This is a genomic window from Ohtaekwangia sp., from assembly GCF_036568665.1.
Classification (GTDB): domain Bacteria; phylum Bacteroidota; class Bacteroidia; order Cytophagales; family Cyclobacteriaceae; genus Ohtaekwangia.
The window spans coordinates 1-42,276 of the sequence record NZ_DATCSD010000012.1 but is presented as its reverse complement, the minus strand read 5'-3'; the positions used below and the strand labels follow the sequence as shown (position 1 = coordinate 42,276).

At 43.5% G+C, this 42,276-nt stretch carries 27 protein-coding genes; 21 read left to right on the top strand and 6 right to left on the bottom strand.

Going from position 1 to position 42,276, the window contains the following annotated elements; translation table 11 throughout:
• Nucleotides 1-1,752, bottom strand: a 1,752-nt coding sequence (locus tag VIN08_RS00510) for a PAS domain S-box protein (RefSeq protein ID WP_331958600.1), incomplete at its 3' end; no start/stop codon positions are given.
• Between the two features lie 186 nt (nt 1,753-1,938).
• Between VIN08_RS00510 and VIN08_RS00505 the strand changes: the two genes are divergently transcribed.
• From VIN08_RS00505 to VIN08_RS00495, 3 genes are all read left to right on the top strand, one after another.
• A complete protein-coding gene (locus tag VIN08_RS00505) occupies nt 1,939-3,555 on the top strand; it encodes a DUF4139 domain-containing protein (protein WP_331958597.1) in 1,617 nt (538 codons plus the stop codon).
• A 223-nt stretch (nt 3,556-3,778) separates the two neighbouring features.
• Nucleotides 3,779-5,755: a TonB-dependent receptor plug domain-containing protein gene (locus VIN08_RS00500; protein WP_331958594.1), complete on the top strand. Its 1,977-nt coding sequence runs from the start codon at nt 3,779-3,781 to the stop codon at nt 5,753-5,755.
• Between the two features lie 5 nt (nt 5,756-5,760).
• The gene (locus VIN08_RS00495; RefSeq protein ID WP_331958591.1) at nt 5,761-6,270 is read left to right on the top strand and encodes a YfiR family protein; all 510 of its coding nucleotides are present in this window, start codon (nt 5,761-5,763) and stop codon (nt 6,268-6,270) included.
• A 317-nt stretch (nt 6,271-6,587) separates the two neighbouring features.
• Here the strand turns inward: VIN08_RS00495 and VIN08_RS00490 are convergent, their stop codons facing one another.
• Nucleotides 6,588-7,382 (bottom strand): glutaminyl-peptide cyclotransferase, encoded by a 795-nt coding sequence (locus VIN08_RS00490; RefSeq protein ID WP_331958588.1) that lies wholly within the window; start codon nt 7,380-7,382, stop codon nt 6,588-6,590.
• Between the two features lie 118 nt (nt 7,383-7,500).
• Between VIN08_RS00490 and VIN08_RS00485 the strand changes: the two genes are divergently transcribed.
• Both VIN08_RS00485 and VIN08_RS00480 read left to right on the top strand, forming a co-directional pair.
• The gene (locus VIN08_RS00485) at nt 7,501-8,334 is read left to right on the top strand and encodes a phytanoyl-CoA dioxygenase family protein (RefSeq protein WP_331958585.1); all 834 of its coding nucleotides are present in this window, start codon (nt 7,501-7,503) and stop codon (nt 8,332-8,334) included.
• Nucleotides 8,335-8,396: 62 nt separating this feature from the next.
• A complete protein-coding gene (locus VIN08_RS00480; RefSeq protein WP_331958582.1) occupies nt 8,397-9,263 on the top strand; it encodes a phosphate/phosphite/phosphonate ABC transporter substrate-binding protein in 867 nt (288 codons plus the stop codon).
• Nucleotides 9,264-9,351: 88 nt separating this feature from the next.
• Here the strand turns inward: VIN08_RS00480 and kdsB are convergent, their stop codons facing one another.
• Nucleotides 9,352-10,098, bottom strand: coding sequence for a 3-deoxy-manno-octulosonate cytidylyltransferase (gene kdsB, locus VIN08_RS00475; RefSeq protein WP_331958579.1), 747 nt, complete (start codon nt 10,096-10,098; stop codon nt 9,352-9,354).
• Between the two features lie 2 nt (nt 10,099-10,100).
• Nucleotides 10,101-11,429, bottom strand: coding sequence for an NfeD family protein (locus VIN08_RS00470; protein ID WP_331958576.1), 1,329 nt, complete (start codon nt 11,427-11,429; stop codon nt 10,101-10,103).
• A 75-nt stretch (nt 11,430-11,504) separates the two neighbouring features.
• On the opposite strand from VIN08_RS00470, the gene VIN08_RS00465 reads away from it, so the two are divergent.
• The gene (locus tag VIN08_RS00465; RefSeq protein WP_331958573.1) at nt 11,505-12,287 is read left to right on the top strand and encodes a DUF4905 domain-containing protein; all 783 of its coding nucleotides are present in this window, start codon (nt 11,505-11,507) and stop codon (nt 12,285-12,287) included.
• Nucleotides 12,284-13,393, top strand: coding sequence for a LysM peptidoglycan-binding domain-containing protein (locus VIN08_RS00460; RefSeq protein ID WP_331958571.1), 1,110 nt, complete (start codon nt 12,284-12,286; stop codon nt 13,391-13,393). Before VIN08_RS00465 ends, VIN08_RS00460 begins: the two co-directional genes overlap by 4 nt.
• Before the next feature lie 227 nt (nt 13,394-13,620).
• Here VIN08_RS00460 and VIN08_RS00455 read toward each other — a convergent pair whose 3' ends face one another.
• Nucleotides 13,621-14,091: a peptidylprolyl isomerase gene (locus VIN08_RS00455; RefSeq protein ID WP_331958568.1), complete on the bottom strand. Its 471-nt coding sequence runs from the start codon at nt 14,089-14,091 to the stop codon at nt 13,621-13,623.
• A 277-nt stretch (nt 14,092-14,368) separates the two neighbouring features.
• Here VIN08_RS00455 and VIN08_RS00450 point away from each other — a divergent pair, with 277 nt between their 5' ends.
• The 9 genes from VIN08_RS00450 to VIN08_RS00410 all read left to right on the top strand — a co-directional run bounded on the left by VIN08_RS00450 (nt 14,369) and on the right by VIN08_RS00410 (nt 28,506).
• Nucleotides 14,369-14,518 (top strand): hypothetical protein, encoded by a 150-nt coding sequence (locus VIN08_RS00450; protein WP_331958565.1) that lies wholly within the window; start codon nt 14,369-14,371, stop codon nt 14,516-14,518.
• 15 nt (nt 14,519-14,533) lie between these two features.
• The gene (locus VIN08_RS00445; protein WP_331958562.1) at nt 14,534-15,028 is read left to right on the top strand and encodes a hypothetical protein; all 495 of its coding nucleotides are present in this window, start codon (nt 14,534-14,536) and stop codon (nt 15,026-15,028) included.
• Nucleotides 15,022-18,180 (top strand): TonB-dependent receptor, encoded by a 3,159-nt coding sequence (locus VIN08_RS00440; protein WP_331958559.1) that lies wholly within the window; start codon nt 15,022-15,024, stop codon nt 18,178-18,180. Before VIN08_RS00445 ends, VIN08_RS00440 begins: the two co-directional genes overlap by 7 nt.
• Before the next feature lie 21 nt (nt 18,181-18,201).
• Nucleotides 18,202-19,770 (top strand): RagB/SusD family nutrient uptake outer membrane protein, encoded by a 1,569-nt coding sequence (locus tag VIN08_RS00435; RefSeq protein ID WP_331958556.1) that lies wholly within the window; start codon nt 18,202-18,204, stop codon nt 19,768-19,770.
• A 28-nt stretch (nt 19,771-19,798) separates the two neighbouring features.
• On the top strand, nt 19,799-20,860 hold the full coding sequence (locus VIN08_RS00430; protein WP_331958553.1) for a cell shape determination protein CcmA: 1,062 nt from the start codon (nt 19,799-19,801) through the stop codon (nt 20,858-20,860).
• Nucleotides 20,861-21,145: 285 nt separating this feature from the next.
• Complete coding sequence (locus VIN08_RS00425) at nt 21,146-22,375, top strand: glycoside hydrolase family 26 protein (protein WP_331958550.1); 1,230 nt, start codon at nt 21,146-21,148, stop codon at nt 22,373-22,375.
• 172 nt (nt 22,376-22,547) lie between these two features.
• The gene (locus VIN08_RS00420; RefSeq protein WP_331958548.1) at nt 22,548-23,681 is read left to right on the top strand and encodes a glycoside hydrolase family 26 protein; all 1,134 of its coding nucleotides are present in this window, start codon (nt 22,548-22,550) and stop codon (nt 23,679-23,681) included.
• Nucleotides 23,682-23,816: 135 nt separating this feature from the next.
• Nucleotides 23,817-24,329 carry a phosphoheptose isomerase gene (locus VIN08_RS00415; RefSeq protein WP_331958545.1) on the top strand — a complete coding sequence of 171 codons (513 nt, stop codon included), beginning with the start codon at nt 23,817-23,819 and terminating at the stop codon, nt 24,327-24,329.
• Entirely contained in the window at nt 24,313-28,506 is a 4,194-nt protein-coding gene (locus VIN08_RS00410; RefSeq protein WP_331958542.1) for a two-component regulator propeller domain-containing protein, read from the top strand. Before VIN08_RS00415 ends, VIN08_RS00410 begins: the two co-directional genes overlap by 17 nt.
• On the opposite strand, the gene VIN08_RS00405 is transcribed toward VIN08_RS00410, so the two are convergent.
• Entirely contained in the window at nt 28,454-32,578 is a 4,125-nt protein-coding gene (locus VIN08_RS00405; RefSeq protein WP_331958539.1) for a hybrid sensor histidine kinase/response regulator transcription factor, read from the bottom strand. The two genes, VIN08_RS00410 and VIN08_RS00405, sit on opposite strands and share 53 nt — an antisense overlap.
• A 231-nt stretch (nt 32,579-32,809) precedes the next feature.
• Here VIN08_RS00405 and VIN08_RS00400 point away from each other — a divergent pair, with 231 nt between their 5' ends.
• The 5 genes from VIN08_RS00400 to VIN08_RS00380 form a co-directional block, all read left to right on the top strand.
• Nucleotides 32,810-35,917, top strand: a complete 3,108-nt coding sequence (locus VIN08_RS00400; RefSeq protein ID WP_331958536.1) for a TonB-dependent receptor — start codon at nt 32,810-32,812, stop codon at nt 35,915-35,917.
• Nucleotides 35,918-35,928: 11 nt separating this feature from the next.
• Nucleotides 35,929-37,428 carry a RagB/SusD family nutrient uptake outer membrane protein gene (locus VIN08_RS00395; protein WP_331958533.1) on the top strand — a complete coding sequence of 500 codons (1,500 nt, stop codon included), beginning with the start codon at nt 35,929-35,931 and terminating at the stop codon, nt 37,426-37,428.
• Between the two features lie 110 nt (nt 37,429-37,538).
• A complete protein-coding gene (locus VIN08_RS00390; RefSeq protein WP_331958530.1) occupies nt 37,539-38,708 on the top strand; it encodes a glycoside hydrolase family 53 protein in 1,170 nt (389 codons plus the stop codon).
• A 70-nt stretch (nt 38,709-38,778) separates the two neighbouring features.
• Entirely contained in the window at nt 38,779-39,987 is a 1,209-nt protein-coding gene (locus tag VIN08_RS00385; protein WP_331958527.1) for a glycoside hydrolase family 53 protein, read from the top strand.
• Between the two features lie 59 nt (nt 39,988-40,046).
• Nucleotides 40,047-42,276, top strand: a 2,230-nt coding sequence (locus VIN08_RS00380) for a membrane or secreted protein (protein ID WP_331958524.1), incomplete at its 3' end; no start/stop codon positions are given.

Sequence of the window (42,276 nt, the reverse complement as noted above, 5' to 3'; positions counted from 1 at the left end):
AATCTCTAATATTTTAGTGAGATCGTGCGTGACTTCATTCAGTTTCGTTACGGATGAGAACAGATGCTGCAGTAAAAATCCGAGCTCGTTGTTTTCAGTAGGTTGTAATTTTATCAGCTGCGAAAGTCCCAGCATAGTAGCTACAGGCCCGCGAAGATTGTGTGAAGCAATGAAAGAGAATTGCAGCAGATCGTTATTGTGACTAACGAGTTGCTGAAGGATTTTACTTTTCTCTTCTTCCTGTTTTTTACGTTGACTTATATCCTGGCCTATACATATGGTGGATTGATCAGACAGTCGGATACTGCACCAGTTGATATCGATAACAAGTCCTTCTTTGGTAGTGGTTTTAAAATCCTTCCACAGTCCTTCGCCAGCCTGCATAAAGCGGATAACTCTTTTTCGTTCTTCTTCCTTTGGGAACAAGTCGGAGAGTATATTTCGCTCAGCAGCCTCGTCACTTGTCCAGTGTAAAGTGTTTTGCCAGGAATCATTCGTAAATTTTATTCTGCCTGTGGGATCGAGCAACACAATAATGAGTGGTAAGCTATCAATAAGTCGTTGCAGCATTTCCTTTTGTGCTATAAGTTCGTGCTCGGCCAGCTTGCGTTCCGTTATATCGGTAATGATACCATCCAGGCGTATAGGCACACCGGTATAATCCTTCGTCATCCAGATGCGGCTGATAACCCATTTCTGCCTGCGTTGCTTGGTAAGTATTTTATGTTCGGCTTCTGTATAATGATCTTCCAGCAACTGTATATGCATGCTGTTGATGATTGCATCTTCATCCGGAGCGATTATTGTATCGCGAAGCAAATTTTCATTCTCATAAAACTCCTGTGGTGTATAGCCATATATTTCTTCGGCTGCATTGTTCACAAATTCTATGGCTATCTGTTTATTGCCGGTAAACCGGGCAGACCACACCATATCTTTTAGAGTGCTTAATATACTGTTGAGTTTATGCTGACTTTGCCGAACCAATTCTTCGGCCTGCTCCTGTATTTTATCCTGCGCAGCAGAAAGCTGATCGTTGGTAGAGAGTAATTCTTCGTTGGTTGTTACCAGCTCTTCATTCATAGCGATGAGTTCGTGATTCGTATCATCGAGCTGGCGCGTGCGTTCTTTAATTTTTTCTTCCAGCGTTAAATTCAATTCATATAAACGCTGCTCGAATTTTACACGTTCAGTAACGTTGTGTGAGAGGATGAGCTCTGCTTTTTTACCCTCCCAATCCATAGCATACGATGTGATCTCAACCCATATAACCTCACCATCTTTCCGTATGTGCCGCCATATACCAGACGAATAAATTCCTTTTGGAATATTTAACACAGCATGTTGCAGTCGTGGTATATCTTCTGCCGGGCGAATGTCTTTTATAGTCTTTGATAAAAATTCTTCCCGGGTATATCCGTATTCGCGAACAGCCGATTCGTTCACTGCGAGGAACGACAATGTTTCGAGATCATATACCCACATCGGGTTGGGATTTTTTTGGAAGAGCTTTCCATACGCATCTACTTTTTGCTGCAGTGTTTTATGAAAGCGGTTGATGAGTATATATAATAGCACCGCAGAGAACGCAATGAACGCCAGGCGAACCAAAGCCTGTATCATGTTAATATGTTGCGCGGCATCCTGTTTAAAGTATGAATTAAGTACAGCCGTACTGATCAATATCCAGCTAAATCCCAGCAGAACATAAACGATCGTAATTTTAAACGACTGCCCTGATTTTTTAAACATTTCGTCAACTGTTTAGAATGCACAAAGGGGTGAGAGAGAGGATGCGGTGTTACGACTTACAAAAGATAACGATTTTATTCTTAATTTATCTGTGTCAATTCTCCGGACGGTAGCCTGTAAAGTTTTTCCGGGTTTTCGTATGGAAAGATATTTACACCGGCATCTTAGTAAAAAATTAAACCAGATATGAATAAAGCATGGCTAGCATTCATGTTGCTGTTGAGTTATCCGCTTGCAGCACAGCAACAGAAGAACGTTGATTCGAAGATCAATAACGTGACCGTATTTTTGAACAAGGCACAGGTAGAACGCGAAGCGCGAACACACATTGAATCGGGGAAGACGGATATTGTGCTTACAGGATTGCCTTCTTCGCTCGATCAGCAAAGTATACAGGTGGCAGGTAAAGGTAATTTTATTATTCTCGGCATAGCGCATCAGCAGAATTACCTCAGCGAATTAAATATACCCAAAGCACTTCGCGTGCTGAGAGATTCTGCCGACTACTTGCAACGACAAATGATACTGGAGCAGACTCAAAAGGAGATATTGAATAAAGAAGAGCAGATGGTGCTGAGCAACCAGAAGATTGGTGGCGCGAATCAGAATCTCACCGTTGCAGAGCTGAAAGGTATGGCCGATTTCTTCCGCCAGCGATTGAGTGAGATCACCCTTGCAAAAATGAAGGAAGATGATAAAGTAAGGAAGATCAACGAGCGCCTGGTAAAAATACAACAGCAGATACAGGAGCAGAACGAACTGTATGCACGCAACACCAGTGAGATCGTGGTGAGTGTAAGTGCCGATGCACCTGCAACGGTAGAGCTGGACGTACGCTATATAGTAGCAAACGCTGGCTGGCAACCGGTATACGATCTGCGCGCTGTCAACACGAAGAGTCCGATACAACTGCGCTATAAAGCCAATGTATTTCAAAGTACAGGAGAGGAGTGGAAGAATGTGAAGCTGAGACTCTCCACAGCCAATCCGGATCAGGGAGGTTTGAAGCCGGAATTATATACCTGGTACCTGGATCTTGATCAGCCACAGTATCAGTATAGTTACTCTGTAAAACGTAAGGGGGCTGTGATGCAAGCTGAGCCTCAAGCAGCGATGGGTATGAAGGACGAGGAAGTCGCGGCACCCGCAGAAGCAGCAACAGTAGCAAATTTTGTGAGCACGCTTCAAACAACCTTAAACACCGTGTTTGATATAGCGTTGCCCTATACCGTAGCATCGTCCAGTAAGCCTACCGTTGTGGATGTGCATAACCACGAGATGAAAGCCGACTACGAATATTCAGTAGCACCGAAGCTAGATGCCGATGCATTTCTGATGGCGCGTGTTACCGGATGGGAAGAATTTAGCCTGTTGCCCGGAGAAGCAAATGTATTCTTTGAAGGTACATTTGTAGCCAAAACATTCATCGACCCTAACAATATAAAAGATACACTCTCTGTTTCACTGGGCCGCGATAAACGTATTGTAGTGAAGCGCGAGAAGCTGAAAGATTTCAGTTCGCGTAAAGCAATAGGTACCAACCAACGCGACAGCTATGCGTACGAAATCTCGGTACGCAATACCAAGACCGATGCCGTAAAGATTGTTGTAGAAGACCAGGTGCCGGTTTCTCAAAACAGTCAGATAGAAATATCTACTACCGATGCCGGAGGCGCACAACTGAACAAAGATACCGGCAAGCTTGTGTGGGAAATGAAGCTGCAGCCAAACGAAACCAAAAAAGTAGTATATAAATTCGAAGTGAAGTATCCGAAGGGCAGAACAATTCCTGCACTTTATTAATAATGTCTTAACAGTAATATATAGAGGGGCATACCTGTTACCACGGGTATGCCCCTGATTTATTAGGAAGTATACATTTGCTGTTTCGGAAGTAAAAAAAATAGTCTTACTTTGGGATGACCAATGAATCAGCCCCCTGATTCTTACCTGTAAATAAACTTTATTTTTCTGGCCCGGAAATTATAGTAGAGGCCCGAAGAATTGTAACCCCAATCCTACCAGTATGCAATGGAGGCATCTCTACCTGTTTCTTTTCTTTTTCTCTTACACATCTCTTACTGCTCAAGATCTTGATTCGCTGCTGAACCTGAACGCATTTACTGCGGAAAGTGACTTGCAGAAATTACTGAACAAGAATGTAGCCGTATCAACACAAAAACTTTCCTCGCGGGAGACACCCGGTATCATTAGCGTTATTACTTCGGAAGAAATTCAGAACAGCGGAGCGCGCGATCTGATCGATGTGCTGCGCCTGGTGCCGGGCTTTGATGTTATGCAAGACCTTCAGTTTGTAATGGGTATAGGCTTGCGTGGCAGTTGGGCCAACGAAGGCAAGGTGCTGGTGATGATGGATGGCCAACCGTTTAATGATCTGCTATACCAGTCTGTCGCTGTAGGCAATCGCTTTCCGGTAGATGCAGTGGAGCGCATCGAAATTATTCGCGGGCCTGGCTCTGCTATATATGGTGGTTCGGCCGAGTATGGTGTGATCAACATTATTACCAAGGCAGCCGAGAGTTTAAATGGCGTAGCGGTATATGGCACCGGGGGCTTTCATGCCGATGCTGTAGGGCGAACAAATTTTGGCGTGATGGCCGCGCAGAAATCAGATGTCTTTTCGTGGGATCTCTCCGCATTTAAAGGCTATGGTATTGTAAGCGATCAGAAGAACCACAGTGATGCTATACAAGGATATACCAATGAGAACCTGGCGAAGGTGTCAAAGGCCGATCCTACCAATATAAACCTGGGATTGAAGTATAAAAATCTTTCGTTCCGCACGATGTATGAGAATTTTGAAACGAGCGATCCGCATGTATTTATCTCTTTCAAGAATTTGTTCACCGACCTGCGCTATAGCTGGAATGTAAGCAACAAACTGAAACTTACTCCGCAGGTAAAATTCTATCGACAGATACCGTGGTCGTACGGGTATAAAGAAACGAATACTCCCGACTTTGAAGCCGTGGCTACACGATTCTATTCACAGGTAGATGGTCAGTATACTATATCCCGCAAAGCCAGTGTAAACTTTGGCGGTATATATTTCGATGATCATGGCGATTACAGAACCGTGCTTAGTACATTTTCAGGAGCGCGCTCTTTGACGCTATCGAACTTTGCTTTTTATGCGCAGGGACTTTTTAAGCATCGCCTGGCAAATGCTACGATTGGTTTTCGTTATGAGAAGAACAATCGCTATGGCGGTGCATTCGTTCCGCGTTTAGCATTAACCAAAAAAATCGAGAACTTCCATTTCAAGGTATTATATAGTCAGGCGTTCCGTGCACCATCCCTGCAAAATATTAATATAGCGTTGGGCGGAAAGATCAAACCCGAAAAATCGGATGTGTTTGAAGTAGAACTTGGTTATCAGTTTACACCGGAAATGTTGCTCGCTATAAACGCATTCAGCATCAGCACACGCAACGTATTGATCTATAATTCTACCGGTGAAGATGAGTCGTTCCAGGAATGGTATGAGAACTTCCACAAGAGCGGTAGCAAAGGAATTGAATTTGTTTATAGCATTCGCCAGAAAGGCTGGTATGCTAACCTTACCTATTCCTTCAGCCAGGCCATAAAAGGTAATACGGTAGATATATACCGCGTAGACCAAACCAGCAAGCAATATGTAGGTTTCCCTTCGCACAAGATTACGCTGAATACAAACTTCAACATCACGCCGAAGCTAACGATCAACCCGACCTTTATTTATGCCAGCACACGGTATGCCTACACGACAACTGACGATGAAGGAAATGCTGTAAGCACAGCGCTTGACCCGTATGTGATAGCCAATGCTTTTCTGAACTATAAAGATATAGTACCCGGACTCACCGCAGGTGTAGGAGCGTATGATATACTGAATCAACACCCGGCTATTCCGCAAGCGTATAATGGAGGCTTTGCTCCGATCTCTGGCAGAAGCCGCGAATACATTGTTAAACTTTCGTATCAGATCAACTTCTCACGATAAAAAATATGCGCACCCTCCGATACTCTATACTTCTTGCAGTTGTGCTGGCTACAGCATCTGCCCACGCGCAAACAACCAATTATCAGGTATATTCTTTGTTTGTGATAAACATTGCCAAGTATTCGTCATGGCCGGAACAGAATGCAGAAATGCAAATCACCGTATTCGGCAAGTCGAAGATATTTGATGAACTGATGAAACAGAACGGCAAGAACGTAAACGGAAAAACAGTAAAAGTTACACAGGTAGATAATGTAGCCGATATAGGGCAACCTCATATTATATATATAGCTGATAACCGCAGCGGCTCGCTTGATGATGTGGTGAAGGCTACACAAGGTAAACCGGTAATGATAATAGGCGAGCGCGAAGGTCTCTTCAAAAAAGGTGCAGGCTTCAGCTTTGTGATTATGGAGAACAGCACGCTGCGCTACGACATCAACAACACCGAGCTGGAGAAGCGACAGATCCGCGTATCGAAAAGTCTCACGGCATTGGCTAATGCTTCCATCTGATCGGTCTTTTTGGGAATTATATATATCCGATTGTTAACCCGTAGTTGAAAAATATATCCATCGTTGAATTTAAAATCTTCCAGCATGTTTCAGCTGGGCCTCATCCAATCTTTGGCGTGGCGTGGCATGTGTGGATTGGATGCAGACCAGATGGAATATGCGGGGCCCCGCGGCCCGGGAGCGGGCTATGGAATGTGCTAAAAATGTTAGGTAAATTGAGTGCCTATCTTCCCAATCAATGGAGTATGATTTCTTTTGATAGAGGATGGAGTGTATATATACGGCACCCTATTTTTGATGCGAACAGCTACCGCTACTTATTGCAGACGAACCAGGTAAGCTTTTGGCCAAAGCTTTCCGGTGATCAGCAGCGCTTTTGAATTTACATCGTAAGCAATGCCGTTCAATACATCAGCACTCGGATACATGGCGCGAATCTCGTTACCGATCGGAGAGAAGTCCATACGGCCCACAACTTTCCCTGTATTCGGATCGATCTTCAATATCCAGTTCGTCTCGTATACATTGGAGAAAATATAGCCGTTGATATACTCCAGCTCATTCAGTTTTTTTACACGCGTTCCGCCATCCATCACGGTAATGGTGCGCACCGGTTTTAGTGTAGCTGTATCCAGGAAGTATATCTTCTCACTTCCATCACTCATGATCAGGTTCTTGTTGTCGTTAGTAATGCCCCAGCCCTCGGTGTCGTACGTAAATTCTCGCAGTTGTTTATAGGTGTGCGCATCATATACAAAGCCAACTTTGTTTTGCCAAGTGAGCTGGTATATCTTGTTGTTCATTACCGTAATGCCTTCGCCAAAATACTGACCGGGTAAGATCACTTTTTTATCATGCTGACCTGAGCCAGGATTTACCTCAGCAATCCATGAACGATTATTTTGTCCGGTGCTCTCGAGCACTTTATTCTGATAGATGGTAAGACCTTGCGTATACGCTTCTGCGTTGTGTGGCAGCGTGCTGATAATGGAATATTGTATAGCCAGGCTATCGCGAGTTGTCTCTGTATCAGCCTCTTTCCTGTTGTTGCACGATGATATTACAAGCAGGCAACCCAGTGCAATGGAAAGACTGAAAAAATGATTTTTCATTCGCATTTGTGATTTTACTTCGAAATGAAATAAAATTATTGGTAACTCCAAAAGGAGTTTGCTTTCCGATTGGTAGGTGCATTGAAAATAGGTGGCTATCTTTACTGACAACAGACGTATGGCCACCCCACATACCGATCATGAACAATTCCTGCGGGAGCTGGAAGCTCCCTATGCGCTGCCGGTCAACGCAGTGCGTTTTTACCATGATAACGGGTATATAAAATTAAAGCATGTACTGAGTGAGCCATTGCTCACCTGGTATGGCAACATCATTACCGATGCGGTGTTTCGCCTCAACAAGCTTACCAAACCGATGGAAGAGCGTACTACGTACGAAAAAGCTTTTCTGCAGGTGATGAACTTGTGGCGCGAGCACGACACCATTCGTGAGTTTGTATTTAGCAAACGACTGGCGCGTATAGCAACAGAACTGATGGGTGTAAAAGGTGTGAGGCTCTATCACGATCAGGCACTCTATAAAGAACCTTCCGGAGGTATAACACCATGGCATGCCGACCAGTTTTACTGGCCACTCTCTAACGACAATACCATTACAGTATGGATACCGTTGCAGGATACTCCTTTAGAAATGGGTCCACTCGCTTTTGCAGAAGCAAGTCAGCATATAGCAATAGGTCGCGATAAAGAGATCAGCGATGAAAGTGAAGCGATGCTGACGCAGGCATTGAAACAATTTGAAATACATGAAACTCCTTTTGAATTAGGCGAAGTAAGTTTTCATTCCGGCTGGACCTATCACCGTGCAGGCGTTAACGCTTCTGAAAAACCACGCAAGGTGATGACGATGATCTATATGGATAAAGATATATGTATAACTGAACCAACGAACAGCTACCGCACCAATGACTGGAAGACGTGGCTGGATGCGCTACCCGTGGGATCGGTTGCTAATGGAAAATTGAATCCCGTATTATATACTCTTGAATAAGAACTCTCTCATTACCTGTTTTAAAAAATATAATTATAAGCTATAACCGTTAATACGTTCGCATGAGAAACCTTATCTTTTTACTCTCCCTGCTTTTTTTGGGGTTGACACATACCGTTGCAGCACAACAAACCAGTGTTATCAATTTTTACCTGACGCCTTCTATATCATCAGAACTGCTGAACAAGAATGGTACGTTCATCAAAGAGTTCCTGGAGAAGGAAACCGGCATGACCATCAAGATGGTTATCCCTGCATCGTACGATGAGATGGTGGATTACTTTGGTGCGAATAATTCTTCGTTCGCCATTATGAGCAGCCAGAGCTATATATTGGCCAACAAGAAATATGGTGCTGTTGTAAAACTGCGTACCGTGCGCTTTGGGCACTCGGTATATTACGGACAGATACTTACCCGCGCATCGTCTGGTATTAAAAGCGTAAAAGACTTGCAAGGCAAAACCATCGCTTATACCGATGAGCTCTCAACGTCTGGTTATTTATACCCACGGAAGATATTAGAGAAAAATAACGTGCAGCCGGGCAAAGAGATCTTCGCGAAGAAACACGATGAGGTAGTGCGACTGGTATATGAAGGTAAAGTAGATGCCGGTGCGGCCTTTTACTCACCGCCTGCTACGGATGGCACATTGCGCGATGCCCGCATGCGCCTGAAAGATAAATATCCGGATGTAGACCAGAAGGTAATAACACTGGTAAAGACCGATGCTATACCAAACGACCCGATTGTATTCTCTAAAAACTTTGACACAGAAGCAGCACGCAAACTATATATGGCGCTGGTAAAACTTGCCCAGGAACCAAAAGGAAAGCAGATGCTGCTCGACTTGTATGGAACAGAAGGTTTTGTAAAAGCATCGGATGCTGACTATAATTCTCTGCGCCAGGTAATGGGCGTTACGCGATAGGTATATATATAGTGGTGTTTGTAGTGGTGTCAGGTGTTCCCACCCGACACGAACGAAAATCGAGCTATATACCTGTAAAATACGATCGCTATTTTCCACCCGATAACATGCTCAATGCATGTTTCAGATCTTCGGGCGTATCAATGCCTACTGTTTCGGCTTTCGTTTCAGCAACCATGATTTTGAAGCCGTTTTCGAGCCAGCGTAATTGTTCGAGTGATTCTGCCCGTTCGAGTGATGACACGGAGATGCGCGTGAGCTGTTCCAGTATATCTGTACGATAAGCATACATACCGATGTGCTTGTAGAAGGTATGTTTACCGAGCCACTCGGCTTCCGGTGTATTGCGAATGTGAGGTATAGTGGAGCGACTGAAATATAGCGCTTCGCCCAGTTTGCTGATCACTACTTTTACCAGGTTTGGATTGAATAGTTGTTCGGGGTTATCGATCGCTTTGATCAGCGTAGCAATTTCGGTTTGCCCATTCAGTTTAGACGCCAGCAATTCAATCTGTGCCGGCTGAATAAAGGGCTCATCGCCCTGTATATTGATAACATAGTCGAATTGACCAGGTTGTAATGTTAACGCTTCGTAGCAACGATCGGTACCGCTAACATGGCTCTCCTTCGTCATGCACACTTCACCACCAAATTTTTTCACGTGATCGAATATCTCTGCGTGATCAGTCGCCACAACAACAGATGCTATACCGGATGTTTTCTTTACCTGCTCATATACCCGTTGTATCATAGACTTGCCGGCTATATCTACCAAAGGTTTAGCCGGAAATCGTGTGGATGCATAGCGGGCTGGTATAATTCCTAAAATTTTCATGCTTATACTTTTTTTACACGTAAAGAGGTTGTTTCACTGTCTACCACTTCAATCGTTTCTCCTTGTTCAATGTATTCTCCGCGTGTAAAGGCATCGTGAAGCTCATGGTCGATCATAACTTTTCCGCTGGGGCGCAATACCGTATGGGCTATACCTCGCTTGCCTTTTAAAGATTCTTTTGCGAAACCCGAAGTAAAACCCTGTGCACGGTCTTGTGTATCGGTAAGTGCTACGCGTTTATAAAAGCGCGTGTTGGCGAGTCGTGCGCCACCTACAAACAAAAGTATAGTTCCTCCCAGCATGCCGCCAATCGCTGCTGCCAGTGCCAGCAGTATATCGTGCATGCGTACAAACTCAAAATCAAATGCCTTGTTGTTGATCATGATCAGCACGAGCGATCCGATGGTAAGTGTAATGCCTGCTACACCGGCAACACCAAATCCGGGAAGTATAAAAACTTCAACACCTATCAGCGCAAGTCCTATCAGAAACGCGAGTATCTCCCAGTTCTCGGCCAGACCATTGAGATAGTATGGCACCAGATATAGTATCAGAGCCATTAACGCAGCAACTCCGGCAAAGCCTATACCGGGTGCCTGCATTTCGAAATATATACCGGCAATAATTACCAGGATCAGCAAACCACTGATAAACGGATTCAGAAAAAACGCTACGATCTTATCAGTAGCACCCAGGTTATAGTAATCGAGTTCGTATGATGTAATGTTGTTCTTTTTTAAGATCTCTTCGATCGACTCCACTTTACCATCGCAGTAGCCATATTGTAACGCTTCGGTGGTAGAGAACGTAATAATCTGTCCTTCTTTTTTAATGCCTTCTATCACAACATCTTCATCCACCATGCCCTCGGCAATTTTCGGATCGCGATGATTTTCTTCCGCTGTAGAGCGCATGATCGAACGCATATAGGATTGATATTTATCCGGAGCTTTCTCACCATTGCCATTCACTACGGTAGCAGCACCAATACTTGCCGCGGGCGACATATAAATACTATCGCAGGCAATAGAGATCAACGCTCCTGCAGAAGCAGCATCAGAGTTAATAAAAACCCACACCGGTTTTTTAAATGCCATGATCTTGTCCACTATATCTTTGGCATCCGTCAGCACACCGCCATACGTATCCATTTCAATGATTACGATATCGGCGTTTGTTTCCGTGGCGTGTTCCAGTGCAAGTCCTACATAGCGCGTCATGCGTGGATCAATTTCGTTTTTGATCTCCATCACCATTACATGCTGCTGCGCAACACAGGTTGCCGAGAGCAGTGTACAACAGAACAGGAATATCAGTGACAGGTTCTTCATGAATTTATTTTCCAATCTTCGGCCCTCAGATTTCTATCATCTATACTTGCACTAAATTAGATAATATAAACGAAGTTGAACGGTACTCTCAAACGTAAGTTTTCGCATCGCTTTCCGGGCATCGTATGGAATACGGTTGTTATGCCCGAAGAGGAGGTTATCATTATGGAAGTGCGCGATCATCAACGCAAACAAGTATCGTTTTCCGCCTGGCAGTATAAAACAGATACATTTCTGTGGCAGGATATAGTGTTGGAAGAAACGTGGTGGGTAAACCTCGTTGCTGCTTCCAATGGTATGCTGTTGTTCACGATCTACCTCGAAACATCAAATCCTGACAGGAAAGGTTTGCTTGCGTATAGCGCGAAGGATATGAAGCTGCAGTGGTGGAAGAATGACTTTGCCATCACGTCTGTTCATGACTCGTATGTAAGAGGCGTTTCTACCAATCTGGGTACAAAAGAAGTTGTGCTGGATATGCAAACGGGGAAAGAACTGACTGGTGAATGGCCCACTGCACCACAGAAATTGCCTGCCGATTTTCGGAAGCCATCGTTGTATACAGAAGGAACTCCGTATTTCACAACAGTGAAAACATTTTTGGAGACGCGACTAAATTTATTGCCGGTTGCTGCGTTGGAGTATCTGGAACATGATGGCAGGATTTTTATTTCCTGTTATACCCGGGAGAGTGGTCTGGCCAACTATTTGTTGGTGCTGTCGTTAGACGGTGAAATGCTACTGCATGAAAAACTGGATGAGTCCCTGAAAGGAATCGGTCAGGATACTTTTTTCATCCTTGCAGGATGCGTAATTTTCGTGAAGAATAAATGTGAGCTGATAAGTTATTTTTTATGATGAATGTATTGATATATGCGGGTGCTTTATTTTTTCAGCCGCACGCTCAGGATTCACTGGGAATTGAAACAGTGAACGGAAAAATCTTTGTAGTGCACCAGGTAGGCGAAAAGGAAACACTGTATGCTATATCCAGGCGCTATGGCACTACGGTAGATGCTATTGTGCAATACAATCCTTCGGCAAGCTCAGGTCTCTCTATCGGGCAGATTTTAAAAGTGCCGTATACTCCTAAGAGTACAAATACCACTTCCGGCAAATCAACCGGAGGAGGAATCATTCACGTAGTAGCCGCGAAGGAAACTATGTTCTCTATCTCCAAAGCGTATGGCGTTACGGTAGATGAGATCAGGCAATGGAATAATCTTGCTGATAATAGTTTGTCTGTAGGGCAGGAGATCGTGATTCGTAAACGCAATACTGCCAACGCAGCCAATACATCGCAGGCAACGATCGCTACGCCTCCTGCTAACAATAGCAATAACAATTCGGGGCAGCATGTGGTAGAGGCGAAAGAAACGCTCTACTCCATTGCGAATAAGTATAACATCTCTGTGCAGCAATTAAAGGAGTGGAACAATCTGCAGAATGATGAACTGAGCATTGGTCAGAGCGTTGTAGTGCGACAGCCACATGGGCAACTGACGCAAAAGAAAGATACATCGGTAATAACGCAGCAGCCTGTAAATCATCAGACTTCTGTTTCTACTACGCAGCCGGTAAAGAATGATACTCCTAAGAACGATCCGCCACCTGTGGAGTCAACCAAAACTACAACGCAGCAACAACAGTCATCGTCCTCTACCATTCGCATTTCAGAATCAGTAAAGAATGGCGATGAAATATTAGAGAAAGGTATAGCCGAGTTGATTGAAGGAACCGATGGTAACCGAAAATATTTAGCCTTACACCGCACAGCACCCGTAGGTACTATTCTGAAAGTAAAGAACGAACTCAACAACCGTGAAGTATTTGTGCGTGTAATGGGTAAACTTCCCGATACTGCACTTACCGATAAGCTGATTATTAAAATTTCTAAATCTGCTTTTGATAGACTGGGTGCTATCGATCCTCGCTTCCGAGTGGAGGTAACATACTATAAATAGAAGTGAGTGTTATTCGTTATTAGTATAGACGACTGATAACGAAATTGAATATCGAACAAGGAATACCGATTAAGGAATGCTGAAGTTGGTCGCGATGACACAGAACACTGTTCGCGATTGACGGATAACTACTAATGAATAACCGATAACGTATCTATAAAAAAATGTGAGCTCCAATGGCCAACATACCACCTGGAGCTCACAGTATATAAAATCGAAACTATATCTTAGTGATGATGTCCGCCCGGACCGTGTACGTGGCCGTGAGTGATTTCTTCGTTTGTAGCGTTGCGTACATCTACAATTTCAACATCAAAGTTAAGTTCAACACCGGCCAGTTCGTGGTTGGCATCTACTGTTACCGACTCAAGTCCTACTTCAGTTACCGTAACAACATTGCCGTGATTGGTTGAGAACTTCATACCCTTACGCACTTCCTGGTCGCCAAAGGCAGAGCGTGGCACTTGCTGGATCATAGCCGGATCTTTCTCGCCATAGCCTTTTTCCGGAGAGATCTTCAACTGTAATTTATCGCCCTTCACTTTTCCTTCCAGTCCTTCCTCCATACCGATGATCAGATTTCCTGCACCGTGCAGATAGTGGAGAGGATCGCGTCCCTCGCTGGTATCAATTACATTTCCTTCATTGTCGCGAAGAGTGTAGTGGATCGCGGCTACTTTGTTTTTCGTGATTTGCATGTGAAAATAATATTAAATGTTAGCCATAGAGAGCGTGTTGTTCCGGGATAAAGGGAAGGCAGGTTCTCTGTTGTTCACTCAAAAGTACATTCTTTTATCGGCTTACGTTCACGATTTTTTGAAAAGGATATAGGCCCAACATTTTTTTGTGAGTTACCGCACACGTTCGCATTTACGCATATATCGGAAACGTTTGTCCTGCGTTTTTGGATGATTTGACACCCTCCTAAACAGATTTTAACCCTCACCTTTCAGCACAGATTTACCCCTGAAAAGTGTGCTGCATCGGATCGCCAAAGCATTATCGTCCAACAAAAAACTTTCTCACAAGGAATTGAAAAAGGTACGTGTGCTCCTGTTCCTGGAAATGCTCCTGGGCATTGTGCTGATCGCCTCCATGCTGCTGCTCCTGCGGATATTTCTATAACCTAATAACGCCTTTATGAAAAGAAAATCATTATCAGGTAATCTGACGCGGCTGGGCTGGCTGTTGGCAGGCTTGCTTCTGCCGGGGCGGTTTGTATACGCACAAACCAGCAGCATGAGTGGAGTGGTTAAAGATGCACGTGTGGAGACGATTCTCGGTGGAGCAACCATTGGTACTGTTGCTGGTAGAGTAGGATCGGATGTACCTCAAAATGCTCAGTTCGTTGTAAGCTGCATCAGATGTAGCACACAAGAAATTGTTGTAGGAAGCCGATCAGTAGTAAATATAGTGCTGCTCGAAGGTGTGTCTGCTTTGAAGCTATTGACGAATTATAAGTCCTCCATTTTTATAAATGAATCGATCGATTCTCGAAAGTTATATGAAGGTTCAATTGCAGATGTGATTAACCATGGGGTTAATAATGATTGCCTGAAAGGATGGATGTCAACTCATCCCGAAGGTTTTTACGATTCGACAGAAACAAAAACTCTAAACCAAAATCTATGCTAAAACAAATCTACCGAAGCTTATGTATTGCTTCCGTATTTTTCCTATTAAGCCACACGTTTGCTTTTTCGCAAAGCCGGCTTGTAACAGGAAAAATTACGGATGAGACTGGTGAAGCATTACCTGGCGTAAATGTTATTAAAAAAGGAACAACGGTTGGAACCAGTTCTGATGTAAATGGCACATTTTCTATTGAAGCTGATAACGATGATATACTGGTTGTCTCTTTTATTGGTTATGCGCCTCGGGAAATTGCTGTGTTGAATCAGACTTCTCTTGCAATAACATTAAAAGAAGACGTATCTACATTACAGGAAGTTGTCGTTATCGGTTATGGCTCTGTTAAAAAGACAGACGTTACATCATCTATATCTTCTGTATCTGAAAAAGATATTAAGAACTTACCGGTTGCAGGTATAGATCAGGCCCTACAGGGCAAGGTTGCTGGCGTAACAATAACCAGTAATGGCGGTCAGCCCGGAGGAGGCATTTCCATAAATGTAAGAGGCATCACTTCTGTTAATGGAAACCAGCCCTTATATGTAGTGGATGGCGTGATCTTAAATGGAAGCAGAAGTAGTATAGCGCAAGACCAACTCGGAGGAATGGCCGGACAAAATGTACAGAGTCCGTTAGCAGCGATTAATCCAAATGACATTGAATCTATAGATGTTTTAAAAGATGCATCCGCGCAAGCTATATATGGTGCACGCGGTGCAAATGGAGTGGTTTTAATTAAAACAAAGTCTGGCAAGGCAGGTGAACCAAAAATTACATACGATGTATACTATGGGATACAGCAGCTAAGGAAAAAGTTAAGTTTAATGGATTTGAAGCAGTATGCCGGCTATCAAAACTCACTGGTTCCTGAAATAAGAGCTGCAGGTAATAGTTTAGACACATTAGCTGAATTTAAGAATCCTGCTGTTCTTGGACGAGGAACAGATTGGCAAGACGAAATTTTTCAACAAGGATCAATTCAAAATCATCAATTGTCTTTTTCTGGTGGCAAAGACAAAACCACATACTATACCTCCTTTAATTATTATAAGAATGAGGGGATTGTAATTGGCTCTAATTTCGAAAGGTTTAATATAAAATTAGGTATAGATCAGCAGGTAAAGCCCTGGCTTAAAACCGGTGTTAACCTTAATGTCTCAAAGTCAAATCAGAAAATTACTTTGACTGATGGATCAGATGCGGTTATTAGTTTGGCAGTTTACAATAGTCCTGCAGCACCTGTGAGAGGGCTCGATGGACAATTCGCTTCGGTATCAAATATAGGAGGTAGCAACTTTGGTAATCCCAATAATCCGGTAGCCTTGGCTACTATGCGAAATGTAAGAGCGATACAGTATAAAGCGTTTGGCTCTCTATATACTGACATTAATTTCCTGAAGTCATTTACCTTTCGAAATGAAGTAAACTATGATTTTAACCTTGGTCAAAATTCAGCATTTCAACCGCTTGTACAGAATACAACTACAGGAGCAACTATATTATCCCCAAGTAAATTAGTTGAAGACAGAACAACAGCATTGTTCTGGGCTTTGAAAAACTACCTGACCTTTGATAGAACATTTGGCAAGCATTATGTAAATGTTGTAGCAGGCCATGAATCCACGCTAAGTAATTTTGACCAGATTACTACATCACGACAGAATCTTACCAATAATTTACAGTCTATAAACGCTGGGTCTGCAACCAACCAAACAATAAGCGGAGGCAAATACCTTACAGCATACGAATCCTATTTTGCAAGAGCACTATATTCTTTTAATAGCAGATATAGTATATCCGGTTCAATAAGAAGAGATGGTTCTTCCTCTTTTGGTCCTAGCAAAAAATGGGGTGTGTTCTCGGCAGTATCGGCAGGATGGACGCTTTCAGAAGAGGAGTTTATTAAAAACATTTCAGTTATTAATCATTTAAAATTAAGAGCAGGGATCGGATCTGTTGGTAACTCCAATACGGCCAACCAGAATAACGCTTATGTAACGAACGTATCTTTAGTTGCCATCAGTCCATTTGGAAACGGTGCTCAGAACTTCAATGTGGGTAACCCTAATTTGCAATGGGAGTCTGTAGTGACTAAAAATTTGGGAATTGATGCCACTGTGCTTAATGGCATTATTGACTTTAGTGTGGATGTATATCAAAAGGTATCCACAAAAATGTTAGTACAGGCCAAACTTCCTGTATATAGCGGTCTTAATTCTGGTAATACCTATAACCCTGTGCAACCTCCGGTTACAAATGCCGGAAAAATGACCAACACCGGTATAGATATATCTTTAACCACGAATAACATCAGCAAAGGTTCTCTCACATGGAAAACCAATTTCATATTTACGCATTACAAAAATGTTTTGAACGATAATGGTGGAGTACCACAACCGGCATACAGAGAATATGGCAATGCCATTCAGGTAACTAATTCTCCCTCTGGTCAGGCAGTCGGTTCGTTTTATGGTTTAAAAACAGACGGGCTATTCCGTACACAAGGAGAATTGGATGCATTTGGTTCGGCAAATAGTAATAATCAATTAGCTGTTGGCCCGCAAGGTATATACTTAGGTGATATTCGTTTCAAAGATATAAATGGCGATGGTGTAATTAACTCCCTTGATTTAACAAATATAGGCAGCCCTATTCCAAAGTTTACCTATGGAATGACCAATACTGTAAGCTTTAAAAGTTTTGACCTGTCTATATTAATTACGGGAAGTTATGGAGCTAAAATTCTGAATTATACAAAACGTCTTACAGAAGGTCTTTACAATTCATATTTGAACCAGTCGACTGATGTATTGAACAGGTATACGGCTGAAAATCCGAATGCAACTATTCCTCGCTACAATCAATGGAACGACAACAACAGAAGGTTATCCGACAGATATGTGGAAAGTGGTTCTTATTTGAGAATTCAGAATGTAAGTTTAGGATATAATATTCCTCGCGCTCTTTTAAACAAGACCAAGTTTACATCTGCACGCGTTTATGTGTCTGCGCAAAATCTGAAAACATTCACAAAGTATTCAGGATACGATCCTGAAATAGGTGCCTATAACAATAACGTGTTTAATATGAACATCGATGATGGGCATTATCCGAATCCAAGAACATTTACTATCGGAGGTAACTTTGTATTCTAAGAACATTTTAAAGATAAAAAGATGAAGTATATATATATAGTATCGTTATTACTGTTTTTAGTGGTAACATCCTGTGACGAGTCTTTCCTGGAGAGACCTTCACAGAATAACCCGACAGAAGAGAATTATTATAATACGGCTGCAGAGGTGAATGGTGCTACTGGCTTGCTATATAATAAGGTCTGGTACGATTATCAGGATAAAGCATTCCATGCTATAGGGGAGGCACTGGGCGGTAATATGCTCACGGCTAATGATCCAAATTACGGAGGGTTGGTATACAATAAGTTTACTTTTACAAGCAGTGATGTTTTAGTTGCTTCCAGCTGGGCTTCATTATATTCTGTTGTTGGAGCCTCAAGTTCACTAATTCAAACACTTGAAAATAAGAAGGCAAAAGTATCTGATCCGGCTTATCTGATTCAGGGTATTGCTGAAGCCAGATTTATGAGAGGGGTTGCTTTTTTCTTTCTTGCCAGAGCCTTTGGTGATGTACCTATTGTTGATGACCCGGTTGCTTTTGCTTCTTCCGGTGTATTTGATTCACCTCGTTATCTGCAGGCTGATGTATTAAGATATGTATTGGAAGATTTACAGTATGCAGAAGCTAACCTGGCGAATGAGGCCAGTCAGAAAGGGAGAGTTACAAATCTCTCTGCGTCTGGTATGATGGCTAAAGTTTACCTCTATATGGGAGATTATGCAAATGCTAAAATCAAAGCCGGGTTAGTAATTGATTCTAAAAAGTATTCACTCTACCCAGACTACAATGAAATGTTTACGAGTTCAAAGGCAAACAATAATGTTGAATCATTATTTGCATGGCAATGGATTGCAGCGGGAGGATATTCAATTGGAAATCCGATTCAGGCTTACTGCGGAACTCAGGCTTTACTGAAACCAACCACCGGGGCAGGTTGGGGATCTGTAATTCCTACTATAGACCTGATAGAATCATACGATCCTCTGGATAAAAGAAAAGGCTGGTCAATTATGCAGCAAGGATTCTTTAGAAAGGATTGGACAAATATAAATTTCCCTAATGGATATACTTATGATACTACATCTATAGGCGGTGATGAAGCCTTCAAAACAAAAAATGGCTCACGTGCCAATGCAATGAAATATGTTGTTGGTCCAGGTTCTAATGGTGAGAATGTAAATGGCACCTCAACTGATATTTGTACATATATACTTAGATATGCTGATATTGAATTGATATATGCAGAAGCAACGCTGGGTAATGATGGGTCTACCAGTGATGGGGCCGCACTAAATGCCATAAACGATGTAAGAACGAGAGCTGGCTTACCGGATTTAACATTAATAACCAAAGACGATATACTGACAGAACGCAGACATGAGTTTGCCTTTGAAGGCGACTACTGGTTTGATATTCAACGCCAGGGATTTGAGAAAGCCAAGGAAATAATCAGCAACCAAGAGCGTGGTTCGTATGACTTCAATGGTAAACTTCAAAGTGAAAAAGTCACATTAAGTTCTCCTGACCAAATGTTTTTGCCTATCCCGCAAACGGATTTAACAGCTAGTCCTATGCTAAGAGAACCTGCTGTTCCATATTATAAGTAAACCTTTTTCGAAAGTTAAAATATCAACTATGAAGAATTATCTAAATATAATATTCAAGATGGTTTTGGTTGCAGGAGCACTATACCTGACCTCCTGTAAAGACGATGAAGTCTCTCCATCTGTTGCGCAGATTTCACCAGAGTCTGCGGCTGCTAAATCTCTCTTGACTGTTACCGGATCGGGCTTAAAGGACATTATGAAAATTACATTTGAAAATGGAAATGTGCCCGCCTCCTTTACTTCAACCTTTAACACCGATGGCGCCATTCTTTTCAGAGTACCGGTTGATGCCGTTCCTGGCCAACAGAATATCATTTTTGAAAATGCTTCCGGTAAAACATTTACAGTACCATTTACTGTTTTAGGTTTAGCAACGATTAATGATGTTTCAGACTATAATTTCAAGAAGGATACTGAAATTATACTGACAGGTAAAAACCTGGCCGATGTAACGAAAGTTACTTTTACGGGGACGACTACTGAGCTCGAAATCGTTGATAAAAGTGCGACAACACTCACTGTAAAATTCCCACAACCTGATGCCGATTTTTATGAATCGACCTTAACACTTACGAATGCTGCCGGCCCCGCGGCTACTACACAATCATTTGTAGCCATTGACAATGCTGTGCAATTATTTACGGATGATTATGGTATAAATCCTTCCGGTAATGCTTTCCAAAATGCATCATGGGGGCCATCCTCCATTAGTACAACACAGTTTAAGTCGGGAACTGCTTCGTTGTCTTTTGGATACGCTAAAGGTAACTGGAGTCAGGACGGATTCGGATGGGATAATATATCGAATGACGGGTACAAATATTTGTCATTCTGGTTAAAAGGTGCATCGAAAGATTATACGCTTTATGTGTGGTCTTCAGCGCAGCCGGGAACCTTCAATACATTTGATGATTTTAAGAAAATTGTTGTACCCGCCAACGTATGGACTTACTATAAACTTCAGGTAAGCAGTTTGAAAATTTTTGGTGAGAATAATACTACAGCCTGGAATCAGATTGGATGGAGAATTCAGGGACCGGATGATCAGGATGAAACCTTCTATATAGATGATGTGATCTTGATAAAATAAAATTGTCCAAGCCTGCAGAACGTAGTTCTGCAGGCTTACGTAGACCGGCTCGTTCTCTATAAAATGATAGTGGTACAAGTCCTCAAATTTTTTTATGATTTTGCCTTAAAGGAGTAAATGTATAGGTATATATAGAGTTATACTGGCGCTATTCATTGTATGTGTCCTTTAAACATATCGTCATACCTGAAGCGTTGGTAGTATCAACAACGCCTTATGAGGTTGAAGTACTTATGTTGATCAGAGAATGTAGATCTATAAATGTAGAAGTTGAATAATTTTTATATGATAAAGAGTAAATTAGCTGCCGTTTGGGTAATCCCAATGTTTCTTTGTCTGGCTTGCTCGAAAGACAAGGACACTGACGTTACGCCTCAACCTGAAACTCCCACTACACCAGTATCGCTTACCAAGGAAAATGTAAAAACGTATATAGTGGATAAGAACGCGACAGACGAAACAGTTGCATTGTTCTATAATTTAAAAGTGATGGCTAAAACCAGTTTTGCTGTTGGCCAGCAAGATGCGTTTGATGGATTCTATAAAAATACCGGAGGCATGTCTGATATAAAAAAGACAACCGGTAACGACCCTGCTTTATTAGGATCAGATTTTATGTTTATTACGGATAAGAATAATACAGGTCAAAGTGATAATTGGTTTTACCAACAGGAAGAGAACATTATAAATCATGTTGAGCAAGCGTATAGCAACGGGCTGATAAATATTTTCTGCTGGCACATACGTGAACCCTATAAGGAAGAAGCCTTTTATGTATCTGACATGACTGCTGATGCGAGAGCAAAAGCCTTCAAAAGTATTTTGCCAGGAGGAGAGAACCATGAATGGTATAAAAAGAAATTAGATAAAGTTGCATCTGTTTTTAATAACCTGAAAGGAACAAACGGAGAATTGATTCCGGTAATATTCAGACCATTCCATGAGTATGATGGAAGTTGGTTCTGGTGGGGAGCCGACTTTTGTACAGCGGATGAATTTAAAACAGCATATCGCTTTACGGTTGATTATTTGAAAAATACAAAAGGAGTACATAATGTCTTGTATGCACTGTCGCCAGATAACAGTTATGATACAAAGGATAAGTATCTAAGCCGATATCCGGGTGATGATTATGTTGATATTCTGGGCATGGATAACTATGGCGACCTGGGCGCGGGCAAAGGACAGACGGGGTCTGACCTCGCCAATAAAAAATTAAAAATTATATCGGATTTGGCAATTGAGAAAACAAAAATTGCAGTTATGTCTGAAACTGGCTATCAGATAACACCATCCACTACACCGATAACCGGATGGTTTTCAAATTATGTTTATAATGCTCTTACAGCAAATGACATTGAAATAGCTTTTGCTATGTTTTGGGGTAATGCGGGCGATAATTATTTTGTTCCTGCACCATCATGTTCTAACGCTTCTGATTTTGTTGACTTTACCAATAAGCCAAAAGCATTGTTGCAAAATGAATTACCGGATATGTATATCATTTCAAATTGATAGTTCCCTGTCAGTAACTCTGTTGTGAAGAAATAAAAAGTGAAGTTTTACTTTAACACTTGACAAACATTTTAGCAGGAGCAATGCTTTTTAGATGAGCAACTCCTGCATCTTTTTTCAACACTATAGAATATACTATAGTATAATTATTATGACAAAGTATATTAGATATATGAAAGTAATCTTGATTTGTTCAGCGTTGGTATCAGGTTCGTTGTTGCTATCTGCGCAAGCGTTGATCGATAAGAATGCTACCGATAAAACAAAAGCACTCTTTGTAAATCTGAAAAAGATAGGATCATCCGGAATTCTATTCGGCCACCAGGATAGTGATGCCTATGGTGTAAAGTGGAAAGACGAACCCGGCCGCTCCGATGTAAAAGATGTATGTGGTGAATATCCCGCTATACATGGCTGGGATCTGGGTAATATAGGCAAGCCGGGTGAAGATAAATATATAGCGAAGATTCATCAGTGGGTGCTGGAGACGTACAAACGTGGAGGCATCAGCACAATATCATGGCACGTAGATAACCCGGTGAGTAAAAAGAACGCTTGGGATACAACGCATGCGGTATACGATATACTGCCCGGTGGCAAAATACATGCTTACTTTGTTCAGCAGCTGGATGCAGTCGCAGAGTTTTTGAAGAACTGTAAAGATGGCAATACCGCTATACCCATCATCTTCCGCCCGTATCACGAGCACAATGGAAACTGGTTCTGGTGGGGGAAAGGTATATGTACCGAAGAAGAATATATACAGTTGTGGAAGTTTACCATTACCTATCTGCGCGACACAAAGAAACTGCACAACCTGATCTACGCATTTTCTCCCGATCGCAGTCGCATGAACCTGGAGGATGCAAAGAGATCCTATATGTATGCTTACCCGGGCGATGACTATGTAGATATACTGGGGCTTGACGATTATATGGATGTAGGCGTAACCTGGAATAAAAAATCACCCGAAGAACAGCAACGGGATTTTGTCGCGGTGATGCGCACGATCTCCGATCTTGCCAAAGAGAAAAATAAAGTAGCGGCACTCACCGAAACAGGACTGGAAGGTATTACCAATCCGCAGTGGTTTACCGGTGTAATACTCGAACCGCTCAAAGCCAACACTGATATACAGGTGGCCTACTTTATGGTGTGGCGCAATGCCAACGAGAAACATCATTATGCGCCCTATACCGGGCACACATCGGCTCCGGATTTTATTCGCTTCTTCCATGACGAGCGTTCGCTTTTTGAAGCGGATATTCAGAATATGTACAATTGGAATAAGCCTTTGGTGAAATAAGCGGATCAGAAAAAAACAGCGTATACCGGCAGTAAGAAATTATCATCCGAATACCGATATTTCAGGCTCGATTCAGGTATACATCGCTGTATGTGTGCCCGATGAGAAGCAAACAATGTTTAACTGATCTTTCAAATGATAACTTTTTCAAACACCGACTCCAAACAACAAACTTTCAGCAAGGTACAGGCATACCTCGATGAACTGGGATTAAAAGTAGTAGCCAAAGATTTTGAGCGCCCCTGGGGAGGCTTCTTTGTGATAGACGAATCACAGGCAAAGCAATTTGCCAGTCAGTTCTTTCCGGGTATAGAAATAAATGATTTGAAGATCAGCGAAAAGCTGAGTCCGAAAATATTAATGGTGCAGCCAGACAAACGTCTCTCGTGGCAATACCATCACAGGCGTGCTGAGATATGGAAACTTGTAGCCGGTGAAGCAGGTGTTATTATCAGCGAGACTGACAAAGAAGGTCCGTTGAAATCACTTGCTATAGGAGAGATCATTCGCCTCAACTGTGGTCAGCGTCACCGCCTCGTAGGACTGAAAGGCTGGGGCATGATCTCGGAGATCTGGCAACATACCGATGCCGCGCATCCATCTGATGAGGATGACATCGTGCGCGTGCAGGATGACTTCGGCAGATAAACTATATATGTATACTACGCAGCAACGATATGGGCTCCTGGTAATTATTCTTTTCTTTCTGATAAGAATAGCAGGAGCCCAGCCTGCTGCACTTCCTCAAAAAGAGATCATCTTCGATCAGCTTCCGGAGAAACTCGGTCTCTCACAAACATCCATCAATTGTATACTGCAGGATCGTGAAGGATTTTTATGGATCGGCACTTGGTCGGGGTTGATCCGTTATGATGGATACTCCACCGTTATATACCACGCTGATAATGCTCCTGACAAGATCAAGAGTAACAAGATTGCTACCATCTATGAAGATCGCCTCGGCTATCTTTGGATTGGTACACACATGGGCGGTTTGTTCCGCTATGATAAGAATACAAATTCCTTTCTGCACTTTCAGCACAACGCTGGCGATACCAGCAGCCTCAGTAACGACAATGTGATATGCATACGCGAAGACCTGCGCGGTAATTTATGGGTGGGCACAGAAAATGGCTTGAATGTTTTTGATCCGCAGAAAAAAACATTTGCATCGTTCCACTATGATCCGATGGATACGACCGCTATATCCAGCGACATCATTACTGATATATACCTCTCTTCTCACAATGAACTATGGATAGGTACAGCAAACGGACTGAACAAGGTACTTACTCAGGGCGAACGCACTTATACTTTCCGCCAATACCGGTATACGCAAGATCAGGCAAACCAGTATCATCAGAACTATATCTATAAAATTGATGAACTCGCCATTGATGGAAAATCAACTATCTGGTTTTGTACTATAAAAGGGTTGAAGAGTCTGCAGAATGGTGTTATTCACAATTATGCTATTCCGGGTAAACCTCCAAGCTATAGCTTCTTCCGCGCAATGTGCGTTGTAAAAGGAGAACGGCCCTATATCATAACCGGCTCAGAAAAGGGATTGAGTTTCTTCGATCCGCTGAAAAATGAATATACCCATTCGTTCGATGATAATGATCAGCAATTGAATCTCTCGCACAGTACAGTTACTGCGCTATATGTAGATCGCGGTGGTGTGCTGTGGGTAGGCACGAAGAAAGGACTGAATAAATTTGATAGTTATTCCCACGATTTTGAAGCGTATGAAACACGCACCTTTGATAAGGGGAAGAATATAATTACTGGTATACGCAGCGCGAATGATCACGGCTACTGGATTGCTACCATTGGCGGTGGACTATATAAATTGAAAGGCAAAACATTTCAACGTGTTCGTATACCCGATCAACATGATAATGACTTTGTAAATTTTATACAGGTATTATATACTGATACCAGAGGTCACGTGTGGTTAGGCACAGCCGGAGCAGGTATATATCGTTTTCATCAACGCGATGTAACGGCCAATGGTATTGTAAAACGCTTTGAACATTTCAGCACGCGTAACCTGACTGCGTATAACAACGACTATATCATGTCGTTGTCGGAAGACAATGCCGGAAATATATGGGCTGGTACGTGGAGTGGCGGCTTGAATAAAATTACGCCCGATGGAAAGGTGACAGTATATAATGATGAGCTGTTGCGTGTAGCACCGTTGGTAGTAATCCATGCAGACCGCACCGGAACGTTGTGGGTAGGAACGCGCGGCAACGGACTATACCGTATTAAACCAAAAGCTGATAAACTCGATATCCATCAATTCTATAGTAAAGATGATGATGCGCCAGGTATGCTCACCAATAATTTTATCAACATAGTATATGAGGATCATGCAGGTTTACTCTGGATTGGTACAGAGGGAGGGCTTTATTCATTCGACAGGAGAACAGAAGAGTTTACGCATATCAAGATTGAGGAAGGCCCCAGCAATGAAGTAATAGTAAGTATACAGGAAGATGAGAGCGGTAAACTCTGGCTTGCACATGGCGATGGCATAACGGTAATCGATCCATCAGACGCTAACTATATAAAGCATTACGATCATCACGATCGCATACAGGGTGGCTTCTACTACAACAACGTAAGCTATAAAGATGAGAAAGGGCAGTTGCTGTTTGGTGGCTCGGAGGGATTTAACATCATTGATCCGGCCGTAACGGTAGTAAACCCCAACACACCGAAAGTAGTAATCAACGATTTTCAGATATTCAACAAGTATGTGCCGGTAGGAGGTGAGTTTGACGGCCGCGTGATTTTGAACAAGCCGCTCTCGGCCATGGACCAGGTTGAAGTGAAGCACAGCGAAAATGCTATATCATTTGAGTTTACAGCACTCGATTATGCTGCACCTGAAAAAACGTTGTACGCCTATATGCTCGAGGGCTTTGATAAAGACTGGAATTATACCAATGCCACCAGGCGCTATGCCACCTATACCAACCTGAATGGCGGAGAGTATACATTTAAAGTCAAAGCTGCCAACAGCGAAGGCGTTTGGAACGGGCCGGTAACCGCGCTGAAAATTGTTATCCATCCACCGTGGTGGAAAACACTGTGGGCGCGTATAGTATATATTATCAGTGCCCTGCTGTTGCTGCATTTGTTCAGAACACTGGTGCTGATGCGCGCGAACTTTAAACACGACCTGAAGGTAGAGCGTTTGCAGCGCGAAAATATGGAGAAGCTTAACCAGGCAAAGCTCCAGTTCTTTACCAACATCTCGCACGAATTTAAAACACCTCTTACACTTATACTGGGACCATCGCAGAGCCTGCTCGATAAAGGTGAGAGCGATAAAGAAGCGCGTGGCCAGCTGTTGAGTATACATAATAACGCACAACGCCTGTTGCGCCTGGTCAACCAGTTGCTGGACTTTCGCAAGGCAGAGTCGGGTAATCTGAACCTTGAAGTATCGGAAGGAAACATTGTCAAGTTTATCAAAGAAGTAAAACTATCATTTGATACGCTGGCTGAACAGTTAAAGATAGATTTCTCGCTCTATGCTTCATCCAACATTATCAACGTGTGGTTTGATCGCGATCAGTTTGAGAAGATCATGTTTAATTTATTGGCCAACGCATTCAAACATACACCCGAGGGCGGAAAAATTACCATCCAGGTAATTGAAAGCACAGAGAGTATAGCGATCGTGGTGGAAGACACCGGCAAGGGTATAAAACCGGAGCACTTTGAAAGTATATTTCAAACCTTCTTCAGTTATGATGAAGATAAACACCATACGGGAACAGGTATAGGGCTGGCGTTGGCAAAGAGCCTGGTGGATATGCATCACGGTGATCTTACCGTGCAAAGCGAAGTAAATGCATTTACCCGCTTTACAGTAACACTGCTGAAAGGCGCATCGCACTTCGATGCTTCGGAGCGATCGCTTGTATCGCGCGACATTGAGAGTATGGATCGCTATCCTTCGCTGCAGCAGGAGCCTATATATATACCGGAGAAAGAGGCGGATATACCACTCGAAAATGTGCGTGATCTTCCGAAGTTACTGGTGGTGGAAGATAATGATGAAGTGCGGGCCTATATCAAATCTGTTTTTGAAGGAAGCTATCGCGTGCTGCAGGCTTCTGAAGGAAAAGAAGGAATGGAGGTAGCGCTCGAAGAAATGCCCGATGTAATTATCAGCGATGTGATGATGCCGGTAATGGATGGCATTACGCTTTGCACACAGCTCAAATCGAATGTACGCACTTCGCATATACCGGTAATTCTGCTAACCGCGCGAACATCGTTGATCTTTAAAGTAGAAGGACTCGAAACCGGGGCAGATGATTATGTAACGAAGCCTTTCAATCCGAAGGTGCTGCAACTCAAAGTGCGCAATCTCGTGCGCATGCGTGAGCGTATGCGCGAGATGTTCCTCGATCGCGAAACACTCAACATCGAGCCCAAGCGCGTAACGCTTACTTCGGCTGATGAATTGTTTGTGCAGCAGGCGTTGGAGAGTATAGAAAAAAACATGAGCAATCCCGATTATGCGGTAGATGATCTCGGCAAAGATGTAGGCATGAGTCGCACGCAATTATACAGGAAGCTCAAAGCTATCACCGGGCAGTCGGCCAATGAATTTATCCGCATGATCCGCCTGAAGCGTGCAGCACAATTGCTTGAACAAAATCAACTTACCATAGCCGAAGTTACGTACGAAGTAGGCTTCAGCGATCTGAAATATTTCCGCGAGTGCTTCAAGAAATTATTCGGAGTTACTCCTTCGGAGTTTGCGCAGAAGCCGAATGGAGATTTTCAGGCGGAGTAGCCGGATCGATCTCTGTACTCTTGTATGTTTTCTGCTGATACTCTTTTGGCGTTACACCAAACTCGGCCCTGAAACATTTAGAGAAATAAGAGAGATTCGAGAAGCCTACGGCATACATGATCTCCGATATATTTCCTTCTTTATTACCCAGCAGTAATGATGCTTTTTTGATCCTGTATTTCCGGATAATGTCATTCGGAGAAAGTTGTGTAGTAGCTTTCAGTTTACGGTACAGATGTGTGGAACTCATGCCCACTTCATCGCTCAGCATCTCTACACTTAGATCGGGGTTGGCAATGTTGGCTTCGATGATACTCATTACCTTCTTGATAAACTTGTCATCTACATTTTCGCCAGTAGCGGCTGCTGAGGGTTGCACAATGAGTTCGTGGCGGAAGTAATCGGCCAGTTCTTTTTTGCGTTTCAGTAAATGATCGATGTGTGCTTCGAGTAATTCAATCTCAAAGGGTTTGGTAAGATATATATCGGCTCCTATACTCAGGCCTTCTATCTGCTGCGAGGTGAGTCCTTTGGCTGTAAGAATAACGATGGATATATGACTAGTCTTCGGGTTGCTTTTGATCTGCTTGCACATCGCGAGGCCATCCATTACCGGCATCATAATATCACTGATAATAATATCGGGTAAAAAATTATTGGCTTTGGTTAAACCCTCTTCTCCGTTCTGTGCGGTAATGAAATGATATTTATGTTTGAGACTTACCTGTATAAATTCAATAATATCGATGTTGTCTTCAATGATCAGCACCAGTGGTTTGCCTGTGTCCAATCCGTAGCGGTATACTTTTGAATCTTCTTCGGTTGCCTGCGATTTGGTAGCGACTAATTTTACTTCGGCATGTTCGGTTGCTTCCAGCGGGAAGTGTTGTGAACCTAAAGGAAGTATCAGGGTAAAACATGTACCATGGCCAACAACACTCTGCACTTGTATCTCGCCATGATGCAGCTTGGCATACTCCGCTACAAGGGTGAGCCCTATACCGGAGCCGGCTTCCATTTTCTGTGCAGCATCGGTCTGGTAAAAACGCTCGAATACACGCACTTGTTCTTCCTGCGACATACCTATACCAGTATCCGTTACTTTTACTTCAATGGCACCTTGTGCATACGCATCGTGTTTGCCCAGCAGTTCTATGGTAAGATCTACATGCCCACCCTTCGGAGTAAACTTGAATGCGTTGGATAACAAATTGAAAAGTATAGTCTCTATCTTTTCTGTATCGGCCCATACTAAACATTCTTCTATACCGGCATGGAAAGTGAAGTGTATATCTTTCCGATTGGCTTTATCGGTAAACAGCGAGTATAATTCCTGACAGAAGCCGACCAGGTCAAACGATGTGATCTTCAGTTGCAGACTATCATTTTCCAGCTTTCTGAAATCAAGAATCTGGTTTACTACGCGTAATAGTCGCTGTGAGTTTTTCTCCGCCAATGTAAGCAGCCGCTTGTTTTCGTCCGGTATATCTTGTCGCTTCAGCAGTTGTTGTATCGGTGGCAATATCAGGCTGATCGGTGTGCGCAGCTCGTGCGAGATGTTGGCAAAGAATTGCTGCTTGGTTTGCACAATTTCTTCTGCATGCACTTTCTCCATGCGCGTAATGGTAAGTTCATTGCGCAAGTGAAGGCGCGCAGTATACGTACGCAGCGAAATAATAATGACCGCTATAATGATGACTATATATAGACCTATAAAACCATTGCTAAGAAACAACGGAGGCTTTACGCGTATCCGGATCGTTGCTACCTGGTCGCTCCATATACCATAATTGTTGGTGCCCTTTACGGTAAGCGTATAATTACCGGGAGAGAGGTTGGAGTATACAGCAAAATTCTTGAGCCCTGAAACGTAATTCCAGTCCTGATCAAATCCATCCAGCTTATAAGCATATACATTGCTGGACGGTTGCCAATAGTGCAAGGACGAAAATTCAAAAGCTATAGATCGCTGGGCATAATCAAGTGTGAGGTCGTTGGTAACCGATATGTCGTTTTGCAGCAAAGCTTTGCCATTGATCTCTTCTTTGGTATGCACCATTTTGTTGTTAATCTCGAGAGCCGTGATATATACATGCGGTTTAAATGTATTCGGCTTTACTGCGGGCGATAGCGTAATATAGCCATTGTCGCCACCAAAGATTACGTCACCTTCCGGAGTGTTGGTAACGCAGCCATCAAAGAAACTCTTCAGGGGTATATCTTTCTCCAGCGGAAATATTTCAACCTGGTGATCCGGCACAGTAAATTTCAGAATGAAGTTGCTGGCCGCGCACCATATATTTCCATCGCGGTCTTCGGTGATGCTGGCGAGCGTAATATCGTTACCCGTAGTTACCGGGTAAAAAACAGCGGCATCTGTCTGAGGTTTATACTCGATCAACCCGTTGGCAACACCGGCCCACAAACTTCCCCTGCGCGAAAAGTATAAACAGTTAACATCCCGTTTACCACACGCTATATTAAAGGCTTCTATACTCGTATTCTTGTGCGATGACAGATCAATGCGAAAGAGCTCCGAATATTGTGTAGCCCATATAGCATTGGCCCCGCTTACATTTTTAGAAGAACCAAAATCACCTGCCAGTTCAAAATGTATAGAAGATAATTCCTGCAAGTTGCCTACCACCTTAAACAGTCCGCCTTCCCAGGCACTTACCCAAAATGAACCATCGGTGCCTTTGGTAAAGCGCGCTATATAATTAGAGGTAAGTCCGTTGGTAGCATTCGCGCTAATGGCGTGCATCTTCTGTTTGGCTTCGTCCCAGATATTTATACCACCTGCCGTGCCGATCCAGATACGACCATAGTCGTCTTCTTCCAATGCAAACGCATTGTTGAGTTGTATGCGATTATTTTCCGGTGAGCCACTCTCAAATATTTTACGCGTATTATGTACCGGGTCAAAACGAATAACACCATGCAGAGTAGCGAGCCATAAAATTCCTTTGCGTGTTACCAGTACAGCCTTTACCTGGTTGCCAATCGTCTGGTTGTTGATGGGATACGATACTTCGTGGTAAGTATAAAAATTACGAAACTTGTTGAGCCTGCTTAACCCATTGGAAGTAACAAACCAGATCACACCACCACTATCTTCAAAGATCTGCCAGATCACATTATTAGCAATGGAATATGATTGCTGCGGATGATGGAAGTATGCTGTATTGGTTTTTGTTTTCGGATTGAATACGTTCAGTCCAAAGTCAGTGCCCAGCCATAAATTACCGCGGTCGTCCGGATATATACATTTAATTACTTCGTTGCTGAAGGGTATTTGTTTTTCGGTGAAGTGTTCAACCTGGTAAGTATAGGTGTTGAATAAACATAAACCTGTTTCTGTACCGATCCATAATAAAGAGTCGGATGCAGATGAAGCCGGTTTTATATCCCCACAGATCAGGTTGTTCTTCAGCTCCGGTTTATAGTTACCCTTCAGATCGAACGTAGTGAAGTGCTGTTTGCCGCGCGCCAGTTTGTTCAGCTTGTCGTATGTGCCCACCCATAAATTACCGCGGGCATCTTCATATATAGAGCGCACGGTATTATGACTGAGATGATTGGTTTGTGCTGTATATATAGTATATGTTCCATCTGCCAATATATAGCGCACCAGTCCCGCAGCGGTGCCCACCCAAAGTATACCGTTGGATCCTTTATAGAGTGTTCGTACTACTATATTCTTTCCGAGATCGATGCGTGTTACTTCGAAGGTCGATGTATTGATCTTGCACAAACCTTTCCACGTGCCCACCCACAGGTAATCGCCTTCCACCACCATTGAGCTCACTTCATTAGCGGAAAGTGTGTTGATGCCTTCTCCTTTTTTAAACGTGATAAAGCGATAGCCATCATACCGGCAAACACCATTCGCGGTGCCGATCCACATAAAGTTATGCTGGTCTTGCGCTACACCACTGATGATGTTGGAGGGTAATCCATCGCGCACCGAGAGCGTAGAAAAAAATGGAGAGTCGGCAAAGGAGTTTTGATATACCGCAGCGAGAAGGCAGAGGTACAGAAACTTTGCGAGATGTTTAAAAGGGGAGGCCACTGACAAAGATGCTTTTACGATAGGGAAGTACGCTACATTTTAAAAGTTATGCAATCGATTTTTGAATCGGGCGGGTAGCGCATCCGTGGATGATTGAAAAATCGTGCAAAAAGAAGGATTCTCAAGACGGGTGGTTGGTTTTTTGTCGATTCCTGTATGATTTGTGGTAATCGTTGCAATCGTTTGAAGATACCTTGCAAACGGTTGATGAAACTTAAAACCATCTAACTTATGATACGAAAACTACTCCTTATTATCACCGTGCTGATGACTGTCTGCTACGGCCTCCAGGCCCAGCAGAAGGTTATCAATGGAAAGGTTACCGATGAAAACGGAAGCGAGCTTCCCGGTGTAAATGTTCTGCTGAAAGGAACAAGCCTCGGTACTGTTACCGATCAGTCCGGAGCCTACTCGCTCAGCATTCCGGCAACCGAAAATGCTTCCGGTATATTGATCTTCTCATTTATAGGATACCTGTCGGAAGAAATTGCTATCAACAACCAGACTGCTATAGACATTCGACTGATGCCCGACATCCAGACATTGAGCGAAGTTGTCGTGGTAGGTTACGGTACACAACGCAGAGAAGATATATCGGGTGCTGTATCGTCTGTAAAAACAGCAGACCTTCCGCAGGTTGCCAACACATCTATCGATAATTTATTGCAAGGCCGCGCAGCAGGATTGAACCTGACACAACGCAGTGCACAACCCGGTGGCGGACTATCGGTAAATATTCGTGGTGCTATATCTCCGAATGGTAACAATACACCGCTCTATGTTATCGATGGTGTACCTGTGCTCAACAATGGTTCATCTGAACCTTCGCTTACTGACAGCGACCTCGGTTATTATGGTGGCGTTGATCGCAACCCGCTCAACAGTATAAATCCTTCCGATATAGAGTCGATCGATATATTGAAAGATGCCAGTGCTACGGCTATATATGGATCTGCAGCAGCTAACGGTGTGGTATTGATCACTACCAAAAAAGGAAAAGCCGGTGCTGTTACTACAGAATACAGAGGAAGCTATACTGTGCAGTCGATCAAAAAATATTACGACCTGATGAATGCTACCGAGTTTATGCAACAGCAGAACCGCCTGGCAAAAGATAAATATCTATACGATAATGGTATTGCTCCCTATGGTAATACAGATCCGTCATCGGTAGGTGCATTCTCTCCTAAATTTACCGATGCGCAAATTCAACAGGCAGGTGTGGGCACCGACTGGCTTGACCAGGTAACGCGCAAGGGAAGTATACAGGAACACAACATTTCACTTTCGGGTGGAACGGAAAAAACAAAACTATATACTTCATTCAATTACTATAACAACAAAGCTGTTCTCGAAAATTCAGATTTCGTGCGCTATACCGGGCGCGTAAACCTGGAACAGAAATTAGGTGGTCGTGTAAAATTCGGATTGAATCTTACACTGAGTCAGATCAACAACAACAATGCATCGTCTGGTGCCAATGCCGGTGGTGTAGAAAAGTATAACATGTTGCAATCTGCGTATGCTTTCTCGCCAACTGTAGGAGTATATGATGAGAACGGAAACTATACCCGTACATTCGATCCGCTCATTACCAACCCGGCAGCATTTCTGCTGATAAAAGACAAGACACGCACCAATCGCGTAATTGCTTCACCAACATTAGAGGTAAAAATATCAAAAGCTTTACGTGCCAATGTAGTGGTGGGTATAGATAAGCAATCATCTACCCGTAATTTCTATTTGCCACGCGCAGTACAAAATGCACAGTTGCCACAAGGCATGGCGCAATTAGGATCAGGCAGTTTGGGGAACTATACTACAGAGACCTACCTGACCTACGATAAGAAAGTTGGCCCGGGTAATTTATCGCTGGTAGCCGGTGCCGGTTATTATACCAGTATACAGGAGTCGTTCAGTTTACAGGCGGTGGATTTCTTTACCGATGCATTATCCTATAACAACGTAGGTATAGGAGCGAACAAAGAGAAGGCCTTTGTAAATTCCTATCGCTCACCAAATGCTACCAAGATCTCGCAGTTCTTCCGCGCGAATTATTCATTGATGGATAAATATATAGTTACCTTCACCGGAAGACGTGATGGATCAAGTACATTCCCGAAAGATAAATATGGATTCTTCCCCGGTATATCTGCTGCATGGCGCATTAATCAGGAAGATTTCTTAAAGAACTCGGCACTTGTGTCGGATATGAAACTGCGTGCCGGTTATGGTACAGTAGGTAACGATCGCATTTCTCCTACCAATGCATTGGATCTGTACGAATCCGGTTTCTACTACCTCATCGGAAGCACATACTATAATGGAGTAACCTTGTCACAGGTGGGTAACCAGAATCTCACGTGGGAGACCGATGTGATGATCAACGTAGGTCTTGATTTTGGTTTGTGGGCCGATCGTTTAACCGGTTCACTCGAAGTATATCAACGCACTGCAAAAGATCTGCTTGACTTTAACAAGCTTCCTTCCAACAATGCCGATGGGCAAGTGGCAGCCAACGTAGGGTCTACGCGCAGCCGTGGTGTTGAACTCTCGTTGATGTCTCGCAATATCGATAACGGTTCATTCCGCTGGAACACAACCGTAAACCTTTCCACCTTCAAAGCGTATTGGGTAGAACGCAATCCGCAGGTTGCCTTGCCGGAATATATAGGCACACACGATCCGATCAATGCTATATATGGCTGGAGAACGGATGGCATCATCAAGAGCGCTTCCGATGTGCCAGACTATATGGCGGGTGCAAAACCCGGTAACATCAAGTATGTAGATACCAATGGCGATGGCCAGCTTAACAGTAAAGATGTAGTAATGCTGGGCAACAGCAGTCCCAAGTGGAATATAGGTTTCGGTAACACCTTTTCGTATAAGAACTTTGATCTGAACTTTTTCTTCTACGGATTTCTCGGTCAATCATCCTTTAATAATTACTCCGGCTTCTACGATCCGCTGCGTATAGCAAACAGCAACTCGCAAAATACACTGCGCGATGTAAAGAACATCTGGACGGCTGATAATACCAATGGTTCATTGCCCGGTATAGCCAGCAATCCCTATAGCGGTAATAACCCCACCGGCACGCATGATTTCTATTTGCAGAAAGCAAGTTTTGTGCGCCTGAAGAATATTACACTGGGCTATCGCTTGCCTGATAAGATCTGGGGCGCAAAGAAATTTATTCAATCCGCCAGATTATTTGTAGACGTACAGAACGTAGCCGTGTTCACCAACTACAAAGGATACGATCCTGAGTATACGGAAGTAAACCCGTATCCGCAGGCATTATCTACAACCTTTGGTGTAAATGTTAAATTCTAAACAGCATGATCATGAAAAATATTCATCGATATAGCAGACGATCTGCATGGGGTGCGCTTGTGGCGCTGGCCGTTACGCTGGCTCCGCTCACCGGATGTGACGATGCACTCGAAACAAAAGTATATACACAGGTGAGCCCTGAAAACTTCTTTAAAACAGAAGCCGACTTTAATGTAGCCGTAGTAGCATTATATAGTCCGTTCTCAACCAACTGGGGCATGACGGACCCGGGCGATGGCACGTGGTATAATTCGCTCTATAATGCTGATAACAAAACATACCTCATGCGCAGCATTCTTACAACGGATGAGGTAGTGAACGGATGGGACCCAAACCTGGAGAACTTTACCTTCGGGCCTTCTACGTGGTCAGGCACAAACGAAACGGTATACTATAAGATCCGTTATGTGGCACGTGCTACCGATGTGATCAACAAGATCAGCAATGCAACAGGCGTAAGCGAAACCATTCGCAATAAATATGTAGCCGAAGCAAAAGTGATGCGTGCTTGGCTCATGTATATACTCTACGATTTCTTCGGACCGGTAAATGTAAAACTTGATCCGGCTACATTGAATGATACAGAGATACTACCGCGCCCGAGCGATGCCGAATATGTAGCGCAGATGGAAACAGACCTGACAGAAGCTATACCTGATCTGACGGACAAGTATAACGGCAGCGCCAGCGACTGGGGACGTGTATCAAAAGGTGTAGCGCGTATGTTGTTGCTCAAACTATATATGCACACCAAGCAATGGGCCAAAGCGGAGACTATAGGAAAAGAAATACTCACCATGGGCTATGTGCTGCAGGATAATTATGCCGATGTGTTCCGCAAGAAAGGCAACGATGAGATTATATATGCAGTGCCGGCAAGCGATGCATCGCCTAACTTTTATATACAGGAAGTGTTGCCTTCCGATTTCCGTCAAGCAGGAGATATTGTGCGCAAGGTTGGTGGCTGGAGCGGCTATAACATGCCGTGGAGTTTCTACGATAAGTTTGAAGCCGATGACGAACGCAAGAGTGTGATCATTGATTCGTATACAGCCGATTGGGGCACAGTAGATCGTTCAGCATCGTGGTGGAAAGGTCCGCTGCCATTGAAATATACTTCCTTCACGGGCGATGGTCCGGGCTATGCTATAGATGTAGTGGTATTCCGCCTGGCGGAAGTATATCTGTCAGTAGCCGAAGCGATCAATGAACTGCGCGGCCCCGCGGAAGCATACCAGTATGTAAATGCTGTACGCGCACGAAGCAACGTGGCTGATTTTGAAAACATGACGGCCGATGAGTTTCGCGATGCTATACTGGATGAACGCGGCCGCGAACTCTTTGCAGAAGGAACACGCAGACAAGACCTGATTCGTCATGGTAAATTTATATCCGGTGCCAAAGCACGTGGTAAAGATGCCAAAGAATACCAGGTGCTGTTCCCTATACCCAGTGCTGTTATTATAGAAGGAAAGAATATCATCGCACAAAATGATGGCTATACCAACTAACCCTTGAAAGTATATATGCATTGATCTCTTAGCAGGTATGATGGAAGTAACGATCGACTTCCTCATACCTGTTCTTTAAATAATCATTTCAAATTCAACTACTACCAGACATGAAAAAAAACGTTACACGATTGTTTATAGCACTCGTATGTTTGCTGTGGACAGGTTGCCAACAGGAGATTGTCGTAGAGGAAGGGAATGTGAAGCATGACGACAATATAGCAGCATCTGCTAATGCCCGCGCCAGCGGACTTACGTATCGCGGAATGGATTTGTCGTATGCCTATAAGATCGAAACACAACGTGGCGGTAAATTTTACTATGCCAACGGAACAGCCGGAACGTTGTTTGATATAGCGAAGAGTTCCAATGTAAATTTAGTACGACTTCGCTTGTGGGTAAATCCCGATGCAAGTCACCAGGAATGTAGCCTGGCAGCGGTAAAGGAACAAGCCAAAAAAATCGTAGCGAAGGGTATGCAGTTCATGCTTACCTTGCATTACTCCGATACGTGGGCCGATCCGGGAACACAGACCAAGCCCGCTGCCTGGAGTAGCCTTACGCAACAACAGCTCATTGATAAAATATGGTCGTATACCACAGACGTGATGACGCAGTTGAAGAACCAAAGCACTACACCTGCCATTGTGCAGATCGGTAACGAGATCAACCAGGGATTTCTCTGGCCTACGTTCAAAGTCTCTGCCGATAGCGATACCAACTGGGACAACAGTTTTGAATACGCCATCAACTCCGGATACAACGCAGTAAAAGCTGTATTCCCCAATACCAAAGTAATGTTACACTATGCCGGTATATGGGCTGATAATTTTTTCTGGCGTTGTAGTAAATTCGGTATACAATACGACATCATGGGATTTTCGTGGTACCCGGAGTGGCATGGCAAAAGTTTTTCCGATGCATATAACCAGTTGAACAATCTCACTTCGTGGTATAGCAAAACCTGTATAGTAGTAGAGACTGCTTATCCGTGGACGACCGGTTATGCAGATCAGGCATCGAATGTATTGGGTTCTGGAAGTTTGATATCCGGTTACCCGCTGACACCCGCAGGGCAACAGGCATTTCTGGAACAACTCATGACCACGGTAAAATCTATACCGGGCAGTCGCGGAATAGGGGTAGTATATTGGGAGCCAGACTGGACTGCCTATAACGGACCGTCAGCCACAAACTGGGAGAATGGTTCGAGCTGGGAGAATGCAACCTTGTTTGATTTTAACTGGAAAGCACTACAGGGCTTCAGTGCTTTTAATTGATAGCAGGTATATATAGCAGGTCAGATCGTGAAATATAGTAGAGAAGAATTATAGCAGGAAAAGAAAATATATGAACCATAAGCAATTCGTATTACTGGTGTTGGTGTGGAGCTTGTTCTCCTTCTCGCATTGCAAGGAAGATGAAACAGATAACACTGTAGTAGATCCTCCGGAAGAAGAGAAGGGGCGCGATCTGACCGGCTTTTATTTAGGGGCAGACCTTTCGTATGTAAACCAGATACTGGATCATAACGGTATATATAAAGATGGAGGCGTGGTGAAAGATCCCTATACCATCTTTAAAGATCATGGCACAAACCTGGTGCGTCTTCGTCTGTGGCATAACCCCGCGTGGACGAAGGAAGTATATGGTGCCAACGGAACACAATTATATAATGACTTGTATGATGTAGAGAAAGCGATAAAGCTCGCCAAAGCACAAGGTCTTTCTGTATTGCTCGACTTCCACTATTCAGATACGTGGGCCGATCCGCAGAATCAAAAGATCCCGGCTGCCTGGCAGGATGTGCGCGATATAAATATACTTCGCGATTCGGTTTTTAATTATACTCGTAAAACACTGCTATATCTGGATGGTAAAGGACTTATGCCCGAGCTGGTGCAGTTGGGTAACGAAACCAATTGTGGCATGCTCTATACCGATGCACCTGAGGGCTTCCCGGCATGTAATGTATGCAATGGCGCGTGGCAACAACTCGGCACAGTGTTGAATGGAGCAATTGCTGCCGTGAAAGAAGTAACGGCTACATCTGCTGTTAAGACTAAAATACTGTTGCACGTTGCCGATCCTAAAAATGTGGAGTGGTGGTTCGATAACATTACCACGCAGGGAGCAGTAACTAATTTTGATATGATTGGTTTTTCGTTTTATCCGCTGTGGCATACAACTGTATCACCCGATCAGCTTTCGGATAAGATTGCATCGTTCAGAAGTAAATATAGCAAGCAGGTAATGATCCTGGAAACTGCTTACCCGTGGACACCGAACGGAGACGATGGCTATAACAACCAATTCGGAAGCGGAACACCTGTTACCGGTTTTCCCTATACCAGGCAGGGGCAAGCCGATATACTCAGAAAGATTACACAGGAAGTGCTTGATGGCGGAGGTATAGGTGTGATTTACTGGGAGCCAGCGTGGATCACCTCCTCGATGAAAGACTCGTGGGGCACCGGCTCATCGTGGGAGAACTGCGCGTTCTTCGACTTTGATGGAAACACAATTGACGCTATAGATTTCACCAAACAGAAATATTAATAACCGTAAGTATACATAACGCTATTATGGTGTAGCATGTAATGTGAGATTGAAGTATTATGAAGCATCTGATAAATAGTAGAAATATAGCAGCAACAGCTTTGCTGATAATAGCTGTAGCCTTTCCGGGTGTTGCTCAGAAAAACACTGATGTATATGTTGATAAAGATGGCATTATGCGTTGGGGAAAAACCAAAGAAGAAGTACATGCCTTTGGTGTAAATTATACTGTACCCTTTGCGCATGCATACCGCACCGCCAAACGAAAAAATATTTCACTGGAGAAAGCAATCGATCAGGATGTATACCACTTTGCGCGACTGGGATTTGATCTGTACCGAGTTCACGTGTGGGACTGCGAGATCAGCGACACTGTAGGGAATTTACTCGATAACGAGCACCTCAAACTCTTCGACTATATGTTGAAGAAGATGAAAGATCGCGGTATGAAATTTATGCTCACGCCTATAGCATACTGGCCCAACGGCTATCCGGAACCGGAAGAAAGAACACCGGGCTTTTCTACGAAGTATGGTAAAGATGCATGCCTGGTAAATGAAGATGCCATTAAAGCACAGGAGAATTATCTATACCAGTTCTTGAATCACGTGAATTCTTATACCGGTATAGCCTATAAAAATGATCCGGATATTATAGCCTTCGAAATATCCAACGAACCTCACCACGGAGAAGCTGCAGAGAAAGTAACAACATTCATTTCGCGGCTGCGCTCTTCTATGCAGAAGACGGGCTGCCGGAAACCTATATTCTATAACATCAGTCATGGTATACATTTAGCAGATGCATATTTCAAAGCCGGTATACAAGGTGGTACATTTCAATGGTACCCAACCGGTTTAGGAGCAGGGCAGGAGCTGGGCGGAAACCTGTTGCCGAATGTAGATCTGTATACGATACCATTTGCCAACAACCCGGGTTTTAAGAAGATCGGTAAGCTTGTATACGAATTTGATGCAGCCGATGTTGGCCGCTCCTATATATACCCGGCTATGGCACGAAGCTTTCGTGAGGCAGGTATGCAGATCGCTACGCATTTTGCCTACGACCCAACCTATATGGCCGATGTTAACACCGAGTATGGCACGCACTATATGAACCTGGTATATGCGCCACAGAAAGCGCTAAGCCTGAAGATAGCCGGTGAGGTATTTCATACTATACCGCTCTATAAAAACTACGGGCATTATCCGGCCAACGCTACATTTGATAAATTTCGTGTGAGCTATGAGCAGGATTTAGCCGAGATGCTTACAGAAGAAAAATTCTTTTATACCAACAACACAACCACTGCACCGCTTGCTCCGGAGAAACTGCGTGAGATAGCAGGGTGGGGAAATTCATCGATAGTAAAGTATGAAGGTACAGGCGCATATTTTCTGGATCGTGTTGAACCCGGTGTATGGCGACTGGAAGTATTGCCGGACGCAGTATGGGTAAATGATCCCTTCGGACAAACAAGTCCGAAGAAGAAAGTAGCGGTGGTAAACTGGCGCACCTGGCCTATCGCTATATCATTAACGGATCTCGGTGATGATTATAGTATAAAAGGCTTGAATGAAGGGAATACGATTTCTGCATCTGCTACAGGGAAAGCATTCCAGGTATCACCGGGCACCTATCTTCTTACCAAGAAGAATATAACAACGAAGATATCGGCAGAATCTCGTTGGAAGAATATCAGTCTCCATGAATTTGCAGCACCGGCAACCAGTGTCGATAAAGTATATATTCTTCACAAACCTGCAACGGAGTTTGCTGCCGGTATATCACAAACACTGGAAGCAACCATCGTATCCAAAGAACCACTGCAGGCTGCCGAGCTAAGTATCTGGGGAACCGGATGGCGCCCGGAAGTATTTCCGATGGAACACGTGAGCGGATATACCTATCGCATTACCTTACCGGAGAAATTTCTAAAGCGTGGCATGCTGCGATACTATATATCGGCTAAATATCAGGGGGTATATTACACAGGTACTGCTGCCACGGAAGGTAAGCCAAGTGATTGGGATTTTTATGGAGAGCCATTTATAGTCCCCATGCGCTCTGCTGATGCACCGGTATATCTCTTCAATGCGGCCACCGATGCGAGAGGTTTGTCACGTGCGTGGTTGCGATCATCTACCGTGGTACCATTGGATGCACCGGGCAAATCTGAGTTGCTGGTAAATGTAGAAAAACTATTTACCGCAGATCCTGAAAACAAGAATGGCGAAGCCGTGCATGATTACTCGATGCGCTATTTTTTTGGTAACGCTATAGCTGCAC

What these genes read in the sequence shown, in the direction of transcription:
- VIN08_RS00505 (WP_331958597.1), top strand. Translation starts at nt 1,939, where the DNA reads ATGAATAAAGCATGGCTAGCATTCATGTTGCTGTTGAGTTATCCGCTT.
- VIN08_RS00500 (WP_331958594.1), top strand. Translation starts at nt 3,779, where the DNA reads ATGCAATGGAGGCATCTCTACCTGTTTCTTTTCTTTTTCTCTTACACA.
- VIN08_RS00495 (WP_331958591.1), top strand. Translation starts at nt 5,761, where the DNA reads ATGCGCACCCTCCGATACTCTATACTTCTTGCAGTTGTGCTGGCTACA.
- VIN08_RS00490 (WP_331958588.1), bottom strand. Translation starts at nt 7,382, where the DNA reads ATGAAAAATCATTTTTTCAGTCTTTCCATTGCACTGGGTTGCCTGCTT.
- VIN08_RS00485 (WP_331958585.1), top strand. Translation starts at nt 7,501, where the DNA reads ATGGCCACCCCACATACCGATCATGAACAATTCCTGCGGGAGCTGGAA.
- VIN08_RS00480 (WP_331958582.1), top strand. Translation starts at nt 8,397, where the DNA reads ATGAGAAACCTTATCTTTTTACTCTCCCTGCTTTTTTTGGGGTTGACA.
- kdsB (WP_331958579.1), bottom strand. Translation starts at nt 10,098, where the DNA reads ATGAAAATTTTAGGAATTATACCAGCCCGCTATGCATCCACACGATTT.
- VIN08_RS00470 (WP_331958576.1), bottom strand. Translation starts at nt 11,429, where the DNA reads ATGAAGAACCTGTCACTGATATTCCTGTTCTGTTGTACACTGCTCTCG.
- VIN08_RS00460 (WP_331958571.1), top strand. Translation starts at nt 12,284, where the DNA reads ATGATGAATGTATTGATATATGCGGGTGCTTTATTTTTTCAGCCGCAC.
- VIN08_RS00455 (WP_331958568.1), bottom strand. Translation starts at nt 14,091, where the DNA reads ATGCAAATCACGAAAAACAAAGTAGCCGCGATCCACTACACTCTTCGC.
- VIN08_RS00445 (WP_331958562.1), top strand. Translation starts at nt 14,534, where the DNA reads ATGAAAAGAAAATCATTATCAGGTAATCTGACGCGGCTGGGCTGGCTG.
- VIN08_RS00440 (WP_331958559.1), top strand. Translation starts at nt 15,022, where the DNA reads ATGCTAAAACAAATCTACCGAAGCTTATGTATTGCTTCCGTATTTTTC.
- VIN08_RS00435 (WP_331958556.1), top strand. Translation starts at nt 18,202, where the DNA reads ATGAAGTATATATATATAGTATCGTTATTACTGTTTTTAGTGGTAACA.
- VIN08_RS00430 (WP_331958553.1), top strand. Translation starts at nt 19,799, where the DNA reads ATGAAGAATTATCTAAATATAATATTCAAGATGGTTTTGGTTGCAGGA.
- VIN08_RS00425 (WP_331958550.1), top strand. Translation starts at nt 21,146, where the DNA reads ATGATAAAGAGTAAATTAGCTGCCGTTTGGGTAATCCCAATGTTTCTT.
- VIN08_RS00420 (WP_331958548.1), top strand. Translation starts at nt 22,548, where the DNA reads ATGAAAGTAATCTTGATTTGTTCAGCGTTGGTATCAGGTTCGTTGTTG.
- VIN08_RS00415 (WP_331958545.1), top strand. Translation starts at nt 23,817, where the DNA reads ATGATAACTTTTTCAAACACCGACTCCAAACAACAAACTTTCAGCAAG.
- VIN08_RS00410 (WP_331958542.1), top strand. Translation starts at nt 24,313, where the DNA reads ATGACTTCGGCAGATAAACTATATATGTATACTACGCAGCAACGATAT.
- VIN08_RS00400 (WP_331958536.1), top strand. Translation starts at nt 32,810, where the DNA reads ATGATACGAAAACTACTCCTTATTATCACCGTGCTGATGACTGTCTGC.
- VIN08_RS00395 (WP_331958533.1), top strand. Translation starts at nt 35,929, where the DNA reads ATGAAAAATATTCATCGATATAGCAGACGATCTGCATGGGGTGCGCTT.
- VIN08_RS00390 (WP_331958530.1), top strand. Translation starts at nt 37,539, where the DNA reads ATGAAAAAAAACGTTACACGATTGTTTATAGCACTCGTATGTTTGCTG.
- VIN08_RS00385 (WP_331958527.1), top strand. Translation starts at nt 38,779, where the DNA reads ATGAACCATAAGCAATTCGTATTACTGGTGTTGGTGTGGAGCTTGTTC.